Origin of the sequence: Chitinophaga sp., assembly GCF_036569185.1 — a bacterium.
Classification (GTDB): domain Bacteria; phylum Bacteroidota; class Bacteroidia; order Chitinophagales; family Chitinophagaceae; genus Chitinophaga.
The window spans coordinates 1-48,515 of record NZ_DATCRD010000071.1; the positions used below are offsets into that span (position 1 = coordinate 1).

Sequence of the window (48,515 nt, forward strand, 5' to 3'; positions counted from 1 at the left end):
GAAAACTGGGCCTTTGCTACTTGAGTGCCGAACAGTGCTACTGCGGCCATTACAATCAACTTTTTCATCTGTCGTTAAATTTAAATATTCATTAAAACTATTCCTGTGTTATTGTTTCTTCTACATACATTCTAGCAATCCTTGTTGATGTTTGGTCGATATCTTAAACCATTAAAAAAAATGGTGAGTACTTGTTTTTCGCGATCCATAAAGCATTTCAGCGCTTCCCGGTCGTATGGGTCAAAGCCCGCCGCCTGCCACTTGCACCATATTACCCATAAGCCGAATAATACATTTACCAGCAGCTGCGCTGTGAGCTCCGTATCCGTGTCTTTATTGAGCTCCCCGCTGCTTACCCCTTTTGAAATGGTAGCAGAAAGGAAGGAAATTTCTACCTGCTGCAATAACTCAATCGTTTGTCGCATCCGGCTGGAAGGAACATCCTTTATCCATTCGTTTACGCCAAACAGGAAATGATATTCCAGCAACATTTTTTCCTTCAGTGCCAGGTAGCGGTTCACAATATCTGAAGTACATGGCGCCTCTTCCACATATGCCGACATGTCAATAAAACAATCGGCTATCATACGCTCTACCACCGCCACATAGATGGATTCTTTATCGGAAAAATAATAATACAAAGAGCCTTTTGAAATTTCCAGGTCCCTGGCTATTTCCTCCATGGTAGTTTTAGTTAACCCAAACCGCTTGAAGCGCTTTAACGCCGCCTCCAGAATCATTGTTCGTTTCAGGTCCTGTTCTGCCATAGTGTTGTTGCAAGCGAAACTGACTGTTTGACTATTTCGTTTTGCGGGTCAAATGTACAACCAAAAGTAAAACCACCAAATTTTTTTGTTAAGAAATTGTTACGTACTCTCCGCGCAACCCGTTAAAACGAAGGTAAAGTCACGGAAATAGTTACACGTTCACAAAAACGTTGGCAAATTGTTAACTGAATCGAAAACATCTTCCCGGAAAAATTGAAAATATATAATTACCGCTAATGGATATACGAAATCATGTTATTGGGGATGCGCCATTTTATGCAGCAGATCGCGTTGCCGTTTTTCGCTGATATCCAATGTAGTGCCGCCTTTCAGCAATACTTTGCCGGAAGGGCCATCCACCCGGCTGATGTTGGATAGCTGTATCATCTGGTTGTTATTGATCTGGTAAAACTGAAGGGAGGCAAACAAATCGGCATAGTAACGGAACGATTGTACAGCCGTGATCAGCTCACCGGAGCTTAACATAAATGCGCAGTTATCGCCCTTTGTCTCCAGGTATTCAATGGCCGGAATATTAATGGTATGCGCCTTCCCGTTGGTGGCAGGGATCAACAGCTGCCAGGCTACAGGCTTACTGTTATTGAAATTTTCCAGCAACACGCGGTAACGGTCTTTACTGCCACCGGTGTTAATCCGTTCTGTTATCAGTGCCACGGCCTGCAGCAGGCTTTCTTTATCAATAGGCTTTAGTATCAGCTCCACGTCACTGAAACGGATCACATGAAGGAACTTCTTTTCAAATGCAGTAACAAATACCGCTTCAAAAGGGATATCAGGCAGGGTGCCGGCCAGTACGTCGAAGCCGGTACCATCGGGCATTTCAAGGTCAAGAAATACCAGCTCGGGACGATGTGCCTTTATTTTTTCTATGCCATCCGCACAATCGGTGGCCATATCGGCAATGGTAATTCCGGGGCAGTATTTACCAAGCATCAGGGCAATAATATCCCGGCTGTTTCTTTCATCATCTATTATAATAGCCTTTATCATAAAAAAAGTAACATTAACGGATACACTGTTCTAACTATAACTGGGGGATCAGGATCTTTACTATCGTGCCGCTGTTGGACTCATCTTCAGATGACTTGTCAATAATTTCTATATGAATTTCTGTATTATACATTTTGTTCAGTAACTCAGCGCGGTTCTGGCTTATTTCCATGCCGGACGACTGGTGATGCTTTGGCAGCATACGCAGCGACTTTGAACGGGCAATGCCAATTCCGTTATCTGCTATTACACACTCCAGCATATCTGAGGCCACCTGGTTAAAATAAATGGAAAGCTTACCTGTAGGCTGTTGGGGGTTCGTCATGCCATGCTTTACAGCATTTTCAACATAAGGTTGCAACAGCATTGCGGGGATTTCCAGTTCGGCAGTGGCAATCACGGGGTCTACCACTATTTCATACTCCATCCGGTTTTCAAACCGCATCTTTTCCAGTCCAAGATAAGTATTCAGATAGGTAATTTCATCTGCCAGGGATATAAAATTACGCCGGGAGAAGTCCAGCGTTTTGCGGATCAGGTAAGAAAAGTCGGAAAGATATTTCTGTGCGTACTCATAATCCCGCTGCATTACAAACAGTTGAATAGAATTCAGGCAGTTGAAAATAAAATGAGGGTTGATCTGTGCACGGATGGCCTTCAGCTCAATTTCCGTCAGTTTTTTATCGTATTCTGTTTCCAGTTGCTTTTTCCGCTGCTCTTCCAGTTCCTGCTTTTTGCGCAGTATCTCAGTGGTTTGCTCTTTTACCAGTTCTTCCAGTTGCTCATTCAGCTTCCGCTGCAGTTCTTTGTTTTTATTCAGTTGTTTGATCAGCAGTTCCTGTGTGCGCGTTCTTTCCAGGTGCACCAGTTTATTGCGGTAACTTAACCCGGCAAGAAAAAACATGGCCTGCAGCGACACGCCGCCTATCAGCAGGATAGTAGGGGCTGCCAGTTCGCCCAGTGCGCTGAGCAGCCCCAGTGGCCGCACATGCATCAGGAAGGAACCCAGGCAGGCAAGATATAAGCATACCGACCCATACAGGAAGAACCGCACCAGCGGATGATGGCGGGAACGCCGCGCCAGCGCCACAAATACAGCCAGCAGGGGCACCAGTGTTACAAAATACACATAGCTGTATATAATGGTGGGCATCTGGTACTGGCCTATCCTGATAAAATACACGCATAAAATAATCAGTCCGCCTACAATAGCGGCTACCCAGGTAAAGGCTCTCTCCATAAAGGGATACCTTTCGGTAAGATTAAGAAAGGCATTGCCAAACAGGAGGTACATCAGGTAAAAGCAAAACAGCAGGCCGGGAATATCCCAGTAATATTTCAGCATTGGCCAGCGGTGGAAAAAAGACAACTGGTAGGGCTTGTCTTCCAGTCGCAGGGCAAAAAAGAGGATCAGCCCCAGGATATAAGCTGCAAAATAGATATACGACCTGTCGGGCAGCTGGATATAGTTAATAACGGAAATACTGAAGAATACCAGGAGCATACCCAGCAATACCTGGATCACTACCGCTTCTTTGCGAAAGCCATTCAGCTGCTGATCCCGGAAAGCGCTATAGGCTTCGGTACTGAAAAGCGCCGGCATAAGAGGGCCTTCATTGTACGATTTATTGACAATGTGCAGGTAAAACGTGCGTATCCCACCGGCAGGCACCTGTACTGCAAAGGCATAGTGGGCCCATCTTTCCACGCCGCCATCATCCAGCATCAAACCCGTTTGCATGAGCGGCCTGGGCTTGTCGCCCGGCGATTGCGAATACCAGTACATATAGTCGTGCCAGCCGGAAAAAAGGTGGCACGACAACGCCTTATCGCCCCGGTTTTTTATGGTAAGCCTTAACCAGCAATTATTTACCCGCCCGTTATTTTTAGGATTATTATGGAAGATGTTTTCCTGCCGGGTAAAAGGCATGGCAGCAGCCTGCTCCGGCGTCAGGTGCTGCTGATCAGCTGTCAGCACGTATATAAAAGGCCGCAGATCCAGGTTCGCAGGAGCGAAAGCGGTATCGGCTATCAGTGTATCTACTGGGGTATGATCAACATTGGCAAAGGATCCTGCAGTGTAACAATACAACAGCAGCATTAGAATAATGCGCTTCACAAAGTGTAATATAAGTTTGGTTATAACAATTTGTCAATAGCTTTTGCCATTGCTTCATCCTTAGCGGTGATGATATCACCGGCATCGTGGGTGCACAGGAATATTTCCACTTTATTATAAATGTTGCTCCAGTTGGGATGATGGTCCATTTTTTCTGCAATCAGTGCAACTTTGGTCATAAATGCGAATGCATCCCGAAAATCTTTGAATTCAAAAGCCCGGTAAAGCTGTTTGTTTCTTTCTTCCCACATAAAAAATCAGGAATTTAAAAGTAAAACGTCGGGGTCTGTCATGGAATCTGGTCAAAAATATTACCGCTGATGCGTAGTGCCTGTTCTAAAAAATAAGGTTCATCTTATTTTTGATATCCCGGATATCAAGTAAAGATACTAATTGTACAAGCGGAACAAGGCGTAATTCTTCTAATAATTTTTTTACATCGCCTGGTTGATAGTAATCGCCCTTTACCATCCACAGAAAATTGATCTGTTTCAGTTCGGGCAGGAGAAATTCTGCCTGGCAACGGTTGTTATAAAGATAGTGTGCTACCGAGTTGGTTGGTTCGTGAAAATCAAATACAGGGAAATGAAAGGATCTTGTTTTTTTCGACAGGGTGATCTCCAGGTTATTATTTACCCGGAAGTTGGTGTGCAATTGCCGGTTAATATGCCAGCACAACTGATAATCCCGCGCGGTGGAGGCAATGCCTATAATGTAGGAGCTGTCGAAGAAGTCCTCTATCAATTGGTCATGGTCCAGTTTCAGCTTGAGTATTGTCATATAGAAACGTAGTGCTTCACCCCGCCGGATGCTGTCTGAAATATTTATACTTTCTTTTTACTGCCCTTTTTCAAAGGTGTAGCTGGTTGTCCCGGATCCCAAAATACGGCTTTAAAATTTTCTATTTTATCTTCTTTTACTACTATGCCTTCCTGCTCCAGTAATTCCTGCATCAGGGTAGGAGTGGCAAAATGACTCCGTCCGCTTAGCTCTCCTTTGCTGTTTACCACGCGGTGCGCAGGAACTGCCGGTTTGGCGCTGCCGGCTGCATTCATTGCCCAGCCTACCATGCGGCCGGTAAGTTTTAAACCGGAAGCATCGGCAATGGCGCCATAGGAGGTAACCCGGCCCCGCGGTATGGTACGCGCAATTTTAAAAACTGTTTCAAAAAAAGAAACAGGCTCAGTGGCCTTCTTTTCCTTCTTCCCTTCTGCGGGTAAGGAGTGCTGATCTTTCGGGTTCGGGTACTTTTTCATAATCAAAAGGACAGTGCTTACAGCCGTTGCCGCAACAGAAGCCCCGGTTGAGGTGAAACTTTTCGGTGAATACCATATAGCCCTGGGCATTATAGTAAAAATCAATCTTCTCCACCAACGGTTGCTTCATCTGAAGGCAGTTTAATGCTTTGCCAGTTCAACGGAGCAGCAGGCAATTGGAATTTAAGATAACGGATCGTTCTGCCATCTGCCAGGTGCATTCCTTCATAAAAGGTCCGGATCTTCAGCAATGGCGGTACTTCGGGTAATGCGTACACATCCGGGATGTCTTCTATCAGCGTACATCCCGCCGCGGTAATCACCTCCTGTGTGAAGGCATATAGCTGCGGTGAATCTGTTTTCAGGTTAATAGTGGCTCCCGGCGCCAGTAAGGGCTGAAACAGCTGCAGGAACCTGGGATGCGTCAGTCTTTTCTTTGATTTGGAATTGCGCAGGAAAGGGTCCGGGAAAGTGATCCAGATATCCTTTATTTCTCCGGGCGCAAAGTAATTATTAAGCTTATCTATTTGTGTACGTAAGAAAGCGGCATTTGGCAGCGGTTCTTCCAGGGCGGTTTTAGCGCCTCTCCAGATACGGTTGCCTTTGAGATCCACGCCTAAAAAGTTCTGTTCAGGAAACAGCCGGGCCATACCCAGTGTATAGTCTCCTTTACCACAGGCCAACTCTAATGTAACAGGGTGGTTGTTTTTAAAGAATTCATTCCATTTTCCCTGCATACCTTCCGGGTATATCAATACATTGGGGAAGGTTTCGATTTCAGCAAATCGTTGTAATTTTTTTTGTCCCATTTGCGGCAAAAATAGGGTGATTTTTTTGAATGGGAGAAGGGTAAGGGGAACCAATGCTCTTGCAGGGGTACATGCCGGGCAATAGTAGTTGCTGCATGATAACTTCATATTTATATTAAATAAAATATGAAACGTCGTGATATAAAATAAAAAAAAGCCCGTAAGCATGATCACTTACGAGCTCTTTAAACCAATTAGCTGTAGGAGGAGGAGTCGAACCTCCACGGGGCAGTTAGCCATAGCACAAGTAAGATTAGTGGTCAACCCAATTATACTACGTTTATCCTGTGATCCCCACCCCCGAGACAAGAGGGCATGTCTGCCAATTTCATCATCCCACAATGTGTTCAAACCGTTACCAGCTATTGCTTTTCGTTAGCCGTTTTTGTAATGATTATGATGCAAATCTAAAGAGAAGGTGAGTTTCTTGCAAATTTTTTAAGAAGAATTTTGGAATTTTCGATATTTTTTAAATATTTGCATATAACTTTAAAACATTCAAAAACAAATTGTAAAAATGAGCCACAATTTGAATATTGACAAACTAGATTTGCAGATTATCAGCGAGATGATGTCTAATGCTGAGATCTCCTACGCCGACCTGGGGAAGAAATTATTCGTTTCCGGCGGGACTATCCACGTGAGAATGAAGAAATTACAAGAACTGGGTGTAGTTAAAGGTACTAAATTACATGTAGATTTAAAAATGATCGGCTATGATGTGATCGCTTTTATCGGCATCTATCTTGAAAAGAGCTCTATGTATGATACTGTAGCCAAAGAACTGAGGAAAATCCCTGAAATGGTACGTCTTAATTATACAACAGGCAGCTATAGCATGTTTGCAGAAATCATCTGTAAAGACATCACCCAGCTTCGCCGCATCCTCCACGATGAATTACAGAAAATAAAAGGTATAGAAAGAACTGAAACCCTGATCTCGCTCGAAGAAAGCTTCTACCGGACAATTAACGTAGTGGAATAATTGGTTTTTAAGAATGGAGAGTTCACCCTGTTGCTATTTCATTCTTAATGATTAATTTTCGCTATGGTTACAACAGAAATTGCCGAGAAAATTCAACGGCTGGAAGAAAAGTATGCCGCCATGGGCCAGAACCTGTCATCTTACCTGGATGGCCTTCTGTATGCGGACTACCTCACCTATTGGGATTATATTCAGCTGGATGTGCTGCTCAACCTGCAACATCCGCGCACACCGATTCCTGATGAAAGAATTTTCATCATCTACCACCAGATCACGGAATTGTATCTGAAATTATCGCTGCAGGCGATTGAACAAATCAGCCTCGCGCCTGTACTGACAGCTGAGATATTTAAAACCCAGCTTAAAAGGATCAACAATTATTTCCACAGTCTGATCAGCTCATTTGAAATAATGGTAGATGGGATGGATAAGGAGCAGTTCCTGCAATTCCGCATGGCCCTGTTACCCGCCAGTGGATTCCAGAGCGGGCAATTCCGCATGATCGAGATCTGCTCTACCCGGTTGAATAACCTGGTGTATGAGCCCCAGCGTCCGGAAGTAGAAGGCCTGGACCTAAAAGAGGTACTGGACAAAATCTATTGGAGAAGCGGCGCCACGGAACTGGCTACCGGTAAAAAAACACTTACCCTGCGCCAGTTTGAGCTGAAATATATGGATACCTTCCTGCAATTGGCTACACGGTATAAAGACAGTAACCTGCTTGCCAGCTATAATAAGCTCAGCCCCGCAGAACAAACGGAATTGATTCCGCTGCTAAAGGAATACGATCTCAATGTAAATGTGCGCTGGCCGCTTATGCACTACAAATCAGCGGTAAGATACCTGCATAAAAGACCGGAAGATATTGCTGCTACCGGTGGCACCAACTGGCAGCAATTCCTGCCCCCGAAAAATAAACGCATCGTTTTCTTCCCGGCACTATGGACGGAAGAAGAGCTTAATAACTGGGGCAAGATCGCTATGGGCGAGTAAATGATGTCAGATATGCTGTGTTGTAAATCTTCTTAAATAATATGCCAGCAACGGCACATCCACTTTTTCCAACGGGTGTGCCGTATCCGGCATCACCGTTAACTGCGCCAGCGGAAGGGCTTTGTATACTTCAATGGTTTCCTGGAAAGACACCATGTTGTCACGGTCGCCCATCATCAGCATACAGGGGGAGACTACCTGGGCAAAATCGGCCGGTTTCAGCAGCGACTGGTGCCCCAGCTCTTCTATCAGCTGGGCAGTGCGCGTTACCACCGTTTTCCAGTTGCCCGCAGTATGCCTGGTCTCCAGCGTCCTGGCAAAAGCCGGCACTTTCTCCTCGATCAGGTCCGGGTTCAGTTGCCGTACTTCCTTACCGGCGGTAGCCTCGTTCCAGTTAAATTTGGTAGCCAGCGTAATCACCCGCCCGGTCTTTTCCGGGTAATGCCTTGCCAGGTACATGGCTACATAGCCGCCCATGCTGTATCCGAAAATGTGCACAAAATCAAGCTGATGGCTTTCGAGATAGGATAGTACTTCCGCTGCAAATACCTGTATACTGAACCCCTGCTCGGAGAAAGGCACATTGCCATGCCCGCTGAAATTGATCAGGTGTACGTCGTAGTGCTCAGACATTGCCGCCGCTAATGGTTCAAATTGAGAAGCAGCGCCCAGGGCGCCATGTAAAAAAAGTATGGGGAGTTTATGTGTTTGCATTGACTAAAACTAGCAAACATTTCGGGAAATGCAGATTTGATTGTTTGAATTTTTCAGGGAGATAAGATTTTTATCTCCCTGGAATACCTCGAAAAACAACATAACCAAATCATCTGGCCAGGTATGCTCCATCAATGGGATAGTAGCTACCGGTTACGAAAGATGATTGCGGAGAACTGAGCCATAACACCAGCTCTGCTACCTCTTCCGGCTTGCCTAACCTGCCTATGGGATGCAGGCCTACAAGTGCCTGCATCTCCTGCTGGCTCAGATGTTTGGTTAATAATGGGGTTTCAATAAATCCCGGTCCCACGGCGTTGACCCGGATGCCTTTGGCGGAATATTCCACTGCGGCTGCCTGGGTAAGCCCTACCACGCCATGTTTGGCAGCCACATAGGCACAGGAGCCCGCAAAACCAACGGCCCCCAGGATAGAGGCCATGTTTACAATCACCCCGCCACCGGCTTTTTCCATCACGGGGAGCTGGTATCGCATACCGTAAAAAACGCCATTGAGATTTATGTTGATAACTTTTTGCCAGTCTTCCAGCCTGTATTCACCGGTGGGAGCCGACGCACCACCAATACCGGCATTATTACAGGCAATATCCAGCTGTTTAAATTCCGCCAGGGTTTGGGCCACCAGCTGCTCGCAATCGGATGGACTACTGGTATCCGACTTTATAAAAACAGCCCTGCCGCCCTTGTTCCTGATCCCCTCTGCCACGGTCTTGCCACCTTTTTCATCAATATCACTGATCACCACACCCGCTCCATTGGCTGCATACAGCTCTGCCACACATTTGCCGATACCGGAACCTGCGCCTGTTACCAGCGCCACCTTGTTTTTCAGTTGCTCCATAACATGCTTTTGCATTAATAAACAATACAGCCCGATGAAATGTTCCTCGTATTTTTTTATTATGTTTGCATAGATGTTGCCGATTAATTTTCTTCACTTAAGATGTCCCATCATCAAATCAATTTTTTTTAAATACTAGTAATGGAATATAATACCACGCGCAATTACCTGATAATGAAGGAATATGGCAGGAATATCCAGAAAATGGTGGAGTACCTGGTAACCATAAAAGACGACGAAGAGCGCCAGCGTAATGCTATGGCTGTAATAGAGCTGATGGGTACACTGAACCCGCATTTACGTAATGTGGAAGACTTCAGGCATAAATTATGGGATCATATCTTTAATATCTCCGGCTTTACCCTGAATGTGGAGTCCCCATATCCAATCCCCACCATCGAAAAGCTGAGAGCCAAGCCCGATAAACTTCCTTATCCGAAAAAATATCCCAGGAACCGCCACTTCGGCAAAAACCTGGAAATGATCATCGATAAAGCGGTACATGAAAATAATCCTGAAAAGAAAGAAGGGTTTACCCAGTGTATCGGTAACTATATGAAGCTGGCATATAGCAACTGGCACAAAGAAAGTGTACATGACGATGCTATCAAGGCCGAATTGATGGCCATCACCAACAACCAGCTGGAATACCACCCGGGTCATACTGCCCATGCTGCAGGCCCCGTAAACTTCCCCCAAACCGGTAATGTAGCTGGCGCCAGTGAACAGTTCCGCTCCAACAAGCGCAAAAACTTCCAGCAAAACAAGTTCAAAAGCAGCAATAGCGGCAACAGCGGCGGTAAAAGCCGGGACAATAACAACAAGCACAATAACAAATACAACAAAAACAGGAACAAGTGAGCAGTGCTTTTGAAGTAAGAGGCGGCAACCGCTTAAAGGGAGAAATTATACCCCAGGGTGCCAAAAACGAAGCTTTACAAATCATCAGTGCCGTGATGCTAACCCCCGAAAAGGTTACTATCACTAATATTCCGGATATCGTAGATGTAAATCTGCTGATAGAGCTGTTGGGAGATGCCGGCGTAAAATTAAACCGTATCAGCAGGGATACCTGCGAATTCCAGGCAGATGCAGTAGATCTGAAATATCTGGAAAGCCCCGAATTTAAAAAGAAATCAGGCCGCCTGAGAGGCTCGGTAATGATTGCAGGTCCGCTACTCGCAAGGTTCGGACGCGCCTTCATTCCCAAACCCGGCGGCGATAAAATAGGCCGCCGCAGGCTGGACACCCACATCATCGGTTTCGAGAAACTGGGCGCCCGGTTTGTATACGATGCGGACGATAATTATTTCCGGCTGGAAACATCCGGAGGGCTCAAAGGTACTTATATGCTGCTGGATGAGCCCAGCGTTACCGGTACAGCCAATATTGTAATGGCAGCGGTAATGGCGGAAGGCACCACCACTATTTACAACGCAGCCTGCGAACCATACCTGCAGCAGCTTTGCAAAATGCTGAACCGCATGGGCGCCCGCATCAGCGGCGTAGGATCCAACCTGCTCACCATTGAAGGCGTAAAATACCTGGGCGGCTGCGAGCACAGCATGCTTCCCGATATGATCGAGATTGGGTCTTTCATTGGCCTGGCAGCCATGACGCAGAGCGAGATCACGATCAAAAATGCCGGTGTGGATAACCTCGGTATTATACCTGAAAAGTTCCGACAGTTAGGTATTCAGATGGAGATCAGGGGAAATGATATCTATATCCCTTCCCAGGATTCCTATGAAATACAGACCTTCCTGGATGGTTCCATTCTTACTATCTCCGATCATCCATGGCCCGGCTTTACACCAGACCTGCTCAGCATCGTGCTGGTAGTGGCTACACAGGCAAAAGGCAGCGTGATGATCCATCAGAAGATGTTTGAAAGCAGGCTGTTTTTCGTGGATAAACTGATAGACATGGGCGCACAGATCGTTTTATGCGATCCGCACCGTGCTGTTGTGATCGGGCTGGGCCGCCAGCATAACCTGCGCGGTATCACCATGTCATCGCCCGATATCCGTGCCGGCGTATCCCTGCTGATCGCTGCACTCAGCGCTGAAGGAAAAAGCACTATTCAGAATATAGACCAGATAGACCGTGGCTACCAGTACATCGACGAAAGGCTGAGAAAACTGGGGGCAGATATAAAGAGAGTATAAACACCTGTTCATACTTCTTCAGAACCCAAATACCAGCAAAACATTTTACTGGTTTTTGGGTTTTGCTTTTGAAGTAACCGCTACCCTGATTGTAATTAATAATGGAAAAGAAGATCATCATCGTTACGGCTCCTTCCGGCGCCGGTAAAACCACTATCGTAAAAAAACTGTTGGCTAATATGCCGGTACTGGCCTTTTCAATTTCCGCCAGCACCCGTACCCCGCGCGCCAGTGAAGTGCACGGAAAAGACTACTATTTCCTGTCGGCCGATGAATTTCACCAGCGGATAGAAGAAAATGCTTTTGCGGAATATGAAATGGTGTACGCCGGAAAATACTATGGCACCCTTAAAAGTGAACTGGAGCGTATCTGGAATAATAACCAGGTACCAATGGTAGACATCGATGTAAAAGGCGCACTTTCTATCAAGGAAAAGTATCACAGCAATGCACTCACCATTTTCATACAGCCACCATCGTTAGATGCACTACGGGTAAGACTCAGTGAAAGAGGCACTGAAACACAGGCCTCCCTGGATGAAAGACTGGCTAAAGCCCGCTATGAGCTGTCGTTTTCCCATGAATTTGACCAGATTGTGGTGAACGATGAACTGGAAAAAGCATATGAAGAGGTAAAAAAGCTGGTAACAGATTTTTTAAATATAAAATAGCGACGTGATCGTTGGTTTTCCTAATTCATTATTTTTGTTAGGATGGACGGATACACAATAATTATTTTGGTTTTCCTGGTATTGCTGGCAGGCTTCTTTTCAGGTATCGAAGCTGCCTTTGCCAATGTTAACAAACTTAGCATTGAGCTCAAAAAGAAGCAGGGCAGGACTACTGGCAAAATATTAGCCAGTCTGAATGAAAATCCCAGCAGGTTCCTGGCTACCAGCCTGGTAGGATTTACGATCACCATAGTCATCTATGGAATTCTTGTGGCCGGCGTATTTCAGCCGGCGCTGGATACTATTCTGCGGAAGCCTGATTCCGCCAGCGTACAACCTTTTATTATCTTTATTGAGATAATACTGGCCACCCTGCTGGTATTGTTCCTGGGCTTTTTTATTCCCAGGGCCGTTTTCCGGTCACGCCCGGAAACTCTGCTTAGTTTCTTTGCGTTGCCGGTATCAATAGTAGCCAAGCCGCTGTATGTGATCGGTAATGTGCTCGCTTCCCTCTCGGAATGGATGTTGAAATATTTATTCAATGTCCGTATCGTGGAAAACGGTGAATCATTTACCCGTGTGGATGTGGAGCATTTTATCAGGCAGTCGCAGCAACACTTCGGGGAAAACAACCAGGAGCTGAATACAGAACTATTTGAGAATGCTTTGTCGCTTGCCCATGTAAAAATCCGCGGATGCCTTATTCCCCGTAAGGAAATTGAAGCGCTGGAAATTCACCGGCCGCTCAGTGATGCCCGGAGTAAATTTATGGATACCAAGCTATCTAAGATCATTATTTACGAAGGAAGTATCGATAATATACTAGGTTATATCCACCAGTTGGATATGTTTAAAAATCCGGCGGATATCAAAAGCATTATTCATCCTATATTGGCTGTGCCTGAAACAATGAGCGCCATCGACCTGCTCAGCAAGTTCAATAAAGAACGTAAAAGCATTGCATGGGTAGTAGATGAGTTCGGCGGAACAGCCGGCATTGTAACGATTGAAGATGTATTGGAAGAGATTTTTGGTGAAATTAAGGATGAACACGATGAAGAAGAATTTGTAGAGAAGCAGATCGCCGAAAAAGAATATATTTTTTCAGGAAGATTAGAGCTCGATTACTTGAATGAAAGATATGGGCTGGACTTTCCTGAGGATGAAAGTGAAACTTTATCAGGGTACATTATCAATCATCATGAAACTATTCCGAAGATCAAAGAACGCATTATAATCGACGATTATGAGTTTGATATTCTGAATGTTACGGATACCAGGATCGAAATGGTGAAAATGAAAATGTTAGCATAGGGTTCACCGTTAAACTGGTTGACTTATCAGATAATAATATGATATATTTATTTGCGTAATGTAAAGATTAACCATTCAATAACAATTTTGCTAAAACGTTTTTAAAAAAAGTAGTAGGAATTTAACACGGATTGTATACATTTGCTTCAGATGATGTAACACAATGATTTGATTTTTGTTAAAAGGTTGTAAAAAAAGTGTTCCAACATTGATAATAAAATAATTCTTGTTATTTTTGTATTACAATATAGAACGCAACCAGGGATTCTTACTTATTCTGAACGCTTGCCATCAATTAGGTAAGTAGTTTAACTGGAAGCTAAAGACATTCTCGAATTCAACTTTTTTGGGGTTAACAAACAATGGATGAAAGGCCGGCTCTTGATTCTTCTCGGGCTGGCTCTTTTTTTTATCACATCTCATTTCCACTTTTTCTTCTCTTTTTACGTACATGCTTCAGGTATAAACAATGCTTTGCTTAAAGCAATATTAAAATAGGGTACTTTATACAAGGTGCACTGTAATTTGTAGTGTGCAACAGCTATATTTGTGATCCTTAATAAGAAACTGTATTCAACATCGTTCGATCCGTATAAAGTATGTTAAAGAAATTGTTCGCGAGCAATGAGGATAAGGCAGAAATGTCTTTTTTTGACCACCTGGAAGACCTCCGGTGGCACCTTGTCAGATCGGCCCTGGCACTCGTTGCATTCAGCGTATTCGGCTTTTTATATACACAGGAAATTCTGGATAATGTAATTTTCGGACCCACCAACGCCAGCTTCCCTTCCTATGTGGCGCTATGCAAAATCAGTCATTGGGTAGGCCTGGGAGATCAGCTCTGTATTACGCCTGTAAAGGTCCAGTTTTTGAATTATAAGATGGTAGGGCAGATCATGCTGCAATTTAAACTGGCCTTCATTATCGGCTTTGTTTGCGCCTTCCCTTACATTTTCTGGGAGTTCTGGCGATTTGTAAAACCAGCGCTGAAAGAAAAAGAGCTCAAAGGAGCCAGGGGAGTGATCTTCTGGGTGTCTTTCCAGTTCTTCCTGGGAATTGCATTTGCCTATTTCCTCATGGCGCCTTTTACTATCAACTTCCTTGCTTCTTACACGGTAACTGAAAAAGCAGTAAACCAGTTTTTTATAGATGATTATTTCGATCTGATGACACAGATCGTACTGGGGATGGGGCTCCTGTTTGAGCTGCCTATCCTGGTGTTTTTCCTTACCAAACTCGGTATCCTCACACCGGAATTCCTCAAATCCTACAGGCGACATGCTATTGTGGTGATCCTGATCCTGGCCGCTGTTATTACGCCGCCCGACCTGATAGATCAGCTCATTGTATTTGTGCCCTTATACTGTCTGTATGAAATCAGTATCTTTATATCGAAGAAAGCGCTGAAAGAACGTGAAGACAGCATGGCCAAAACCGACGTGGAAGAATGGTCTTAATTATCGCTAACAGCAAACAAGAAATTGAAAATGGAAAATACCGTATTTAACCTGACGTTGCCCGTGGCTATCGGATCCGATCATGCAGGATATGAATATAAAGAAGAAGTGATCTCTTTCCTGGAATCGAAAGGCCTGCAGGTAAAAGATTACGGCACCCACTCAAAAGATTCTGTGGATTATCCTGACTATGCGCACCCGGTATCAACAGCAGTGGAAAGAGAACAGGCTGCCTTCGGTATCCTGATCTGCGGCAGTGCCAATGGCGTAGCCATTACTGCCAATAAACACCAGGGCATCCGGGCTGCCATCTGCTGGGGAGAAGAGCTTGCGCGGCTGGCCCGCTCACATAACAATGCGAACGTGCTGTGCATCCCTGCCCGTTTTGTGGATATTCCCGTTGCCAACCAGATGGTGGAGATGTTTATCAGCACCCCGTTTGAAGGTGGCCGCCACCAGGACCGGGTACGTAAAATGGTTTGCCTGTAATGGTTTTAAACCATATATCATTTTTTACTGTAACGAATACACGAAATTGTAGTAATATTAAAGAGCCGGCTTCCAACCGGCTCTTTTTATTTATATAGATTTATATAGATGAACCCGGTCATAAAAATCAATCATGAAAGTTCCATTTGCTGTCGCTTTTCTGTTGCTGATAAATATTGCACAGGCACAAACCAATAACGGGGTGGCCGCAAAATATGGTGAAAGCATAACAGCTGCCGGTCTTAGCCGGCAACTGCATATTATTGCAGGCCCGGAAATGGAAGGCAGGGAAACCGCTACACCCGGGCAGGAAAGGGCCGCAGCCTATATTATCAGCCAGTTCTCTGCTGCGGGGCTTCAACCCGGTGCCAACGGTAAATGGGAACAACATTATCCCATTTATTCAGATAGCTTGCTGAAAAGCACTATCACTGTAAGGAATAAAACGTATTCATTTGCAGAGGACTTTCTCGCTGATCTGCGCTCCTCCAACAAACAGGACCTGCAGTTATCCCGTGTATTTTATGCCGGCGAAGGAACAGTAACAGCAGATCGCAACGATTACCGGGATATGGAAGTAAAGGGCCAGGCAGTGATGATCCGGGATGATATACGGAAAGGCTTACAACGCGACCGCCGCAGCCTGGAGGAGAGAATAACTATCGCCAGGCAAAAAGGAGTGGCCGCTCTGCTCATCATCAGCCCTGCAGCAGGCAGGTACCGCTCGCTGGATCAAAAAAGATTACACACTACCGGGCTTTACTGGCAGAAAGACACTACCCCGGGGCCAAACATTTACTATATAACACCCGCACTGGCTGCCGATATACTCAACACCGACAAAGGCGATAATCTCCTCGGGGAAATAGACAGGGGCTGGAACCCGCCGGCAATTACACAAATACCGGTGCATCTTTTTTTTGATAAAGCTGCCACCGTATTTCAGCCCTCCAATGTATTGGCTTACCTGGAAGGCACCGATAAAAAAGAAGAAATTGTTTTTGTAACGGCTCACTATGATCATCTTGGTAAAAAAGACAATGAAATCTATTACGGGGCAGATGACGACGGATCAGGCACCAGTGCTGTGATAGAGATTGCTGCTGCCTTTGCACGCGCAAAAAAGGCCGGTAACGGCCCCAGGAGAAGTATGGTATTCATGACAGTATCCGGTGAGGAAAAAGGTTTGCTCGGCTCACAGTACTACACCGAACATCCCATTTACCCGCTGGCAAATACAGTAACAGATCTGAACATCGACATGATAGGCCGCATTGACCCGGCGCATGAAAAAGATACCAACTACCTGTATATAATCGGCGATAATAAACTCAGTTCTGAACTGCGGCCTGTCAATGAAAAGGCCAATGATACCTATACCCACCTCAAACTGGATTATAAATACAACGATCCCAATGACCCGGAAGGATTTTACTACCGGTCTGATCACTACATGTTTGCCCAGCATGGTATCCCGATTATTTTCTATTTCAATGGCACACACGCCGACTATCACGCACCTACCGATACCGTGGAAAAAATCAGTTATAACCTGTTGGCAAAAAGAGCCCGCCTTGTTTTTTACACGGCCTGGGAAATTGCCAACCGCGAGCAAAAACTGGTGGTAGACAGGCACGAAAAGTAGCCCGATTCCTTTTAATTTTCCGTAAAAAACGCTGTTTTTGCCTGGTTAAAACCTTTTTGTTTTTCTTAACAAAATTTTTTAAATTGTGTAAAGAGTCCTTGTTTTAGATTTATATAATCTTTTTTGCATTTGAATGAACGGATGAACAAGATTTGCTTGTGAGTGTAATAAGGCTATTATTTTTAGGAGGGCCTCCCCAATTAAACATTTTTAACTAAGCTGTTGTTGTTCAATCGGTATTTATAGGATCAAGTGGAAATCGTCGAACCGGCCTTCTGCTATCTGTAACCATATAAACTTACCAGTATGAAAACACCTGCCACCTTTTTTATTTCAAGAGAACACCCCACAAGGAGAGCAACCTTGTGCCCTATTAATCGATGTTGCGACGGAAACACCTAGACGCACGACTGTAGTATTTGATTATAATAATCCTTGTTGTTCAGAATGTTGAAAAACGGAAATGTTTGGAGCACGTAATGGTATACCCTGCCATATTTCAATTTCAGCGCTAATAGTGGAAACCTAAAACTGAGAATGCATGCCTGATTTTTATAACGCTTATTGGTGGCTCTTTTTGCTGAGAGGAATCTTCGCCCTGGTATTGGGAGTGCTGGCCGTTGGATGGCCCGGCGCAACCTTTACCACACTGATCGTTTTCTTAGGCGCGTACCTTTTTATGGCGGGCCTGTTTGCCATAGCAGGGGCTATCGCCGCCAGGAAAACGAATGAGAACTGGGGCATATTCCTGCTTTCCGGTCTGCTGGGCGTTATATTAGGCGTCCTTACCTTGTACAATCCGTTTGCTACTGGTGCAGCCCTGATTTACCTGGTTGCTTTCTGGGCCATGCTGGCTGGCCTGTTTGAATTAATTATTGCTATCAGGCTGAGGAAAGTTATCACCGGCGAAGGCTGGTACATTGCCGGTGGTTTGCTGACAATTATCTTCGGCATTCTCCTGGTTGCAAATCCTGTAGCTGCTGCGGTTACACTTACCTGGATCTTTGGGATTTACGCCATTTTCACCGGGGCAATGCTGATATCACTTTCATTCAGATTGCGTAGCAGGCATTAAAAACAAGAGCTATAATTCAAAAAACGAAAGACTGCGTGGTACCCTGTTTAACTATTTTTAAAAGTACCCCATATGCATGTTTATTCATTCACTAAAACTTTTCCTCATGACTACCGCTACACCTGAATGAGGCACCTGTTGCCGCTTCTTATCAGGGTGTTGATACCCCCCTTTTAATAAGCGTAGCAGGTGCCGGCAGTGTCCCGCCGGAAGGAGACCGGCGCTGTACAACTACTGCTTTAATCGCTTTCTCCCGGCTGTTGTTCCAGCTAATTGTGAATAATTTAAAGTTAACCGTTATGTCATCCACCGAATTTAACAACTTATTACTCGGAAACGCCGACTTCCTGCGGCCTTATGCAGTAACCTTAACAAAAGACGCTGAATCCGCAAAAGACCTATACCAGGAAACATTATTCAGGGCACTGTCCAACCGTGATAAGTACCTGGCCGGTACCAATATCCGGGCCTGGCTGTATACCATCATGAGAAACATCTTCATCAACAACTACCGCCGCGGTAACCGCCAGTTCCGGTTGCTGGACAGTGCGGTGGGCGATTACCTGTTGAGTCACCAACCTTCTGCTATCGGCAACTTTGCCGAATCAGGCCTGCGGGTAAAAGATGTACAGATGGCCGTATATAACCTGCCCGTTATTTTTAAACAACCATTCCTGTTGTACTTTGAAGGATATAAATATTATGAAATTGCAGCTATACTCAACGAGCCATTGGGTACAGTGAAAAGCCGGATACACTTTGCAAGAAAGATGCTGAAAACCCGTATTACACGGCATTAGCAGCAAATTTGCCAATCAATAGCACCACCAGGCTTTTGTGTACAAAAGCCTGCGAACCCTCGGTATGACCATTGAAGCCGCGCTAAAGCGACTATGACCTGGCAGCAGGCTAAACTGCTTTTACACCTGTAGCGTTTGTATCCAACAGGTGAAGAGGTTACTGCTGTATGCCTGTTTACAGGCTTTTGTTTTTCCTTTCTGTCATCCCTCTACTGCTATAAGCACAAATCTTTGTTAAATAACCTCATATTCCTCCCCGGATCATATAAAAACCGGTTTAAAGCCGTTTATTAGCGTATACTTTCATTTTTTTCCCGGTTTCACTACAACTTTCTGTACACCCGGCAACAACAATGCTTATTATTTATGCCAAAAGTTACTTTCAACAACAAGAATGCATTATTCTTTCCGGCCCTGAAATCTGCTGTGGAGGACTACTTCAAAGCAAACAACATCCGGAAAACCGGTAATTGGAAATTATATATCAAAACAGCTATCCTCATTCCGGTGGCCATAGCCCTGTATGTTGCGGTACTGTTCATCCCGGCGCCGGCAATGCTCTCGGTAACTTTATGCGCATTGCTGGGGTTTGTACTGGCAAGTATCGGGTTTAATGTGATGCACGATGCCTGCCATGGCAGCTATTCCACCAACAGTAAGGTGAACGACACACTTGGCCTCACCCTTAACGCTTTGGGAGGCAACGCTTTTATCTGGAAACAGAAGCACAATATCATCCATCACACCTATACCAATGTAGATGGTTTGGATGATGATATCGCCAAAAGCCCGCTCATGCGGCAGTGCAGCTCCCAGAAATGGGTGCCTATGCACAGGATCCAGCATATTTATGTGGTACTGATATACGCCATTTCCTCTTTTGCCTGGGTATTTATCATGGACTTTGTGAAATACCTCAGCCGTAAAGTATATACCACCGCGTTGCAACCCATGAAACTAACCGACCATATGGTGTTCTGGGGCAGTAAAGTATTGTATATCGCTTTCTATATTGTACTTCCTATCGTTTTGCTGGGCTGGCAGGCCTGGGCCATTGGTTTCACTGTTATGCACATGGTAATGGGCTTCACCCTGGCCATCGTATTCCAGCTGGCGCATGTAGTGGAGGAAACCGAATTTGAAGCTGTAGGCGAAGATGCCAGGCTGATTGAAAACGAATGGGCCATTCACCAGATCAAAACCACTTCCAACTTCGCACCAGGACATAAAATCATTTCCTGGCTCGTAGGCGGCCTCAATTACCAGGTGGAACATCACCTGTTCCCAAGGATCAGCCATGTGCATTACCCGGCGCTCAGCAAAATTGTGGCCGCCAAATGCGCAGAACATAATCTTACTTACAATTGCATCCCTACCATGCAGGGTGCGGTAGTATCCCATTTCCGCTTCATGAAAGCGCTCGGAGCGAAGCCATAGCGGAGATCGCCTTCGGCGATTTAAATTGTCTTGGAGCAGGATTACGCTGATTTTACTGATTTATTGGATTTGAACAATTTTGATTTTATAAGATTAAGGGAGATAAAAGCGACAATATCCGCCTATATCTCCCTTAATTATTTCTAAAAATCCAAAAAATAAAAATCAGGTCAATCAGTAAAATCAGCGTAATCAGCGTTTCAAGACAAAATCCGCATCGCCGAAGGCGAGTCTATTCCTTTTTCGTACTTTTACACCCTTCAGAAATCTATAAACAGCAGTCGTGATGAAGGCAAATTATTTAGATGAGCTTAACGAACAACAGCGGGAAGCAGTAACACATATCAACGGCCCTTTGATGATTGTAGCAGGCGCCGGTTCGGGAAAAACCAAGGTGCTCACCACCCGTATTGCACACCTGATGCGGAACGGCGTGGATGCGTTTAATATTTTATCCCTCACTTTTACCAATAAGGCCGCACGGGAAATGAAGGAACGTGTGGAAAAGATCCTCGGCGGCAGCGAAGCCAGGAACCTTTACATTGGTACCTTCCACTCTGTATTTGCCCGCCTCCTGCGTGCAGAAGCACACCGGCTCGGCTATCCAAACGACTTTACGATTTATGATACCGACGACGCTAAAAGCGTTATCAAAACCATTATCAACGAACTGAATCTTGACGATAAACATTATAAGCCCAACTTCGTATACAACCGCATCTCCGCTGCCAAAAACAGCCTCATGGGACCGGAAGAATACCAGCTGGACAACCTGGTGCAACAGGAAGATATGCGCGCCAACAGGCCACTGATCGGCAAAATATATGACATGTACGCCAAGCGCACGTTTAAGAACGGCGCTATGGACTTCGACGACCTGCTGTTTAAAATGTATGTGCTACTCAAAACATTCCCGGAAGTATTGCATAAATACCAACACAAGTTTAAGTATATCATGATCGATGAGTACCAGGATACCAACCCTGCCCAGTACGAAATCATCAAATTGCTCGGGGCTGTGAATGAAAATATCTGCGTAGTGGGAGATGATGCCCAGAGTATCTATTCTTTCCGCGGCGCCACCATCGAAAATATCCTCCAGTTTGAAAAAGATTATGACGATGTGAAAGTGGTAAAACTGGAACAGAACTATCGCAGTACCAAGTCCATCCTGAATGTAGCCAATGAGGTAATTGCGCATAACAAAGGACAGATCGAAAAGAACCTCTGGACAGATAACAATGAAGGCGATACCATCAAACTGGTACGCACCATGACAGACAACGAAGAAGGTAAATTTGTAGCCGATACCATTGCAGAACAAAAACTGCGGAACCATTACGAAAACCGTGACTTCGTAATCCTTTACCGTACTAATGCGCAGAGCCGCTCTTTCGAGGAAAGCCTTCGCCGGAAAGCCATTCCTTACCGCATCTTCGGGGGACTGTCGTTTTACCAGCGCAAGGAAATCAAAGACTACGTGGCGTATCTCCGCGTTACTATGAACACCCGCGACGAGGAAAGCCTGAAAAGGATCATCAATTATCCTGTACGCGGTATCGGTAAAACCACCATCGAAAAAACCATTGTGCTCAGCAATGAACATAATCTCACTATGTGGGAAGTGCTGGAAAGAGCGCGGGAATTCGGGTTTAAAGGCGGTACCTTGGAAGCGATAGAAGCCTTTGTGATCATGATCAAAAGCTTCCAGGCAATGCTCTCCTCGCACAATGCCTATGATGTGGCTGTTGCGGTGGGCAAATCTACCAACATTGTAAAAGAGCTGTTTAATGATAAAACTACGGAGGGGCTTGCCCGTTATGAGAACGTGCAGGAACTGCTGAACTCCATCAAGGAGTTTACCGAAACTCCCGATGAAGAAGGAGAACTGCTCGATAAAAGCATGGGCTCCTATCTCCAGCAGATCACCCTGCTTACAGATGCCGATCAGGGCAATGATGAAAACAGCGATGTGGTGAAGCTGATGACCATCCACGCGGCGAAAGGGCTGGAGTTCCCGGTGGTATTCACGGTGGGCCTGGAAGAAACCCTGTTTCCCAGTGGCATGTCTATCAACACACGGGAAGAACTGGAAGAGGAAAGGCGACTGTTCTATGTGGCCATTACCCGCGCTAAGGCCCGTTTATGGCTTACTTACGCCAACAGCCGTTACCGTTTTGGTAACCTGGTACAAAATGAGCCGAGCCGTTTCCTGGAAGAAATGCCGGAGAAGTTCATTGACCGCAGTTATGCCGGCGGAGGCAGTGTTCGCAATGCTTTTGGCGGGGGCGGCAATGTAGGGTGGAGCAACACGAACAATATGTTCGACCGGAAAAAATCGCCCTCTCAACCTTCTCAGCCGGTACAGAAGCCTGCTGCCAAACCAGCATTTTCTCCTGCTACCACTCATGTGCCTTCGGCCGATTTTGCCCCGGATGATCCGGCTGGCATGGAGCCCGGCATGCAGGTAGAGCACCAGAAATTCGGATTTGGTACCATCGCGGCAATGGAAGGCGCCCCCAATAACAGGATCGCTACTATCAATTTCCCTAAAGGCGGTGGCGAGAAGAAAATCATGCTGAACTACGCCAAGCTGAGAATAGTAAGATAAATGACATGAAAACCGCCATACTAAAGCTCCGGCAGTTTTGTGCATACCAGGAGCGGAGTCACCAGGAAACAAAGTACAAGTGCCTGGAACTGGGCCTGAGAGGAGAAGAGGTGGACGAAGCCATTGCGGAGCTGATAGCAGATAATTTCCTCAACGAGGAAAGGTTTGCCAAAGCCTATGCCGGCGGGAAATTCCGCATCAAGCAGTGGGGGCGCAAAAAGATCATAATGGAACTGAAGCAGAAACAGGTATCTGCTTACTGCATTAAAAAAGGAATAGAGGAAATTGATGAGGATGATTATATCGCCGTGCTTCATAAACTGGCAGAGAAGAAGTACCTGTCGCTCAAAGGCGAAACAGCCCTGAAACGCAAATATAAAACCATGCAGCACCTCCTGCAAAGAGGCTTTGAACCGGAGCTCATCAACGACGCACTTGAACAAATCGCAAAGAATGAGGTCTAAGCGGGCAATAATTTGAAAAGTTTCTAACCCGTGAGGACGTAATTTTGTGACCACAATAACCGATAATGTCAGATCTGAAAGTAACACTCATACAAACCCAATTGCACTGGGAAGACAAAGAGGCCAACCTGCGTATGTTTGATGAGAAAATCAACAGCATTAAGGAAAGGACCGAAGTGGTATTTTTACCCGAGATGTTCAGCACAGGGTTCAGTATGCAGCCTGAGCGCCTGGCCGAAACAATGGATGGAACAGCCGTGCAATGGATGAAGAAGAAGGCGGCAGAGAAAAACATCATTATCACTGGTAGCCTGATCATTGAAGAAAACGGCGAATACCTGAACCGCCTCGTATGGATGCTGCCCAACGGTACCTATGGCACCTACGATAAGCGCCACCTGTTTGGTTATGCAGGAGAGCATGAACATTATACTCCCGGAAATAAACGCCTGATTGCCCAGGTAAAAGGCTGGAAGATCAACCTGAATATCTGTTATGATATGCGCTTCCCCGTATGGGCGCGCAACAGCATCCAGCCGGATACCAATGAAGCGGCCTACGACGTGCTGGTATATGTAGCCAACTGGCCGGAGCGCCGCAAAACCGCCTGGACTACCCTGTTACAGGCCCGCGCCATCGAAAACCAGGTGTTTGCCATCGGGGTAAACCGGGTAGGCAACGATGGTAACAATATCTACCACAGCGGGGAAACCAGCCTGATTGATCCAATGGGAGAAATCATTTACCGCAAATCACACGACGAAGACATCTTTACGTATACCCTTCAACGTGAGCGGCTCGAAGAAGTAAGGAAAAATATTCCTTTCCTGAAAGATGCCGATGCATTTACAATTGTTCCGAAGGGATAATTGCACTATCCTAACCAACAGTAAAATATTGATATGTTATTACAGGCAGTCCATCACATCGCGGTTATCTGTGCCGATTACTCCAGGAGTAAAGCATTTTATACCGATGTGCTGGGCCTGCAGGTAATACGTGAAGTATACCGGGAGGAACGCGATTCCTGGAAACTGGACCTGGCACTGGGCAACCAGTATATTATTGAACTGTTTTCTTTCCCGGACCCGCCGCCGCGACCCAGTCATCCGGAGGCCTGCGGGCTTCGCCACCTGGCTTTTGCAGTGGCCGATATTGAAGCCGCTGTGGCCCGTTTACAGCAAAAAGGGGTCAGTACGGAACCCCTGCGAACAGATCCCCATACCGGCCAACGGTTTACTTTTTTTGCAGATCCCGATGGTCTGCCACTTGAGTTATACGAAGTCATTTAACACCTGTAAAATTTTGTTGTTATGTCTGTTGCCTACATCAACGCCCGGATATTTACCGGGGAAGAGATATTGGATGATCATGCAGTGATTGCACAGGATGGGAAAATTACCAGTATTGTTCCCTTATCAGAATGGAAAACCACCGGTAGCGAAACAGACCTGAAAGGCGCCCTGCTGGCGCCTGCCTTTATAGATCTCCAGATTTATGGCGGCAATAGCCAGGTGTTTTCCATGTATCCATCGGTTACTTCACTGGCGGCTACCGTGGCTTACAGTAAAGGTGGCGGCGCTGCCTGGATCATGCCTACCGTGGCCACTATCAGCCCGGAAATTATGCTGGAGGCCATGAAGGCGGTAAGAGCCCACTGGGAACAGGGTGGCCAGGGAGTACTGGGTTTACACCTGGAAGGACCCTTTATCAACCCTAAGAAAAAAGGCGCACACCTCGAACAATATATTCATGCCCCCACACAGGACGATATTAACTGGATCCTGGAAAACGGCCGCGATGTGGTGAAGATCATGACCCTGGCGCCGGAATGCTGCGATCCCGAACTGGTACGGCAACTGGAAGCTGCCGGCATCGTGATATTTGCCGGCCATAGCAACGCCACTTACGCCCAGGCCTATACGGCATTTGATGCCGGGATTCACCATGCCACCCATCTTTTTAATGCGATGTCGCCCCTGGAAAGCCGCGCTCCCGGCCTTGTTGGGGCTATTTATGATCACCCGCATGTATCTGCCAGTATAGTGGCAGATGGTGTTCATGTAGACTTTGCCTCCATCAGGATCAGTAAAAAGATCATGAAGGAACGCCTGTTCCTGATCACAGATGCCGTGGAAGAGAATAAAGAGGGCGGATACATTTATATTAAAGAGACAGACCGTTATGTGAGCGCCTCGGGTGTTTTGTCCGGCTCACGGCTCACAATGACCAAAGCTGTCCGCAATTGTGTGGAGCAGGTGGGTATCCCGCTGGAAGAAGCTTTACGTATGGCATCGCTGTACCCGGCCCGTGCAATTGGCCGTGAGCACGCATTGGGCCGCATTGCCGTAGGGTATGATGCCGCCCTGGTAGCCATTGCCTCTAACTGGGAAACTACAGTATACTGTTAATAGCCCTATCTTCGCAGGATTAATAATACTGTATATCCGCATGAGCGCACTAATCCGCTTCCTGAAAAAAGACCAGTATAGATACCTGTTCCTGCTCTCCTGGCTGGTACTGGGCCTCCTGCAGGCCTGCTTCTCCGAGTTGTGGGATGATGAAGCCTATTACTGGGTGTATTCCCGTCATATGGATTGGGGCTACTTTGATCATCCTCCCATGATTGCGCTGTTCATTAAAATCGGGTACGGGATTTTTCATAATGAACTGGGAGTAAGACTGCTTATTGTAATTGTAAATACGCTCACCCTTTGGGTTACCGCCAGGCTGGCGGCTTCAAAGGATAATAAGCTCTTTTACCTGCTGGTAGGCTCTATGGGCGCTATGCAGATAGGTGGTATACTGGCAGTGCCGGACTTGCCGCTTATCTTCTTTGCCGCAGTATATTTCTGGGTTTACCGTAATTTTATAAATGAACAAACCTGGAAAAATACGCTGTTGCTTGGCATTTCCATGGCATTGATGTTTTACAGTAAATATCATGGCGTCCTGCTGGTATTCTTTACATTGCTTTCTAACATCAACCTGTTAAAGGTTTTCAAGTTTTATGTGGCCTGTATACTCACCACGGTACTGTTCCTGCCACATATCTACTGGCAATACACCCACGGCTTCCCTTCGCTGCAGTATCACCTGGTAGACAGGAACGCATCTTCCTATGATATCAGCTACTCGCTGGATTACCTGGGCGGGCAGTTATTACTATTCGGTCCTTTAATGGGCTGGCTTATATTGTACTATGCTTTCCGCAGCCCGATCACCAATTCTTTTGAGCGCGCCCTGAAATTCTGTGTAATTGGCGTGTTGTCCTTTTTCCTGCTCAGCACCTTCAAAGGCAGGGTAGAGGCTAACTGGACAGTGATGCTATTTACGCCGGTAGTGATACTGGCGCACCAGGCCATTGTGAGGAAAGGCTGGTCGCAGAAATGGTTGTTGTATACGTTGCCGGTTACTTTGTTACTGGTACTGGTAACGCGGGTATACATGATATGGGATTTTATGCCGGGAGTGGAAATAAGACCTGAAATTCACCACAACAAAGAATGGACATCGCAGGTAGCGGCCCGGGCGCAGGGCAAGCCTGTAGTATTTGTGAACAGCTACCAGCGCCCATCGAAATATATGTTTTATACGGGGCAGCTTTCGTATAGCCTCAACAGCCGCTATGCCCGCAGGAGCCAGTATAATTTCTGGAATACGGAAACAGAGCTATGGGGTAAACCAGTCATGGTAGTATCGGACCCGGGTACAGGTATTCCTATTACCGACAGCCTGAAAACCGTTTATGGTACATGGGATTACTACATTCAATCTGATTATTACTCTTACTCGCTGATACAGCTGAAGCCCGCGCTGAAAAGCATCCGGGCAAAACGTGGGGAACATGTAAATGTGATCCTGCAACCTACCAATAATTACCATCAGCCCATCCGGCTCGACAGGACCAATGAACCGGTACTGGGTTACGGTTTTATGGATAAAGACGAAGCGCTGCCACCCGTGAAATCTTCCATGACCCTGGAAAGAGCCGTGCTCCGGCGCCTTATCAACCTGGAAGTGGTGATGCCCGATAAGCCGGGCAAATACCAGCTGAAGTTCTGCGTATTTGCCGGCGACCTCCCGCCCACCCACAACAGCCCGGTGATACCGGTAGTGGTGGAGAAATAATGCAGCGGAGGGGATCGCCTTCGGCGATTGTCTTGGAACACTGATTATGATGATTTTGCTGATTAGCTGGATTTGATCATTTTGGATTTTAAAGGATTCGGGGAGATATAAGCGGGTATTTGATTGGCATAGCATTTCTGATTAGATGGAATAGAACATAAAAAATCCCGGTTGCTTAAAACAACTGGGATTTTAAGTATGAATCATATTAAAATTTCAATAAAATATCCGCTTATATCTCCCCGAATCCTTTAAAATCCAAAATGATCAAATCCAGCTAATCAGCAAAATCAGTTTAATCCTGAGTCAGACAAAATCCGCTGCATTACTGCTGAAAAGCATTCCAGCCCTGCGCTACCAGCTTGAACTTGTTGCCTCCTTTGGTGAGGATATGCGCTCCTTCAGTAATGTCGGTCATGTAGCCGATCACGCTGATCTGCTCATTGAGCACAATTTTGTCGTAGTCGGCCTGCTTCATGGTGAACAGCAGTTCGTAGTCTTCCCCTCCACTCAATGCGCAGGCGGTAGGGTCCAGGCCAAATTTCATGGCAATTTCCCTGCTTTCCTGGGCAATGGGAATCTTTTCTTCATACAGCACTACGCCCAGGTTACTTTGTTTGGCGATATGCAATATTTCAGAGCTGAGGCCATCGCTTACATCCATCATTGCCGTAGGCTTAATGTCTTCCTGTTGCAGGAACTCAATAATGTCTTTACGGGCTTCGGGTTTCAGCTGCCTGCCAATGATATAGGTCTGATTCTCCAGGTCAGGCTTTACGCCCGGGCTTTCCAGGTAGATCTTCTTTTCCCTTTCCAGGAGGGTGAGTCCCAGGTAGGCAGCGCCCAGGTCGCCGGTAACGCATAACAGGTCGCCCTTTTCAGCGGTGGACCGTTTTACGAATTGATCGGGTGTTACTTCTCCAATGGCCGTAACGCTGATGATGAATCCTTTTTGTGAATTGCTGGTATCGCCACCGATCAGGTCTACCCCGTATTTTTCACAGGCTGCGTATACGCCTTCATAAAATTCGTTCAGCGCTTCCAGGGAGAAGCGGTTGGAGAAGGCAATGCTCACGGTGATCTGCGTGGGCGTGGCATTCATGGCGTAGATGTCTGACAGGTTCACTACCACCGATTTATAACCCAGGTGTTTCAGCGGGGTATACATCAGGTCGAAGTGAATACCTTCTACCAGCATATCCGTGCTGATCACGGTTTGTTTGCCGAAGTGGTCAATTACTGCGGCATCATCGCCTACACCCAATACTGTGCTGGCGTTTTGTATTTCTATGTTCCTGGTGAGATAGTCGATTAACCCGAATTCTCCCAGGTCCTGTATTTCTGTTCTTTCCTGTTCCATCTTCCCAATACTTATTTGCCGTTAACAAGATCTAGTAATGCACTATGGATATGGCCGTTAGTGGCCAGTATCTTCTTCTGGTAGGGGGAGAAACGGTTGCCTGAAAAATCGGTTACTTTTCCTCCCGCTTCTTCTACAATGAGGTAACCGGCAGCAGAATCCCATGCCTGGAGATGGTGCTCATAAAAGCCATCGAAGCGGCCGCAGGCCACCCAGCAAAGATCTATGGCTGCTGAGCCCAGCCGGCGAACGGGAATGCCTTCTTTAATCACACGCTCAAAAACCACCAGTGGATTATTGGGCATGTCCTGCCACTGGTAAGGAAAACCTGTTACCAGGCAGGATTTCGATACATCAGCTTTGGCGGAAACATGGATCGGCTTGCCGTTCAGGGTGGCGCCCTGGCCTTTCTCTGCTACAAACAGTTCATTCATGAAAGGATTGTAAACCGCTCCCAGCACCATTTCCCCGTCTTTTTCCACACCTATGGATACACAACAAATGGGAATACCATTGGCGTAGTTAACTGTACCATCTATGGGATCAATGATCCATTTTACGGAAGAATCTGTTTTTATTTCACCCACTTCCTCGCTCAGGATAAAATGATCTGGATAAGTTTCCCTGATAATATTGATGATAGCGGTTTCAGATTTTTTATCCACTTCCGTTACCAGGTCATTCACAGTACTTTTACTGCTCACCTCGAAAGGACCGTTGAAATATTGTTGCAGTATTTTTCCGCTGGCTTCAGTAGCTTTGAGTAAAGTTGTTTTTAACATGCCGCAAAGGTAATACGAATTACGAATTATGAATTGCGAATTATAACCTACATCTTTTGGATATATTATATGTATAGATGACTTAATGTTACCACATAATCTGTAATTCCGAATTATCAGTCAACTTATATTCAAGATTCCACTTATTTTTGTAGTTCAATTAAAGAGAGGGAAAGTTAATGGCCATCATAGGTAATCTTATTTCCAGGTCACTACGTATCAGGAAGAAGTTCACATTTAAATTAGGAACACCTCGCCAATACCAGCTGCAGGTGCTGCACCGTTTGCTGGAGAAGGCCAAGGATACAGAGTTTGGTCGCCACTACCAATTTCAGGAAGTATTGGACAGTGCTAATTTTATAGGGCATTACCGCGATAAAGTACCTGTGCATAACTACACCAAAATGCACGCAGAATGGTGGTACCGCTGCCTGGAAGGCGAAGCAAACGTAAGCTGGCCGGAGAAGATCAAGTATTTTGCACTGAGCTCCGGTACCTCAGAATCCGCCAGCAAGCATATACCTGTTACCAAAGCCATGCTGAGAACTGTGAAGAAAGTGGGCGTGAAGCAGCTGTATTCAATGGCTAACTTTAATATCCCGCCACGCTCCTTTGAAAAAGGTATCCTCATGCTGGGCGGAACTACTTCATTATTTGAGAAAGGCGATTACTATGAAGGCGATATGAGCGGCATCCAGGCCAAAAATATCCCGAAATGGTTCCGTCGTTTTTATAAGCCGGGAGGCAAAATTTCCCGCAAACCGAACTGGGAGCAGCGTATCAAGCTGATTGTGCGCAAGGCAAAAGACTGGGATGTGGGTACTGTTTGCGGCGTGCCTGCCTGGGTACAGATCGTACTGGAAGAAATTATCAAATACCACGGCGTTAAAAATATCCATGAAATATGGCCTAACCTGGCTGTATATATTCATGGGGGCGTGTCTTTTGAGCCTTACCGCGACAGCTTCCAGAAGCTGCTCGGAAAGCCCATTGCGTTCATAGAAACCTACATGGCCTCCGAAGGATCTTTTGGTTTCCAGGCACGGCCTGGTACCAAAGGCATTAAGCTGGTGCTCAATGCCGGCATCTTCTATGAGTTCATTCCTTTTAATGAAGAGAACTTCGATGCGGAAGGGGAAGTAAAGCCCAATCCGAAATCTTACATGATCCATGAGGTGGTGGAAGATGTGGAATATGCCGTAATGCTGTCTACCTGCGCGGGCGCATGGCGTTACCTGATTGGCGACGTAGTGAAATTTACTTCCGTAAAGGAACATGAAATAGTGATTGTGGGTCGTACCAAACAGTTCCTCAGCCTCTGCGGGGAACATATGAGTATCGACAACATGAACAAAGCCATTGATAACGTGCAGAAAAAACTGGGGATCACCGTCCGTGAATTTACCGTAGCCGGTTTTCCTTATCAGAACCTGTTTGCGCACCGCTGGTATGTAGGTACAGATACGCCGGGTGTGGATGCGGAAAAAGTACGCGAAATCATCGATCAAACCCTTGCGGAGGTAAATGATGATTATGCCGTAGAACGTTCTGCCGCCCTGAAGGAAGTGTTTGTGGAGATATTACCGAATGATGCGTTTATAGATTACCTCCGTTGCAAAGGCAAGGAAGGCGCCATGAATAAGTTTCCCCGTGTAATGAAAGGTGAAAAACTGAAAGACTGGGAGAAATTTCTTGCCGGAAAAACCGTTAAGAGTTAAGTTGCACCTGTGACACGGAAATTATACGCATGATAGCATCAATTGTAGCGGGACTGGGGCTTGGATTATTTCTTTCCTTATCGGTAGGCCCGGTAATATTCGCGATTATTAAATACAGCATCAATAATGGCTTTAAGGCAGGCATCAGTTTCGCACTGGGCGTGTCTTTCAGTGATATCATGTTTGTGTTGACAGGTAACCTGGCCACTTCTTTTATCAGCGGCCTGGAAGAATACAAAAGATCTATAGGCGTTGTAGGCGGTTTTTTACTGATAGGCATGGGGATTTACGGGCTGTTGTTTAAAAAAGTAAAGATCAGTACCGGGGATGAAAAACCGGAGATGTTCCGCACCCACGACTATCTTAAAATCTGGCTTGCTGGTTTTTTGATGAATACACTGAACCCGGGCGTTATTATTTTCTGGCTGGGGGTTTGTGTTGCCAACAGTGCTACCACGGCCGGTCACCGGATCATTATGTACGCGGTTTGCTTAAGCCTGGTATTATCTGCAGATATCCTGAAGGTGTTTGTATCTGATAAGATCCGCCATAAACTGACGCTTACCAATGTAGAATGGCTGAACCGTATTGCAGGCGCAAGTATGATCATTTTCGGGGTGGTGTTGCTGTATAAGGTACTATTCGATGTTGGTGCAATGGGCCACTAAGTTATTTGTTATAAAGAAAAAAGCCTTCCGTATATCACGGAAGGCTTTTTCTTTTATTGGAGGTGTTTATTATCCTTTGATGGTCCAGGTTTCGTTACCTGCCAGTAATTTATCCAGGTCGCCAGGGCCTTTTTTAGCCAGCGCTTCTGTTAACTGGTAACCCATGATATCTTCATAGGTAGGACGGAAAGCCTCGTAGAAGATACCGAACGGACGGGGTAAATGCCCTTCAATACGCACATCGTCAAACATACGGGTGAGCAATTGCGCTTTGTAGAAATCATTTTCATCATGGATCCACAGGTCGCTTTCTGAGTATTCAGCGCCCAGTTCCACTACTACCGGCTTTAAGCCATCCAGGCGAACGCCTTTGTTTTTGGCGGCGCCAAACACCAGCGGCTTGCCCTGTTCCACAAAAATGGTTTCATCGGCTTTGCTGCTCTTTTCAGTGAAGGCTTCAAAAGCGCCATCATTGAAGATGTTACAGTTCTGGTATATTTCCAGGAAAGAAGCGCCTTTATGCGCATGGCTGCGTTTCAGCATTTCCTGCAGATGCTTGGGATCACGGTCCATACTACGGGCAATAAAAGTAGCATCTGCACCCAGGGCCAGGGCCATTGGGTTAAAAGGATGGTCGATACTACCCATTGGAGTGGATTTGGTCACCTTGTTCTCTTCTGAAGTAGGAGAGTACTGTCCTTTGGTTAAACCGTAGATCTGGTTGTTGAACAACATGATGTTCACATCAAAGTTACGGCGCAGCAGGTGAATGGTATGGTTACCGCCAATGGATAAGCCATCCCCGTCGCCGGTTACAATCCACACGCTCAGCTCAGGGCGCGCTGCTTTCAAACCGGAAGCAATGGCCGTGGCACGGCCGTGGATAGAGTGCATCCCATAAGTGTTCATATAGTAAGGGAAGCGCGAAGAACAACCGATACCGGAAACGATCACAATATTTTCGCGGGGCACTCCCAGCGAAGGCATAATAGTTTGTACCTGCTTAAGTATAGAGTAGTCGCCGCAGCCAGGGCACCAGCGTACTTCCTGGTCCGTTACAAAGTCTTTTGATGTAAGTGGCGCCTGCGGGGCTATAGTTGCTGTTGACATTAGTATGAGTTAAAATAAAATATTATAGAGTCCGTAAAGTTACGATAGATAGCTGTAATTATCAGCTCACTGTGCCTGTAATTCTTCCCAGAATTCTGCTGCCCGGCGGGTATGAGGAATCACAATGGTGCCGCCTACAATATTGGCCACTGCGAATATTTCATACATTTCTTCGGTAGTAACACCCTGTTCATACGATTTTTCAAGATGGTATTTGATACAATCGTCGCAACGCAGCACCATGGAAGCCACCAGCCCCAGCATTTCCTTGGTTTTGGTGCTCAGCGCTCCTTCTGCATAAGTATTGGTATCCAGGTTGAAAAGCCTGTTAATCACTTTATTCTGTTTGCCCAGTATTACCTCGTTCATCCTGGCACGGTAGTCGTTAAACTCCTGGATCGCATTGCCCATATAACTGTTGTTTATGATGTTAGTTTATCGTTTCACCCAATAAAGCTATGAAAGGATTTACAAATATAGATTAATCTACTGGTTAAGTAGACTATCCGGCCTATAACCTATATTTATGGATCATAACCAAAAGTTATTAGACGTAAAAGGGCTTTAAATTAGTCTATTGATATGATAGACTTTTGTATATTGAGCAGATAAACCCTCTTTTTCAACAAGATCTGTAATCTGAAAAATGACAACAACCAACTTCTCCCTGCTACTGGCGCTGGCATTGTGCGCAGGCAGCACCCTGCGGGCGCAGGAAAAAAAGCTCACCGGGTACGATAGCAACGCCGCCTCCCGGCAGCTGGAACTGGAAAGCCGCTTCGACAAACAGTTAAGCACCACCCATATAGGCGAAACTATCAAAGCATTATCTTCCCAACCTCACCATATTGGCTCTGCCAGGGGCAAAGCAGTAGCGGAAGACATCCTGCAGCGCTTCAAAAGTTATGGATGGGATGCCGAAATAGTCACTTACCAGGTGCTTTTCCCCACTCCAAAAGAGCGCGTGGTAGAGCTAAAAGGGCCCACTACCTATAAAGCGCTGCTGAAAGAGCCTGCCCTGAAGGAAGACGCTACCTCCGGCCAGGAAGGCCAGCTGCCTACCTATAACGCCTGGAGCGCCGATGGCGATGTGGAAGGGGAACTGGTATATGTGAATTACGGCCTCCCGGAAGATTACGAGTATCTCGACCGCGCAGGGATCAACGTAAAAGGCAAAATAGTAATTGCCAAATACGGTCGCTCCTGGCGGGGAAGCAAACCTAAAGTAGCACAGGAGCATGGCGCCGCCGGCTGTATTATTTACTCTGATCCGAAAGACGATGGCTACTACGCCGGCGATGTGTACCCGGAAGGAGCCTTTAAAAATGAATATGGCGTGCAACGCGGTTCCGTAATGGATATCGTAATTTATCCCGGCGACCCGCTCACACCTAATACAGGCGCTACGGCCAACGCACAACGACTCGATCGCCTGCAGGCGCCCAACCTGCTGAAGATACCTGTACTACCTATCAGCTACCACGATGCCACTCCGTTGCTCAAATCCCTGGAAGGGCCTGTGGCGCCTGACGAATGGAAAGGAGCCTTGCCATTTACCTATCATATTGGCGGCGGTAAAGCCAGGGTGCATTTGAAATTGTCGTTCGACTGGCAAATACGCCCCTGCTATAATGTGATCGCCAAACTGAAGGGCAGCGAACAACCCGACCAATGGATTATCCGTGGCAATCACCACGATGCCTGGGTGAACGGCGCCGCTGATCCCATCAGCGGGTTGGCCGCTCTCCTGGAAGAAGCCAAAGCCATTGGTGCATTACATAAACAAGGCTACCAGCCAAAGCGTACCCTGGTGTACTGCGCCTGGGACGGAGAAGAACCGGGCCTGCTGGGCTCTACCGAATGGGCGGAAGACCATGCCGCAGAACTGAAGGAAAAGGCGGTGGTATACATCAACTCCGATAATAATGGCCGTGGCTTCCTGAATGCCAGCGGCTCCCATGCACTGGAAACCCTGGTGAATGAAGTGGCCCGTGATATTACCGACCCCCAAACCCAGGTGAGCATCCTGGCCCGCAGGCAGGCGGCAGACGTGCTGAAAGCCGCTACGCCAAAGCTGAAAAAGGAAAAACTGGCTAAACAAGGTATCGCCATTGGTGCTATGGGCTCGGGCTCCGACTATTCCTCCTTTTTACAGCACCTGGGAGTGCCTTCCCTTGATGTTGGTTTTGGGGGAGAAGATGCAGGCGGCGAATATCACTCCATCTACGATTCTTACGACGATTATACCCGGTTCAAAGATCCCGGTTTTAACTATGGCGTAGCGCTTTCCCAAACTGCCGGCCATACCGTTCTGCGTTTAGCCAATACCGTTACCCTGCCATTCGATTACCGCAAATTGTATGAAACGGTAAACGGGTATGTGAACGAACTAACGGAGCTCACCGGCAGCCTGCGGGAATCAACCACCATAGAAAACCAGTTGATCCGCGACCGCAAGTACCAGCTGGCCACAGATACAGCCAAACACCTGTTGCCACCAGTTCCCAAATCAGAAGTGCCATACCTGGATTTTTCCCCTTTGCAGAATGCCCTCATTGGCTTAGATACGATCACTGCTTCACTGGCCGCCAGGAAAACTCTCCCAGCTACTGCCAACAAAGCGCTTTACCAGGGAGAGCAACAACTGCTGAATGATGCCGGCCTGCCCGCCCGTAACTGGTATAAGCATACCCTGTATGCTCCGGGCTTCTACACCGGCTACGGCGTTAAAACCATCCCCGGTGTAAGGGAAGCCATTGAACAGCGCCGCTGGAAGGAAGCACAGGAACAGATCAGCGTAGTGGCGACGGCCATTAACCGCCTGGCGGCCTATTTAGGGAATATCCATTAGCGATCGCCTTCGGCGATATAAATTGTCTGACTCAGGATTAAACTGATTATAAGGATTACCTGGATTTGATCATATAAGATTTAAAAATTTGAGGGGATATCCCCGAATAATATTCGCTAATATCTTCCCGAATCCCTTAAAATCCCATAGCCAAAATCCAGGTAATCCTTATAATCAGTTTAATCCTGAGTCAGACAACACCCGCGCCGAAGGCGCGGGTGTCACCGCTGCCCGGCCGCTTCCCTGAGGTAGTCCTTCACTCCTTCCACGATGGCGGTTACTATTTCGCGTTGGAAGGCCGGGTCCAGTACTTTTTCTTCATCGCCGGGATTGCTGAGGAAGAGTGTTTCCACTAAAGCATCCGGGAACTCTGTAGGGTTGTTAAGAATAAAATTGAAGTCAGCATTATTCCCGAAATCATAAAGACCGGTTTGCAGCAAGCGCTCATGGATAGCGGCATTGAGCGGTTCGCAGAAAGGATGTTTATAGTAAGTGGCGGTGCCATATACATCCACAGGGTTGCCGGAAGCATTGAGGTGAATGCTCAGCAGCAGATCGGGATCGGCCCTGCGGAAAAAGGAAAGCCGGTCTTCGTTGGCCACAAACTTTTCTGTTGTTCGCGACATGATCACGGTTGCCCCTTCTCTTTCAAGTAATGTTTTCAACTGCAGGGAAAGTACCAGGGTCATGTTTTTTTCCACGGCGCCGGTAAGGCCTGTGGCGCCCGGATTACTACCCCCATGGCCGGGGTCGAGCCCTATTACCATATTTTTAAGCGACAGGTTTTTCGGTACACGTTTAACCTTTACCGTGATGCGGTTATTATCGTAATACACCTGGTAGCCCCAAGGTGCATGTTGCAGGGAGATCACCATACGGCATACATCCGGTGATGGCTGCCCCCATGCTACAGATGTAATTTCTTTGGTGTTCTGGAGCAGGGTGTTCAGCCCTTTTTCTGCATAAGCGCCGTGGATATCGATGATAATCTTTTTGGAAGAAACCAGTTGCGTGGAGGTATAAGGCAGCTTATCCGATAACGCCACGGATACATAGTCATATTTTTCATCTCCCCATATTTTGGCATCGTCTGCAATGCTTACGGGAAGCTCTTCCTGCGGGATCTCGGTGTCTACCAGCGGTTCGGGAATAAAAGCGGTGGTGCGGGAAGATAGTCTTACTTTATAATAGTCGCCCTGTCTTCCTACAATATGTAAAAGCACATCTTTATCGAGGTAACCGATCTTATCCGGTCCAAGCCGGTCGCCATGCGGACTTGCAGTGAGATAAGTCATATTATCGATGGTACGGCCGGTGAACGGTATTGCATTGCGCATTACGCTGTAGCGGTAAGGACTGCCCAGGATAGCTGTTTCCCCGTTTTGTTTGCGCAGCCGCACCATAATTTTTCCATTCAGGAGTGAGTCGCGTGGTTGTATTACATACATGCCACTGTAAAAGCCAGGTACGCCGCCTGTTTGTGAAACGGGCATTTCTTTGAGTGGTACATCATTGAACCAGCTGGCGTTTTGACCGGGATAGCCTTTCATCTTTATCCGCAAGGTATCGCCTTCGGAAAGCTGGAGGTTTCCTGATGGAGATATCTCTATATAATCTATCCGGAAAATACTGGTAGCTGAAGGAGCCGGCGGCTGGTTGTAGTAATAAGTAATATTTTTCGTAGATGTTTCCCCGTTAGGAGCAGTAGCAGTAACAGAGTAGGTATTCCTGCCGGTTGCCAGTTCATATTTTGCCGCAAAGGTGCCGGTATTGTATACGTGTACGGTATCGTTATTAATCCTTACTGTGCAGCCAACACAGGTGCGGCCGGCAATAAATTGCCTGGATGTATTCACATTATTCTGCTCCCTGGAAGGTTGACTGATACGCAGTGTTGCCTGGCTGCTTGCAAGAAAGGGGATACAAATGGCAACAAAAAATGTAGAAAACAACTTAGCTAATAGCGTCATACCCTGTCATCAATATCTTTGAAAGATGGTAAAGATAAGCAGGTGAGGGGAATAGGAAAAAAGCATTTGGAAAAATGCAGCGAAATAAAATACCCCGCTGCATTTTTCAGTTGCTTTGCGCCGGTGTTTACCAGCTGTATTTATTGTCTGCAATCAGTTTGTCTGCAATTCTTCTGCGGGCATCTTTTGCATTGAACGGTTCTGCTTTGGTAAAGCGTTTGAGGCCCAGCAGCATCATACGTTGTTCATCGCCTTCCGCAAAGGCGTTGATGGCGTCTTTACCGGATTTATTGATACGGTCGGCCGCATCGTAAATAAAGGTGCGCACAATATCCGCCTGCAGGGAAGCGGCGCTTTCGCCTTTACTGTTGGTGAGCTTAATAAGGCGCAGCAGCGCGCTTTCTGCCACAAAGGTTTCAATGGCCATATCGGCAATATCCATCAGGATCTCCTGCTCGTTTTCCAGTTTCACCATCAGTTTCTGTGCGGCGGCGCCGGCAGCCATGAGGATAGCTTTCTTGAAGTTAACGATCATCTTCTTTTCCTTACTGAAGGCGCTTTCATCATCGTTGCCAAAGTCGGGAATGCTCATCAGTTCCTTCATTACATTCATGGCCGGCGTCATCAGGTCGAGTTTACCTTTCAGGGCGCGTTTCAGCGTCATGTCGAGGGTGAGCAACCGGTTGATTTCATTGGTGCCTTCAAAGATGCGGTTGATGCGGGAATCGCGGTAAGCTTTTGAGATGATGTATTCATCACTGAAGCCGTTGCCACCGTGGATCTGTACGCCTTCATCCACTACATAGTCCAGCACTTCGGAGCCATTTACTTTCAGGATGGCGCATTCCACTGCATATTCTTCTGCGGCTCCCAGCAAGGCTTCATTGAAAGGCTTACCTTCTGCCAGCAGTTCTTTTTCTTTTTCATCGATCAGCTGTGCGGTGCGGAACAGGGCTGATTCCGAGGTCCAGGTACGGATAGCCATTTCCGCCAGTTTATGTTTGATTGCACCGAAATTGGCGATGGGTTGTTTAAACTGTGTACGGGTATTGGCATATTGTACGGAGGTGTTGATACATTTTTTGGCGGCGCCCAGTGCGGCGGCGCAAAGTTTCAGCCGGCCTATGTTCAGGATGTTAAACGCAATGAGGTGGCCTTTCCCGATTACGCCCAGCACATTTTCAACAGGTACTTTGGCATCCTGGAAATAGATTTGCCGGGTAGAAGATCCTTTGATCCCCATTTTATGTTCTTCTGCGCCCAGTGTAAAACCGGGTGTTCCCTTATCTACAATAAAAGCGGTGAATTTATCGCCGTCAATTTTTGCAAACACGGTAAACACATCGGCAAAGCCGGAGTTGGTGATCCAGCTTTTTTGCCCGTTCAGGATATAGTGCTTACCGTCTTCTGTTAATTTGGCGGTGGTTTTAGCGCCCAAAGCATCAGAGCCGGAATCAGGCTCTGTAAGGGCATAAGCGCCTTTCATTTCGCCGGTGGCCAGCTTGGGGATATATTTTTGTTTTTGTTCTGCAGTACCAAAATAAAGGATCGGTAAAGAGCCGATACCAGTATGTGCAGCCATGGCAACGGAGAAAGAGTGACCGGCGCCCAGTCCTTCGTTGATGATAGTAGCCGTTACAAAATCTTTACCCAAACCACCGTATTCCTCGGGGAAAGAGGCGCCCAGTAAACCCTGTTCGCCGGCTTTTTCCAGCAGCGAGGGCATCAATCCTTCTTCCAGCTTATCTATCCGCTCTACAATCGGTGTTACCTCTTTACTGATGAACTGATCTGCCATGTCTTTGATCATCAGCTGCTCTTCCGAAAAATCTTCGGGAGTAAACACTTCCTCGGGAGCACTCTCCTTAACCAGGAATTCGGCGCCTTTGAGCGCAGTCTTATTTTCAACTGTTGCGTCCATGTTACTGTATTTTTGGTAGTTCTGTAATTTACTGAAAAAAGCATTAAGCAAAACCGGTCACCGGGAGGGCTAAACTGATTTCCCCGCAATACTTACCTGTTAATTCACTGAATGTAAATCAAATGCGGCATTCCTGTAAAAAGGAAAGGTTTTTTAACAAAAAATAAATAACACCGGCAGGTGGCAGAGTACGCCTCAGGGCGCGCCATGGTAGCCCTGTTCAGAGATAAGACTTATATAAGCCTTATATAAACCTTATGTAAGCTTTATATAACCCTTATCTATAAGATATGGATTATGTAAGGCTTACTATTCTTTTTCTAAAAAGTACAGTATAAATATGCCTGGAAACGGTGATCCATGGCCCTTCTGGTGGCCCCGGACAATCATATCCATCGTCATTATGCATTTATTCTGTATCATTGTTCCCCTTTATGCCTGATTTTTATCTGTCATATTTGAAAAGCCGGTTTCATGGCACTGTGGAAGGTGCCGGGGAGGAGCTATTGATCTGTTTACACGGTTTTGGTGAAAGCGCCGCTCATTTCCGGCCGCTAACCGCCACCTTGGGCGATACCTTCACTTTGGTAGCGCTGGATATGCCCCTGCATGGCAGCACCCAATGGGAGGAACAACGTGTTTTTGAGAAAAATGACCTGGCAGCGCTGGTGGAAATGATACTGCAACAACATGGAAAGCAACGTTTTTCCCTGTTAGGCTACAGTATGGGAGGGCGTCTTTCCCTGTGCCTCGTGGAAAAAATGGCCGGACGGATTAACCGCCTTATCCTCGCGGCAGGAGATGGGCTGAGAAATAACCCCTGGCATATGTTTGTTACCCAAACTGCGGCCGGAAACAGGCTGTTTAAATACAATACATATCATCCACGGCTGTTTTTTACGTTATTACATACATGGAGAAAACTGGGCTTCCTGAACCAGAGCGTGTATAAGTTTGCGTTGCACCGTATGAACGAACCGGAGAAAAGGGAGCTGGTGTACAACGTATGGACCAATTTGCGCCGTATGATGCCGGATAAAAAGCAGTGTAAACAATTATTGGCCAGGTATAACGTTCTAACTCTCCTGATATTCGGGAAATACGACCGTGTAATTCCACCTGTACTGGGTACCCGCTTTGCGGATGGTTCCTTTCCCTGCAAAATACTGGTAATGGAAAAAGGGCATCAGCTGATATCCGATCAGCTGGGGCTTATCATCAAAACAAACCTTTAACCCGGATGTATCTTTTTGTAATTATATTACTGGTGTTGGCTTTAGGGTATGGCATACTGATGCTGTGGTATACCCTGGGCTGGAAACGCCTGAAAAGTTTTTCGCCGGCAGCGGCATCGGCCTGTCATACTCCTGTTACAGTGATCATTCCTGCCCGCAATGAAGCCGCTAACCTGCCAGCCCTGCTAGAGGCCCTGAAACGCCAAACCTACAATCCTGCCCTGCTGGAAGTAATTGTAATAGATGATTTTTCAACAGATGATACCGCCGCAGTGGTGAACAATTTCCCGGCAGAAAATATTCACCTGCTGGAATTAAGACAATATCTCAATGAAGAAGAAAGACTGAATTCCTTCAAGAAAAAAGCCATAGAAATTGCTGTATCAAAAGCTACCGGCCACCTTATTGTAACCACAGATGCCGATTGTGTAATGGGCCCGCGCTGGATTGAAACACTGGTACAGTTCTACGAACATCATCAACCTAAATTCATTGCCGCACCGGTGAGCTTTTACAAAGAGCATAATTTTTTTAAAAGGTTGCAGTCGCTCGATTTCATGACCATGCAGGGCATCACCGGCGCTGCTGCGCAGCTGGCCTCGGGTACCATGTGCAACGGCGCTAACCTCGCCTATGAGAAAAAAGCCTTCCTGGAAGTAGGAGGTTTCACTGGTATCGATAACATTGCTTCTGGCGATGATATGCTGCTGATGTATAAAATATACAGCGCATATCCTGATAAAGTGAGCTACCTGAAATGTGAAGACGCAGTGGTGCGCACCCTGGCAGTAGATACTTTCAGGGATTTTATGAACCAGCGGATCCGCTGGTCGTCGAAAGCCGATAAGTATGAAGATAAGCGTCTTACCTGGGTATTGCTGCTGGTATACCTGTTCAATGCCGGTTTGCTGGCGCTGGCGGTAATAGCGGTGTTCCTGCCGGTATGGTGGCCCTGGTTCCTTATCATCATGCTGTTTAAAATAACCCTGGAACTTTATTTCCTGCTTCCTGTAGCGAAGTTTTTTAATAAAACAGAACTGCTGTTATGGTTTATCCCGGGACAGATATTTCATATTCCTTATATTGTTGTTGCCGGGTGGCTTGGGAAGTTTGGCAGTTATCAGTGGAAAGGCCGGCAAGTGAATTAAATCCTGGTTTCTTTGTCAGACATGCAGCCTTACTGGAAAAAATTATACCGTAACAAAGGTGCGGTGGCCGGTTTACTGGTGATCGCCATTGCGGTGCTTATCAGTATTACCGCCTATTTTATTGCACCGGATCATACGCCCAATGCCAACAGGATGGTGTTGGAAATTGAAGGTCAGCACCCGGGATTCCGGATCCACATGCTGGCGGTCAGGAAAGAACAGCCGGTGCAAAAAGGATCTGTTTATCACCGGTTGCTATATGGCCAGGAATCTGATTTTACCTGGATCCCCATCCGCTCCTGGCAGTTCAGGGACAGTGTACTGGTAGTACAGCGTTATGTAGATGAATCTACCAGCAGGGAGGAAACCTATTCCCTGGCAAAGGTGTGGTATGCTGCTCCACCAGATCATCCTTTATCATCACGGGCATTACAGGAAAATATACAAAAGGAAAGGATCTTTTCCCGTACTTACTGGCTGGGCACCGACAAATTTGGCCGGGATATCCTCAGCCGGTTGCTCATTGGCACAAGAGTGAGCTTAGGCGTGGGTTGTATCGCTGTCATCATTTCTCTTAGCATAGGAGTGTTGCTGGGCGCCATTGCCGGCTATTTCAAAGGGCGTACAGATGATGTGGTGATGTGGCTGGTGAACGTAGTATGGTCTATGCCAACACTGTTGCTGGTATTTGCGCTCACCCTGGCGCTGGGCAAGGGCTTCTGGCAGGTATTTATTGCTGTGGGCCTTACCATGTGGGTAGGGGTGGCCCGTATTATCCGCGGGCAGGTATTGGCCATCCGGGAATTGGAGTATGTGGAAGCCGCCAGGGCACTGGGTTATGGGCATGTACGCATCATTGTTAAACATATTTTGCCCAATATCATGGGGCCGGTAATGGTAGTAGCCGCCGGCAACTTTGCCACCGCTATTGTAGTGGAGGCCGGGCTCAGCTTCCTGGGAGTAGGCGTACAGCCGCCGCAACCTTCCTGGGGACTGATGATCAAAGAGAACTATAATTTCATTATCACGCATAATCCCCTGCTGGCATTGGCGCCCGGGATAGCCATTATGCTTTTGGTACTGGCCTTCAACCTGTTAGGCAACGGGCTAAGGGATGCGCTGGACGTGAGAAGTAAAATTTGATTTGTATATTAAAAAAAGCTAATTTCATGCTCCTATAACTGGAAATATGTTATTGAGAACCTGTCTCCCTGCCTTCTTAGCTATTTCAATGCTTACTTTTTCTTCCTGTAAAAAGAAGAAAAAAGATAATCCTGCACCAAGTACCCAGGAAGAAACACTGGCTTTTGAACTGCCCGAAGTACAGGTGGGGAAGTATAATATGGCACAGGACAGCACCTATGCGCTGAAAGTGAATGTGACCAGCAAACTGCCGGACAAGGGAGTAAAGGTAACGCTGAATGTAGCCACAGAAACGGGTCTTATTCCTTTGCCGCAGGATGATATAGCGGATATTAAAACCACCCCTTTCACCATTACGCTCCGTCACCTGAAGCCGTTGAAAACATACGAGGTAACTATCAGGCTGGCTTCCCTGGGAAACACCGGTAATGTAACTCCTCCGCAGGTATTTTACCTTACAAATAAATCCGCAGAATAGCAGGGCGATTAAAATCCGCCTGTCCCGAATCTAAAATTGTGTAGGTTTGCAAGCTCGCAGACAAAGGGATCATTTATGCAAATTGCTGTTAATGCTGCTTGTTTACGACAGGACATGCCTGCCGATACGGGGAAAGTGGCAACGGAAATAATACTGGCGATGTGCCGGCAGCAGCCTGCGCATCAGTTCACCTTCTTTTTTGACGGGAAAGTACCGGCCGGCCTGAAAGTACCGGCCAATGTAACCAATGTGGTGTTGCCGCTGAAAGGGAATAAACCCTGGCACCTGTACTGGTGGCAGGAGTGGCAGCTGGTAAGGGCTATGAAGCCTTTCCGGCCGGATCTGTTCCTGGGGCTGGACGGGACGCTTCCATTGCGCAGTAAGGTCCCGGCGGCATTGCTCTTGAGAGATCTTTCGTTTTTACGCGATGCGGGTTTACAGCCAGCTGCGCAGCAGCGGTCGCTAAAAAAGAATATCACGAAATACCTGGACCGGGCGCGGCGTATAGCCGTACTGTCTGGCGCTGCGGAGGAAGAGCTGCTGCGTTATGCGCCTGGTGCAAAGGATAAACTGGTACGGCTGGAAACAGGTATCAGCGGGCTTTACAGGCCGCTGGACTGGGAAGAGCGGCAAACAGTGAAACGGGCTTTTGCAGGAGGTGCGGAATATTTCCTGGTAACGGGCAGTCTGCATCCCCGGAATAATATTATACCGGTGCTGAAAGCGTTTTCGGCGTTAAAGAAACGGCAGCGCAGCAATATTAAACTGGTATTGGCAGGTAGCATAACCCCTGCAGGTGCGGAAATCGCCACCGCTTTACAGAGTTATAAGTTCCGGCAGGATGTGGTATGCATAGAAGATGCGGATGAGGAAACGCTTGCCCGGCTTACCGGTGGCGCTTATGCCCTCGTATATCCGTCGAGGTTTGAGGGGCTGGCTTTACCCGTATATGCCGCCCAGCGATGTGAAGTACCAGTCATTGCGCTGGAAGGGGCGGCCGCGAGGGAGGCTGGGGGAGATGCCGTATTATACGCCGATCCGGCCAGTTTGGATGATCTGTCGGAGAAAATGAGCCTCTTGTATAAAGATGAACAATTACGATCCCGTTTGCTGGCTAAGATCCCTGCAGCGAAGCCTTTCAGCAGCTGGGAGCATGCGGCGGAACAGTGGTGGGGGCAGCTCACCGGCACTGGTTTTTCCAAAATCAGCAAATGATGGCTATTTTTGCGCTTTAATTGAAAATCATGAGTAAAGTATCTACCATAAAGATCCAGGTTGGACTGGACGATCAGAAGGTGCCCGAGTCAATAGAGTGGAGCGCTACAGACAATAAAGAAGAACGGATGATCAAGGCCAAAGGGATGATCGTATCTTTCTGGGATCCCGCAGAAAGGGCTGCGCTGCGTATTGACCTGTGGACAAAGGATATGATGGTGGATGAAATGGCGGATTTCTTTTTCCAGACCATGATGACAATGGCCGACACCTACGGAAGGGCTACTCCCTATAAAGACCAGGCCGATGATTTGCGCGCATTTGCAAAGGACTTCTTTAAGAAATTCCAGGACAAACAGGCGGCAGAAGAAGCAGGAAAATAATCCATTAAACCTAACCATATGTCATTAGAATTAAATATCAACGCAGAAATCAAAGCTGCGATGCTAGGCAAAAAGGAAGCCGACCTGCGCGCATTGCGTGCTATTAAAGCAGCGATCCTTGTGGCTAAAACAGCAGAAGGCGCCAGTGGTGAGCTTTCAGAAGCAGAAGAATCCAAACTGCTGCAGAAACTGGCCAAGCAAAGGAAAGATTCCCTGGAAATTTTCCGTGCCCAGAACCGTGAAGACCTTGCCGTGAAAGAAGAAGAGGAACTGGTGGTGATTGAGCGTTTTCTTCCGAAACAAATGGATGAAGCCGAATTACGTACAGCCATTACTGATATTATTGCTTCCACCGGCGCCAGCTCACCCGCTGATATGGGTAAAGTAATGGGCGTTGCCACGAAACAACTGGCAGGTAAAGCAGATGGAAAAGCAATTTCCGCCCTGGTGAAAGAACTGCTTACTAAATAGTGCTGTCTGGTATTTAACTGGCTGAAAGTGGACAATGGGCAGATAAGCATCTCCCTGAAAACAAAAAAATCAGGTAGTTAAATACCAGATTCCCTATATTTCTATCATGCCTATAGATATTATTTTTGCTATCATCATGGTTTTTGCCATTTACCGGGGATATACCCGGGGATTGATAGTAGCCTTATTTTCTCTGGTAGCCGCTATATTGGGATTGGCGGCAGCCCTGAAACTAACCGCCATTACCGCATTATATGTACAGGAACACTGGGAAATGCATTCCCGCTGGCTGCCTGTGATCTGTTTCGTTTGTCTTTTCCTGGGAGTAATACTGCTCGTAAGGTTGGGGGCAGGCGCATTGCAGAAATTAGTGGAGCTGGTTATGTTGGGCTGGCTGAATAAACTCGGGGGAATCCTGTTGTATAGCGTTATATTTATAATAATTTATAGTGTAGTGCTGTGGATGGCTAACCAGGTATACTGGCTGAGCCCCGAAATAAAGCTCCAGTCAGTGGTATATCCTTATATAGAGCATGTTGGCCCGTGGGTATTGGATCATATGGGAAGTGTGATCCCGGTTTTTAAGAATATGTTCACCGAATTGCAGTCATTTTTTGAGCAGGCAGCCCGTCATATTCAACCTGGATAACTCGTTTCAAAGATTATTTAGATTAATAAAAAGAATTATTTTAGCGTAAAATTGACTTTCAAGATTTGGCAATGGATTACGAAATCAAAACACAGGGTAAGTTTAATTTTATAGAAGAAGGAGAAGGAGAACCGCTGGTATTATTGCATGGACTTTTTGGTGCTTTGAGCAATTTCTCGCACATGATCGAATATTTCCGGCAATATAACAAGGTAGTGATCCCGATGTTACCCCTGTACGATTTAAACATCCTGGAAACATCGGTAGGCGGCCTGGCCAAATACGTACATAAGTTTATTGAAGCCAGGGGATACAGAAATGTGCACCTGCTGGGCAATTCACTTGGAGGTCACGTGGCCCTTGTATACCTGTTGAAACATCCCGAAGCGCCCGTAAAATCCCTGATCCTTACCGGCAGCTCAGGCCTGTTTGAAAATGGCATGGGCGAAACCTATCCTAAACGCGGCGACTATGAGTACATCCGCAAAAAAGCAGAACTTACTTTCTATGATCCGAAAATAGCTACCAAAGAACTGGTAGACGAAATGTTTGAGATAGTGAACAACCGCCTGAAAGTGATCAAGATCATCACACTGGCGAAATCAGCCATCCGCCATAATCTTGGAGATGAACTGAAAGATATCCAGCAACCAACCTTACTGATATGGGGCCAGAACGATACGGTTACACCACCGTTGGTTGGCGAAGAATTTAAAAAACTGATACCTAATTCTGAACTGCAGTTTATTGATAAGTGCGGACACGCTCCTATGATGGAAGTACCGGAAGAATTCAATAAAATCCTGCACGCTTTCCTGGAGAAATTAAAGCTTCAACCTGCCAGTTAAACCGGCGCTCTTAAGGTAGCTCTGCAACTGTGCTCACAGGTGCAGTGATTTCGCGTACATGTAATTTCTTTTTCTGTTGGCATATTCTTTACTATTATTGTATCAGAATACACTAACATGATCGCCAGAGAACTCATATCTTCAGTACCTGTTCTGCATCCTTCGGATTCAGGAACAAAGGCGCTGCGCCTGATGAACGAATACCATCTGACGCAGCTGCCAATGGTAGTAGATAGCAAATACCTGGCCCTGGTGGAGGAAGATGATATCATGGATATCGAAGATCCGGATGTGCCCCTGGAATCTATGGAGTACAGCAGTACCCGCCCGGCTGTCATGGAATACGCTCATCTCTTTGAAGCACTTAAACTTTTTTACGATTTTAAATTGTCTGCCCTCCCGGTGGTAAACAAGGAAAGTGAATACCTCGGTATCATTACCAAGGATAACCTCCTGGCAGCGCTGGCAAGATATAACGGGGTGAAGGAGCCCGGTGGTATCGTAGCTTTTGAAGTAGACCCGCGCGATTACGCCCTTAGTGAAATTGCCCGTATTGCTGAATCAAACGACGTTACGCTCCTGAGTGTAAACACCATCACCAATCCTGTTACCGGCAGGCTGGAAGTAGTGCTCAAAACAAACCGCCAGGAACTGCAGGGCCTTGTAGCCACTTTTGAACGCTTCAATTATGTGATCAAATACATCTTTGCCGAAGAACCGGAAGAAGAAGTGCTGAAGAAAAACTACGACCTGCTGATGAACTACATCGGCATGTAACGCGGATTTT

Annotated in this window: 47 protein-coding genes; 31 read left to right on the forward strand and 16 right to left on the reverse strand. The window is 46.6% G+C overall.

The genetic code is table 11. The features are described 5' to 3' along the window. Nucleotides 1-131: 131 nt before the first annotated feature. From VIM72_RS04940 to trmB, 8 genes are all read right to left on the reverse strand, one after another. Nucleotides 132-767: a TetR/AcrR family transcriptional regulator gene (locus VIM72_RS04940; RefSeq protein WP_332001757.1), complete on the reverse strand. Its 636-nt coding sequence runs from the start codon at nucleotides 765-767 to the stop codon at nucleotides 132-134. A gap of 255 nt (nucleotides 768-1,022) precedes the next feature. Further along, a complete protein-coding gene (locus tag VIM72_RS04945) occupies nucleotides 1,023-1,778 on the reverse strand; it encodes a LytR/AlgR family response regulator transcription factor (RefSeq protein WP_332001758.1) in 756 nt (251 codons plus the stop codon). Nucleotides 1,779-1,812: 34 nt separating this feature from the next. Then, nucleotides 1,813-3,897 carry a histidine kinase gene (locus VIM72_RS04950; RefSeq protein WP_332001759.1) on the reverse strand — a complete coding sequence of 695 codons (2,085 nt, stop codon included), beginning with the start codon at nucleotides 3,895-3,897 and terminating at the stop codon, nucleotides 1,813-1,815. Nucleotides 3,898-3,917: 20 nt separating this feature from the next. Continuing rightward, a complete protein-coding gene (locus VIM72_RS04955; RefSeq protein WP_142684778.1) occupies nucleotides 3,918-4,148 on the reverse strand; it encodes a 4a-hydroxytetrahydrobiopterin dehydratase in 231 nt (76 codons plus the stop codon). Nucleotides 4,149-4,233: 85 nt separating this feature from the next. Next, on the reverse strand, nucleotides 4,234-4,677 hold the full coding sequence (locus tag VIM72_RS04960; RefSeq protein ID WP_332001760.1) for an IPExxxVDY family protein: 444 nt from the start codon (nucleotides 4,675-4,677) through the stop codon (nucleotides 4,234-4,236). 44 nt (nucleotides 4,678-4,721) lie between these two features. Beyond that, entirely contained in the window at nucleotides 4,722-5,153 is a 432-nt protein-coding gene (locus tag VIM72_RS04965) for an MGMT family protein (RefSeq protein ID WP_332001761.1), read from the reverse strand. Further along, nucleotides 5,080-5,283: a DUF5522 domain-containing protein gene (locus tag VIM72_RS04970; RefSeq protein WP_332001762.1), complete on the reverse strand. Its 204-nt coding sequence runs from the start codon at nucleotides 5,281-5,283 to the stop codon at nucleotides 5,080-5,082. The genes VIM72_RS04965 and VIM72_RS04970 overlap by 74 nt, the downstream gene beginning before the upstream one ends. Beyond that, nucleotides 5,255-5,962 carry a tRNA (guanosine(46)-N7)-methyltransferase TrmB gene (trmB, locus tag VIM72_RS04975; RefSeq protein WP_332001763.1) on the reverse strand — a complete coding sequence of 236 codons (708 nt, stop codon included), beginning with the start codon at nucleotides 5,960-5,962 and terminating at the stop codon, nucleotides 5,255-5,257. Before trmB ends, VIM72_RS04970 begins: the two co-directional genes overlap by 29 nt. A gap of 517 nt (nucleotides 5,963-6,479) precedes the next feature. Here trmB and VIM72_RS04980 point away from each other — a divergent pair. Together VIM72_RS04980 and VIM72_RS04985 are read left to right on the forward strand one after the other, a co-directional pair. Beyond that, nucleotides 6,480-6,947 carry an Lrp/AsnC ligand binding domain-containing protein gene (locus tag VIM72_RS04980; RefSeq protein ID WP_079471223.1) on the forward strand — a complete coding sequence of 156 codons (468 nt, stop codon included), beginning with the start codon at nucleotides 6,480-6,482 and terminating at the stop codon, nucleotides 6,945-6,947. A 63-nt stretch (nucleotides 6,948-7,010) separates the two neighbouring features. Beyond that, nucleotides 7,011-7,940, forward strand: coding sequence for a tryptophan 2,3-dioxygenase family protein (locus tag VIM72_RS04985; RefSeq protein WP_332001764.1), 930 nt, complete (start codon nucleotides 7,011-7,013; stop codon nucleotides 7,938-7,940). Nucleotides 7,941-7,946: 6 nt separating this feature from the next. On the opposite strand, the gene VIM72_RS04990 is transcribed toward VIM72_RS04985, so the two are convergent. Together VIM72_RS04990 and VIM72_RS04995 are read right to left on the reverse strand one after the other, a co-directional pair. Continuing rightward, nucleotides 7,947-8,654, reverse strand: a complete 708-nt coding sequence (locus VIM72_RS04990) for an alpha/beta hydrolase (protein ID WP_332001766.1) — start codon at nucleotides 8,652-8,654, stop codon at nucleotides 7,947-7,949. 109 nt (nucleotides 8,655-8,763) lie between these two features. Next, complete coding sequence (locus VIM72_RS04995) at nucleotides 8,764-9,516, reverse strand: glucose 1-dehydrogenase (protein ID WP_332001767.1); 753 nt, start codon at nucleotides 9,514-9,516, stop codon at nucleotides 8,764-8,766. Between the two features lie 141 nt (nucleotides 9,517-9,657). On the opposite strand from VIM72_RS04995, the gene VIM72_RS05000 reads away from it, so the two are divergent. From VIM72_RS05000 to VIM72_RS05075, 16 genes are all read left to right on the forward strand, one after another. Further along, on the forward strand, nucleotides 9,658-10,377 hold the full coding sequence (locus VIM72_RS05000; RefSeq protein ID WP_332001768.1) for a DUF4290 domain-containing protein: 720 nt from the start codon (nucleotides 9,658-9,660) through the stop codon (nucleotides 10,375-10,377). After that, nucleotides 10,374-11,684: a UDP-N-acetylglucosamine 1-carboxyvinyltransferase gene (gene murA, locus VIM72_RS05005; RefSeq protein WP_332001769.1), complete on the forward strand. Its 1,311-nt coding sequence runs from the start codon at nucleotides 10,374-10,376 to the stop codon at nucleotides 11,682-11,684. The genes VIM72_RS05000 and murA overlap by 4 nt, the downstream gene beginning before the upstream one ends. A 101-nt stretch (nucleotides 11,685-11,785) precedes the next feature. After that, nucleotides 11,786-12,355, forward strand: a complete 570-nt coding sequence (gmk, locus tag VIM72_RS05010; RefSeq protein ID WP_332001770.1) for a guanylate kinase — start codon at nucleotides 11,786-11,788, stop codon at nucleotides 12,353-12,355. Between the two features lie 42 nt (nucleotides 12,356-12,397). Continuing rightward, nucleotides 12,398-13,669 (forward strand): hemolysin family protein, encoded by a 1,272-nt coding sequence (locus VIM72_RS05015; protein WP_332001771.1) that lies wholly within the window; start codon nucleotides 12,398-12,400, stop codon nucleotides 13,667-13,669. A 599-nt stretch (nucleotides 13,670-14,268) separates the two neighbouring features. After that, nucleotides 14,269-15,126, forward strand: a complete 858-nt coding sequence (gene tatC / locus VIM72_RS05020) for a twin-arginine translocase subunit TatC (RefSeq protein WP_332001772.1) — start codon at nucleotides 14,269-14,271, stop codon at nucleotides 15,124-15,126. A 30-nt stretch (nucleotides 15,127-15,156) separates the two neighbouring features. Further along, entirely contained in the window at nucleotides 15,157-15,615 is a 459-nt protein-coding gene (gene rpiB, locus VIM72_RS05025; RefSeq protein ID WP_332001773.1) for a ribose 5-phosphate isomerase B, read from the forward strand. A gap of 133 nt (nucleotides 15,616-15,748) precedes the next feature. Continuing rightward, nucleotides 15,749-17,260, forward strand: a complete 1,512-nt coding sequence (locus VIM72_RS05030) for a M28 family peptidase (RefSeq protein ID WP_332001774.1) — start codon at nucleotides 15,749-15,751, stop codon at nucleotides 17,258-17,260. Between the two features lie 541 nt (nucleotides 17,261-17,801). Further along, complete coding sequence (locus tag VIM72_RS05035) at nucleotides 17,802-18,335, forward strand: HdeD family acid-resistance protein (protein WP_332001775.1); 534 nt, start codon at nucleotides 17,802-17,804, stop codon at nucleotides 18,333-18,335. Nucleotides 18,336-18,634: 299 nt separating this feature from the next. Then, a complete protein-coding gene (locus VIM72_RS05040) occupies nucleotides 18,635-19,135 on the forward strand; it encodes an RNA polymerase sigma factor (protein WP_332001776.1) in 501 nt (166 codons plus the stop codon). A 366-nt stretch (nucleotides 19,136-19,501) separates the two neighbouring features. Beyond that, nucleotides 19,502-20,572: an acyl-CoA desaturase gene (locus tag VIM72_RS05045; RefSeq protein ID WP_332001777.1), complete on the forward strand. Its 1,071-nt coding sequence runs from the start codon at nucleotides 19,502-19,504 to the stop codon at nucleotides 20,570-20,572. Nucleotides 20,573-20,858: 286 nt separating this feature from the next. After that, on the forward strand, nucleotides 20,859-23,183 hold the full coding sequence (locus tag VIM72_RS05050; protein ID WP_332001778.1) for an ATP-dependent helicase: 2,325 nt from the start codon (nucleotides 20,859-20,861) through the stop codon (nucleotides 23,181-23,183). A gap of 5 nt (nucleotides 23,184-23,188) precedes the next feature. Beyond that, a complete protein-coding gene (locus VIM72_RS05055; protein ID WP_332001779.1) occupies nucleotides 23,189-23,647 on the forward strand; it encodes a regulatory protein RecX in 459 nt (152 codons plus the stop codon). A gap of 65 nt (nucleotides 23,648-23,712) precedes the next feature. Next, nucleotides 23,713-24,516, forward strand: coding sequence for an amidohydrolase (locus tag VIM72_RS05060; protein WP_332001780.1), 804 nt, complete (start codon nucleotides 23,713-23,715; stop codon nucleotides 24,514-24,516). Nucleotides 24,517-24,549: 33 nt separating this feature from the next. Further along, nucleotides 24,550-24,939: a VOC family protein gene (locus VIM72_RS05065; protein ID WP_332001781.1), complete on the forward strand. Its 390-nt coding sequence runs from the start codon at nucleotides 24,550-24,552 to the stop codon at nucleotides 24,937-24,939. Nucleotides 24,940-24,960: 21 nt separating this feature from the next. Continuing rightward, nucleotides 24,961-26,058: an N-acetylglucosamine-6-phosphate deacetylase gene (nagA, locus tag VIM72_RS05070; protein WP_332001782.1), complete on the forward strand. Its 1,098-nt coding sequence runs from the start codon at nucleotides 24,961-24,963 to the stop codon at nucleotides 26,056-26,058. A gap of 40 nt (nucleotides 26,059-26,098) precedes the next feature. Then, nucleotides 26,099-27,778 (forward strand): ArnT family glycosyltransferase, encoded by a 1,680-nt coding sequence (locus VIM72_RS05075; RefSeq protein ID WP_332001783.1) that lies wholly within the window; start codon nucleotides 26,099-26,101, stop codon nucleotides 27,776-27,778. Nucleotides 27,779-28,103: 325 nt separating this feature from the next. Here the strand turns inward: VIM72_RS05075 and thiL are convergent, their stop codons facing one another. Together thiL and VIM72_RS05085 are read right to left on the reverse strand one after the other, a co-directional pair. Beyond that, nucleotides 28,104-29,138, reverse strand: a complete 1,035-nt coding sequence (gene thiL, locus VIM72_RS05080; protein ID WP_332001784.1) for a thiamine-phosphate kinase — start codon at nucleotides 29,136-29,138, stop codon at nucleotides 28,104-28,106. An 11-nt stretch (nucleotides 29,139-29,149) separates the two neighbouring features. Next, nucleotides 29,150-29,920, reverse strand: a complete 771-nt coding sequence (locus tag VIM72_RS05085; protein WP_332001785.1) for an inositol monophosphatase family protein — start codon at nucleotides 29,918-29,920, stop codon at nucleotides 29,150-29,152. A gap of 179 nt (nucleotides 29,921-30,099) precedes the next feature. On the opposite strand from VIM72_RS05085, the gene VIM72_RS05090 reads away from it, so the two are divergent. Then, on the forward strand, nucleotides 30,100-31,638 hold the full coding sequence (locus tag VIM72_RS05090) for a GH3 family domain-containing protein (protein WP_332001786.1): 1,539 nt from the start codon (nucleotides 30,100-30,102) through the stop codon (nucleotides 31,636-31,638). Nucleotides 31,639-31,667: 29 nt separating this feature from the next. Further along, nucleotides 31,668-32,306 carry a LysE family translocator gene (locus tag VIM72_RS05095; protein ID WP_332001787.1) on the forward strand — a complete coding sequence of 213 codons (639 nt, stop codon included), beginning with the start codon at nucleotides 31,668-31,670 and terminating at the stop codon, nucleotides 32,304-32,306. A gap of 69 nt (nucleotides 32,307-32,375) precedes the next feature. On the opposite strand, the gene VIM72_RS05100 is transcribed toward VIM72_RS05095, so the two are convergent. After that, the gene (locus VIM72_RS05100; RefSeq protein ID WP_332001788.1) at nucleotides 32,376-33,416 is read right to left on the reverse strand and encodes a 2-oxoacid:ferredoxin oxidoreductase subunit beta; all 1,041 of its coding nucleotides are present in this window, start codon (nucleotides 33,414-33,416) and stop codon (nucleotides 32,376-32,378) included. Between the two features lie 66 nt (nucleotides 33,417-33,482). Further along, nucleotides 33,483-33,827 carry a carboxymuconolactone decarboxylase family protein gene (locus VIM72_RS05105; protein ID WP_209856631.1) on the reverse strand — a complete coding sequence of 115 codons (345 nt, stop codon included), beginning with the start codon at nucleotides 33,825-33,827 and terminating at the stop codon, nucleotides 33,483-33,485. A 235-nt stretch (nucleotides 33,828-34,062) separates the two neighbouring features. On the opposite strand from VIM72_RS05105, the gene VIM72_RS05110 reads away from it, so the two are divergent. Then, a complete protein-coding gene (locus VIM72_RS05110; RefSeq protein WP_332001789.1) occupies nucleotides 34,063-36,267 on the forward strand; it encodes a transferrin receptor-like dimerization domain-containing protein in 2,205 nt (734 codons plus the stop codon). Nucleotides 36,268-36,488: 221 nt separating this feature from the next. Here the strand turns inward: VIM72_RS05110 and VIM72_RS05115 are convergent, their stop codons facing one another. Together VIM72_RS05115 and VIM72_RS05120 are read right to left on the reverse strand one after the other, a co-directional pair. Continuing rightward, complete coding sequence (locus VIM72_RS05115; RefSeq protein ID WP_332001790.1) at nucleotides 36,489-38,237, reverse strand: N-acetylmuramoyl-L-alanine amidase; 1,749 nt, start codon at nucleotides 38,235-38,237, stop codon at nucleotides 36,489-36,491. Nucleotides 38,238-38,364: 127 nt separating this feature from the next. Beyond that, nucleotides 38,365-40,158, reverse strand: coding sequence for an acyl-CoA dehydrogenase family protein (locus VIM72_RS05120; protein ID WP_332001791.1), 1,794 nt, complete (start codon nucleotides 40,156-40,158; stop codon nucleotides 38,365-38,367). Nucleotides 40,159-40,616: 458 nt separating this feature from the next. Between VIM72_RS05120 and VIM72_RS05125 the strand changes: the two genes are divergently transcribed. From VIM72_RS05125 to VIM72_RS05170, 10 genes are all read left to right on the forward strand, one after another. Beyond that, on the forward strand, nucleotides 40,617-41,393 hold the full coding sequence (locus tag VIM72_RS05125) for an alpha/beta hydrolase (RefSeq protein WP_332001792.1): 777 nt from the start codon (nucleotides 40,617-40,619) through the stop codon (nucleotides 41,391-41,393). Nucleotides 41,394-41,398: 5 nt separating this feature from the next. Then, entirely contained in the window at nucleotides 41,399-42,541 is a 1,143-nt protein-coding gene (locus VIM72_RS05130) for a glycosyltransferase (protein WP_332001793.1), read from the forward strand. 21 nt (nucleotides 42,542-42,562) lie between these two features. Then, nucleotides 42,563-43,684 carry an ABC transporter permease gene (locus VIM72_RS05135; RefSeq protein ID WP_332001800.1) on the forward strand — a complete coding sequence of 374 codons (1,122 nt, stop codon included), beginning with the start codon at nucleotides 42,563-42,565 and terminating at the stop codon, nucleotides 43,682-43,684. Between the two features lie 46 nt (nucleotides 43,685-43,730). Further along, complete coding sequence (locus tag VIM72_RS05140) at nucleotides 43,731-44,162, forward strand: hypothetical protein (RefSeq protein WP_332001794.1); 432 nt, start codon at nucleotides 43,731-43,733, stop codon at nucleotides 44,160-44,162. 75 nt (nucleotides 44,163-44,237) lie between these two features. After that, the gene (locus VIM72_RS05145) at nucleotides 44,238-45,377 is read left to right on the forward strand and encodes a glycosyltransferase family 1 protein (protein ID WP_332001795.1); all 1,140 of its coding nucleotides are present in this window, start codon (nucleotides 44,238-44,240) and stop codon (nucleotides 45,375-45,377) included. 29 nt (nucleotides 45,378-45,406) lie between these two features. Continuing rightward, the gene (gene gldC, locus VIM72_RS05150) at nucleotides 45,407-45,760 is read left to right on the forward strand and encodes a gliding motility protein GldC (protein WP_332001796.1); all 354 of its coding nucleotides are present in this window, start codon (nucleotides 45,407-45,409) and stop codon (nucleotides 45,758-45,760) included. An 18-nt stretch (nucleotides 45,761-45,778) separates the two neighbouring features. Continuing rightward, a complete protein-coding gene (locus VIM72_RS05155; RefSeq protein ID WP_332001797.1) occupies nucleotides 45,779-46,231 on the forward strand; it encodes a GatB/YqeY domain-containing protein in 453 nt (150 codons plus the stop codon). 106 nt (nucleotides 46,232-46,337) lie between these two features. Continuing rightward, the gene (locus VIM72_RS05160) at nucleotides 46,338-46,880 is read left to right on the forward strand and encodes a CvpA family protein (RefSeq protein WP_332001798.1); all 543 of its coding nucleotides are present in this window, start codon (nucleotides 46,338-46,340) and stop codon (nucleotides 46,878-46,880) included. Between the two features lie 71 nt (nucleotides 46,881-46,951). Further along, nucleotides 46,952-47,728 (forward strand): alpha/beta hydrolase, encoded by a 777-nt coding sequence (locus VIM72_RS05165; protein WP_332001799.1) that lies wholly within the window; start codon nucleotides 46,952-46,954, stop codon nucleotides 47,726-47,728. Between the two features lie 117 nt (nucleotides 47,729-47,845). Continuing rightward, a complete protein-coding gene (locus VIM72_RS05170; RefSeq protein WP_142684819.1) occupies nucleotides 47,846-48,505 on the forward strand; it encodes a CBS domain-containing protein in 660 nt (219 codons plus the stop codon). Nucleotides 48,506-48,515: the final 10 nt, after the last annotated feature.

Coding starts and splice junctions, on each gene's coding strand:
- VIM72_RS04940 (WP_332001757.1), bottom strand. CDS start 767: ATGGCAGAACAGGACCTGAAACGAACAATGATTCTGGAGGCGGCGTTA.
- VIM72_RS04945 (WP_332001758.1), bottom strand. CDS start 1,778: ATGATAAAGGCTATTATAATAGATGATGAAAGAAACAGCCGGGATATT.
- VIM72_RS04955 (WP_142684778.1), bottom strand. CDS start 4,148: ATGTGGGAAGAAAGAAACAAACAGCTTTACCGGGCTTTTGAATTCAAA.
- VIM72_RS04960 (WP_332001760.1), bottom strand. CDS start 4,677: ATGACAATACTCAAGCTGAAACTGGACCATGACCAATTGATAGAGGAC.
- VIM72_RS04965 (WP_332001761.1), bottom strand. CDS start 5,153: ATGAAAAAGTACCCGAACCCGAAAGATCAGCACTCCTTACCCGCAGAA.
- VIM72_RS04970 (WP_332001762.1), bottom strand. CDS start 5,283: ATGAAGCAACCGTTGGTGGAGAAGATTGATTTTTACTATAATGCCCAG.
- trmB (WP_332001763.1), bottom strand. CDS start 5,962: ATGGGACAAAAAAAATTACAACGATTTGCTGAAATCGAAACCTTCCCC.
- VIM72_RS04980 (WP_079471223.1), top strand. CDS start 6,480: ATGAGCCACAATTTGAATATTGACAAACTAGATTTGCAGATTATCAGC.
- VIM72_RS04985 (WP_332001764.1), top strand. CDS start 7,011: ATGGTTACAACAGAAATTGCCGAGAAAATTCAACGGCTGGAAGAAAAG.
- VIM72_RS04990 (WP_332001766.1), bottom strand. CDS start 8,654: ATGCAAACACATAAACTCCCCATACTTTTTTTACATGGCGCCCTGGGC.
- VIM72_RS04995 (WP_332001767.1), bottom strand. CDS start 9,516: ATGGAGCAACTGAAAAACAAGGTGGCGCTGGTAACAGGCGCAGGTTCC.
- VIM72_RS05000 (WP_332001768.1), top strand. CDS start 9,658: ATGGAATATAATACCACGCGCAATTACCTGATAATGAAGGAATATGGC.
- gmk (WP_332001770.1), top strand. CDS start 11,786: ATGGAAAAGAAGATCATCATCGTTACGGCTCCTTCCGGCGCCGGTAAA.
- VIM72_RS05015 (WP_332001771.1), top strand. CDS start 12,398: ATGGACGGATACACAATAATTATTTTGGTTTTCCTGGTATTGCTGGCA.
- tatC (WP_332001772.1), top strand. CDS start 14,269: ATGTTAAAGAAATTGTTCGCGAGCAATGAGGATAAGGCAGAAATGTCT.
- rpiB (WP_332001773.1), top strand. CDS start 15,157: ATGGAAAATACCGTATTTAACCTGACGTTGCCCGTGGCTATCGGATCC.
- VIM72_RS05030 (WP_332001774.1), top strand. CDS start 15,749: ATGAAAGTTCCATTTGCTGTCGCTTTTCTGTTGCTGATAAATATTGCA.
- VIM72_RS05035 (WP_332001775.1), top strand. CDS start 17,802: ATGCCTGATTTTTATAACGCTTATTGGTGGCTCTTTTTGCTGAGAGGA.
- VIM72_RS05040 (WP_332001776.1), top strand. CDS start 18,635: ATGTCATCCACCGAATTTAACAACTTATTACTCGGAAACGCCGACTTC.
- VIM72_RS05045 (WP_332001777.1), top strand. CDS start 19,502: ATGCCAAAAGTTACTTTCAACAACAAGAATGCATTATTCTTTCCGGCC.
- VIM72_RS05050 (WP_332001778.1), top strand. CDS start 20,859: ATGAAGGCAAATTATTTAGATGAGCTTAACGAACAACAGCGGGAAGCA.
- VIM72_RS05055 (WP_332001779.1), top strand. CDS start 23,189: ATGAAAACCGCCATACTAAAGCTCCGGCAGTTTTGTGCATACCAGGAG.
- VIM72_RS05060 (WP_332001780.1), top strand. CDS start 23,713: ATGTCAGATCTGAAAGTAACACTCATACAAACCCAATTGCACTGGGAA.
- VIM72_RS05065 (WP_332001781.1), top strand. CDS start 24,550: ATGTTATTACAGGCAGTCCATCACATCGCGGTTATCTGTGCCGATTAC.
- nagA (WP_332001782.1), top strand. CDS start 24,961: ATGTCTGTTGCCTACATCAACGCCCGGATATTTACCGGGGAAGAGATA.
- VIM72_RS05075 (WP_332001783.1), top strand. CDS start 26,099: ATGAGCGCACTAATCCGCTTCCTGAAAAAAGACCAGTATAGATACCTG.
- thiL (WP_332001784.1), bottom strand. CDS start 29,138: ATGGAACAGGAAAGAACAGAAATACAGGACCTGGGAGAATTCGGGTTA.
- VIM72_RS05085 (WP_332001785.1), bottom strand. CDS start 29,920: ATGTTAAAAACAACTTTACTCAAAGCTACTGAAGCCAGCGGAAAAATA.
- VIM72_RS05090 (WP_332001786.1), top strand. CDS start 30,100: ATGGCCATCATAGGTAATCTTATTTCCAGGTCACTACGTATCAGGAAG.
- VIM72_RS05095 (WP_332001787.1), top strand. CDS start 31,668: ATGATAGCATCAATTGTAGCGGGACTGGGGCTTGGATTATTTCTTTCC.
- VIM72_RS05100 (WP_332001788.1), bottom strand. CDS start 33,416: ATGTCAACAGCAACTATAGCCCCGCAGGCGCCACTTACATCAAAAGAC.
- VIM72_RS05105 (WP_209856631.1), bottom strand. CDS start 33,827: ATGGGCAATGCGATCCAGGAGTTTAACGACTACCGTGCCAGGATGAAC.
- VIM72_RS05110 (WP_332001789.1), top strand. CDS start 34,063: ATGACAACAACCAACTTCTCCCTGCTACTGGCGCTGGCATTGTGCGCA.
- VIM72_RS05115 (WP_332001790.1), bottom strand. CDS start 38,237: ATGACGCTATTAGCTAAGTTGTTTTCTACATTTTTTGTTGCCATTTGT.
- VIM72_RS05120 (WP_332001791.1), bottom strand. CDS start 40,158: ATGGACGCAACAGTTGAAAATAAGACTGCGCTCAAAGGCGCCGAATTC.
- VIM72_RS05130 (WP_332001793.1), top strand. CDS start 41,399: ATGTATCTTTTTGTAATTATATTACTGGTGTTGGCTTTAGGGTATGGC.
- VIM72_RS05135 (WP_332001800.1), top strand. CDS start 42,563: ATGCAGCCTTACTGGAAAAAATTATACCGTAACAAAGGTGCGGTGGCC.
- VIM72_RS05140 (WP_332001794.1), top strand. CDS start 43,731: ATGTTATTGAGAACCTGTCTCCCTGCCTTCTTAGCTATTTCAATGCTT.
- VIM72_RS05145 (WP_332001795.1), top strand. CDS start 44,238: ATGCAAATTGCTGTTAATGCTGCTTGTTTACGACAGGACATGCCTGCC.
- gldC (WP_332001796.1), top strand. CDS start 45,407: ATGAGTAAAGTATCTACCATAAAGATCCAGGTTGGACTGGACGATCAG.
- VIM72_RS05155 (WP_332001797.1), top strand. CDS start 45,779: ATGTCATTAGAATTAAATATCAACGCAGAAATCAAAGCTGCGATGCTA.
- VIM72_RS05160 (WP_332001798.1), top strand. CDS start 46,338: ATGCCTATAGATATTATTTTTGCTATCATCATGGTTTTTGCCATTTAC.
- VIM72_RS05165 (WP_332001799.1), top strand. CDS start 46,952: ATGGATTACGAAATCAAAACACAGGGTAAGTTTAATTTTATAGAAGAA.
- VIM72_RS05170 (WP_142684819.1), top strand. CDS start 47,846: ATGATCGCCAGAGAACTCATATCTTCAGTACCTGTTCTGCATCCTTCG.